Annotated in this window: 50 protein-coding genes and 3 tRNA genes (2 of these 53 cut by a window edge); 16 read left to right on the forward strand and 37 right to left on the reverse strand. The window is 63.9% G+C overall.

Annotated features, from left to right (window positions below; translation table 11 throughout):
- The 5 genes from CH289_RS10155 to CH289_RS10175 form a co-directional block, all read right to left on the reverse strand.
- A protein-coding gene (locus CH289_RS10155; RefSeq protein ID WP_179276788.1) for an arabinosyltransferase domain-containing protein crosses the window boundary here: on the reverse strand, positions 1–1,017 show its 5' portion. Its footprint begins 2,184 nt before the window's first position; the window shows 1,017 of its 3,201 coding nt (coding positions 1–1,017); its start codon is at positions 1,015–1,017; the stop codon falls past the left edge of the window.
- A 105-nt stretch (positions 1,018–1,122) separates the two neighbouring features.
- Positions 1,123–2,913 carry a hypothetical protein gene (locus tag CH289_RS10160; protein WP_020111810.1) on the reverse strand — a complete coding sequence of 597 codons (1,791 nt, stop codon included), beginning with the start codon at positions 2,911–2,913 and terminating at the stop codon, positions 1,123–1,125.
- A gap of 34 nt (positions 2,914–2,947) precedes the next feature.
- Entirely contained in the window at positions 2,948–4,840 is a 1,893-nt protein-coding gene (locus CH289_RS10165) for a galactan 5-O-arabinofuranosyltransferase (RefSeq protein ID WP_020111811.1), read from the reverse strand.
- Complete coding sequence (locus tag CH289_RS10170) at positions 4,841–5,605, reverse strand: decaprenylphospho-beta-D-erythro-pentofuranosid-2-ulose 2-reductase (protein ID WP_019667144.1); 765 nt, start codon at positions 5,603–5,605, stop codon at positions 4,841–4,843.
- Positions 5,602–7,053 (reverse strand): FAD-binding oxidoreductase, encoded by a 1,452-nt coding sequence (locus tag CH289_RS10175; protein WP_019667145.1) that lies wholly within the window; start codon positions 7,051–7,053, stop codon positions 5,602–5,604. Before CH289_RS10175 ends, CH289_RS10170 begins: the two co-directional genes overlap by 4 nt.
- A 74-nt stretch (positions 7,054–7,127) precedes the next feature.
- On the opposite strand from CH289_RS10175, the gene CH289_RS10180 reads away from it, so the two are divergent.
- Complete coding sequence (locus CH289_RS10180; RefSeq protein WP_020111813.1) at positions 7,128–7,628, forward strand: GtrA family protein; 501 nt, start codon at positions 7,128–7,130, stop codon at positions 7,626–7,628.
- 114 nt (positions 7,629–7,742) lie between these two features.
- On the opposite strand, the gene CH289_RS10185 is transcribed toward CH289_RS10180, so the two are convergent.
- The 5 genes from CH289_RS10185 to CH289_RS10205 all read right to left on the reverse strand — a co-directional run bounded on the left by CH289_RS10185 (position 7,743) and on the right by CH289_RS10205 (position 11,261).
- The gene (locus CH289_RS10185) at positions 7,743–8,330 is read right to left on the reverse strand and encodes a dTDP-4-dehydrorhamnose 3,5-epimerase family protein (protein ID WP_020111814.1); all 588 of its coding nucleotides are present in this window, start codon (positions 8,328–8,330) and stop codon (positions 7,743–7,745) included.
- Positions 8,330–9,199, reverse strand: a complete 870-nt coding sequence (rfbA, locus tag CH289_RS10190) for a glucose-1-phosphate thymidylyltransferase RfbA (RefSeq protein ID WP_033189329.1) — start codon at positions 9,197–9,199, stop codon at positions 8,330–8,332. The genes CH289_RS10185 and rfbA overlap by 1 nt, the downstream gene beginning before the upstream one ends.
- Positions 9,200–9,237: 38 nt before the next feature.
- Entirely contained in the window at positions 9,238–9,588 is a 351-nt protein-coding gene (locus tag CH289_RS10195) for a hypothetical protein (RefSeq protein WP_256977104.1), read from the reverse strand.
- Positions 9,585–10,439, reverse strand: coding sequence for a lysophospholipid acyltransferase family protein (locus tag CH289_RS10200; RefSeq protein ID WP_256977105.1), 855 nt, complete (start codon positions 10,437–10,439; stop codon positions 9,585–9,587). The genes CH289_RS10195 and CH289_RS10200 overlap by 4 nt, the downstream gene beginning before the upstream one ends.
- Positions 10,440–10,667: 228 nt before the next feature.
- Positions 10,668–11,261: a hypothetical protein gene (locus tag CH289_RS10205; RefSeq protein ID WP_094727854.1), complete on the reverse strand. Its 594-nt coding sequence runs from the start codon at positions 11,259–11,261 to the stop codon at positions 10,668–10,670.
- A gap of 279 nt (positions 11,262–11,540) precedes the next feature.
- Between CH289_RS10205 and rfbB the strand changes: the two genes are divergently transcribed.
- Both rfbB and CH289_RS10215 read left to right on the forward strand, forming a co-directional pair.
- Positions 11,541–12,545, forward strand: coding sequence for a dTDP-glucose 4,6-dehydratase (gene rfbB / locus CH289_RS10210; RefSeq protein ID WP_094727855.1), 1,005 nt, complete (start codon positions 11,541–11,543; stop codon positions 12,543–12,545).
- Positions 12,529–14,004, forward strand: coding sequence for a hypothetical protein (locus CH289_RS10215; RefSeq protein ID WP_094727856.1), 1,476 nt, complete (start codon positions 12,529–12,531; stop codon positions 14,002–14,004). Before rfbB ends, CH289_RS10215 begins: the two co-directional genes overlap by 17 nt.
- Here the strand turns inward: CH289_RS10215 and CH289_RS10220 are convergent.
- Positions 13,990–15,510, reverse strand: coding sequence for a hypothetical protein (locus CH289_RS10220; RefSeq protein ID WP_094727857.1), 1,521 nt, complete (start codon positions 15,508–15,510; stop codon positions 13,990–13,992). The two genes, CH289_RS10215 and CH289_RS10220, sit on opposite strands and share 15 nt — an antisense overlap.
- A 113-nt stretch (positions 15,511–15,623) precedes the next feature.
- On the opposite strand from CH289_RS10220, the gene CH289_RS10225 reads away from it, so the two are divergent.
- On the forward strand, positions 15,624–17,495 hold the full coding sequence (locus CH289_RS10225) for a glycosyltransferase (protein ID WP_033189326.1): 1,872 nt from the start codon (positions 15,624–15,626) through the stop codon (positions 17,493–17,495).
- 43 nt (positions 17,496–17,538) lie between these two features.
- On the opposite strand, the gene CH289_RS10230 is transcribed toward CH289_RS10225, so the two are convergent.
- The 5 genes from CH289_RS10230 to CH289_RS10250 all read right to left on the reverse strand — a co-directional run bounded on the left by CH289_RS10230 (position 17,539) and on the right by CH289_RS10250 (position 21,876).
- Entirely contained in the window at positions 17,539–18,393 is an 855-nt protein-coding gene (locus CH289_RS10230; RefSeq protein ID WP_020111820.1) for a TylF/MycF/NovP-related O-methyltransferase, read from the reverse strand.
- Positions 18,394–18,509: 116 nt separating this feature from the next.
- Positions 18,510–19,418 carry a galactofuranosyltransferase GlfT1 gene (gene glfT1, locus CH289_RS10235; protein WP_026348205.1) on the reverse strand — a complete coding sequence of 303 codons (909 nt, stop codon included), beginning with the start codon at positions 19,416–19,418 and terminating at the stop codon, positions 18,510–18,512.
- The gene (gene wzt / locus CH289_RS10240) at positions 19,402–20,277 is read right to left on the reverse strand and encodes a galactan export ABC transporter ATP-binding subunit Wzt/RfbE (RefSeq protein ID WP_094727858.1); all 876 of its coding nucleotides are present in this window, start codon (positions 20,275–20,277) and stop codon (positions 19,402–19,404) included. Before wzt ends, glfT1 begins: the two co-directional genes overlap by 17 nt.
- A 9-nt stretch (positions 20,278–20,286) precedes the next feature.
- Positions 20,287–21,162, reverse strand: a complete 876-nt coding sequence (gene wzm, locus CH289_RS10245; protein WP_020111822.1) for a galactan export ABC transporter permease subunit Wzm/RfbD — start codon at positions 21,160–21,162, stop codon at positions 20,287–20,289.
- Positions 21,163–21,291: 129 nt separating this feature from the next.
- Positions 21,292–21,876, reverse strand: a complete 585-nt coding sequence (locus CH289_RS10250) for a bacterial proteasome activator family protein (protein ID WP_026348206.1) — start codon at positions 21,874–21,876, stop codon at positions 21,292–21,294.
- A gap of 166 nt (positions 21,877–22,042) precedes the next feature.
- Between CH289_RS10250 and CH289_RS10255 the strand changes: the two genes are divergently transcribed.
- On the forward strand, positions 22,043–23,248 hold the full coding sequence (locus CH289_RS10255; RefSeq protein WP_019667521.1) for a cysteine desulfurase-like protein: 1,206 nt from the start codon (positions 22,043–22,045) through the stop codon (positions 23,246–23,248).
- Positions 23,249–23,313: 65 nt separating this feature from the next.
- Here CH289_RS10255 and CH289_RS10260 read toward each other — a convergent pair whose 3' ends face one another.
- A complete protein-coding gene (locus CH289_RS10260) occupies positions 23,314–24,285 on the reverse strand; it encodes an NAD(P)H-quinone oxidoreductase (protein WP_037160446.1) in 972 nt (323 codons plus the stop codon).
- Between the two features lie 10 nt (positions 24,286–24,295).
- Positions 24,296–25,333 (reverse strand): L-glyceraldehyde 3-phosphate reductase, encoded by a 1,038-nt coding sequence (gene mgrA / locus CH289_RS10265; RefSeq protein WP_094727859.1) that lies wholly within the window; start codon positions 25,331–25,333, stop codon positions 24,296–24,298.
- A gap of 116 nt (positions 25,334–25,449) precedes the next feature.
- Between mgrA and CH289_RS10270 the strand changes: the two genes are divergently transcribed.
- Positions 25,450–25,947: a MarR family winged helix-turn-helix transcriptional regulator gene (locus tag CH289_RS10270; protein WP_026348207.1), complete on the forward strand. Its 498-nt coding sequence runs from the start codon at positions 25,450–25,452 to the stop codon at positions 25,945–25,947.
- A gap of 52 nt (positions 25,948–25,999) precedes the next feature.
- Positions 26,000–26,086: transfer RNA gene (locus CH289_RS10275), tRNA-Ser, on the forward strand.
- A gap of 269 nt (positions 26,087–26,355) precedes the next feature.
- On the opposite strand, the gene CH289_RS10280 is transcribed toward CH289_RS10275, so the two are convergent.
- From CH289_RS10280 to CH289_RS10305, 6 genes are all read right to left on the reverse strand, one after another.
- Positions 26,356–26,730: a hypothetical protein gene (locus CH289_RS10280; protein ID WP_094727860.1), complete on the reverse strand. Its 375-nt coding sequence runs from the start codon at positions 26,728–26,730 to the stop codon at positions 26,356–26,358.
- Between the two features lie 25 nt (positions 26,731–26,755).
- Positions 26,756–27,259: an LppA family lipoprotein gene (locus CH289_RS10285; RefSeq protein ID WP_256977112.1), complete on the reverse strand. Its 504-nt coding sequence runs from the start codon at positions 27,257–27,259 to the stop codon at positions 26,756–26,758.
- Between the two features lie 95 nt (positions 27,260–27,354).
- Complete coding sequence (locus CH289_RS10290) at positions 27,355–29,073, reverse strand: alpha/beta hydrolase (protein WP_020111826.1); 1,719 nt, start codon at positions 29,071–29,073, stop codon at positions 27,355–27,357.
- On the reverse strand, positions 29,070–29,366 hold the full coding sequence (locus CH289_RS10295; protein ID WP_019667528.1) for a hypothetical protein: 297 nt from the start codon (positions 29,364–29,366) through the stop codon (positions 29,070–29,072). The genes CH289_RS10290 and CH289_RS10295 overlap by 4 nt, the downstream gene beginning before the upstream one ends.
- 274 nt (positions 29,367–29,640) lie before the next feature.
- The gene (locus CH289_RS10300) at positions 29,641–30,552 is read right to left on the reverse strand and encodes a pseudouridine synthase (protein ID WP_256977114.1); all 912 of its coding nucleotides are present in this window, start codon (positions 30,550–30,552) and stop codon (positions 29,641–29,643) included.
- 75 nt (positions 30,553–30,627) lie between these two features.
- Positions 30,628–30,978 carry an excalibur calcium-binding domain-containing protein gene (locus CH289_RS10305; RefSeq protein WP_019667531.1) on the reverse strand — a complete coding sequence of 117 codons (351 nt, stop codon included), beginning with the start codon at positions 30,976–30,978 and terminating at the stop codon, positions 30,628–30,630.
- A gap of 111 nt (positions 30,979–31,089) precedes the next feature.
- Here CH289_RS10305 and CH289_RS10310 point away from each other — a divergent pair, with 111 nt between their 5' ends.
- The 3 genes from CH289_RS10310 to CH289_RS10320 all read left to right on the forward strand — a co-directional run bounded on the left by CH289_RS10310 (position 31,090) and on the right by CH289_RS10320 (position 33,153).
- Positions 31,090–31,293, forward strand: a complete 204-nt coding sequence (locus CH289_RS10310; protein ID WP_033189325.1) for a DUF3072 domain-containing protein — start codon at positions 31,090–31,092, stop codon at positions 31,291–31,293.
- A gap of 51 nt (positions 31,294–31,344) precedes the next feature.
- Entirely contained in the window at positions 31,345–31,974 is a 630-nt protein-coding gene (locus tag CH289_RS10315) for a YrhK family protein (RefSeq protein WP_019667533.1), read from the forward strand.
- Between the two features lie 141 nt (positions 31,975–32,115).
- Positions 32,116–33,153 (forward strand): alpha/beta hydrolase, encoded by a 1,038-nt coding sequence (locus tag CH289_RS10320; protein ID WP_019667534.1) that lies wholly within the window; start codon positions 32,116–32,118, stop codon positions 33,151–33,153.
- On the opposite strand, the gene hisC is transcribed toward CH289_RS10320, so the two are convergent.
- Positions 33,150–34,211, reverse strand: a complete 1,062-nt coding sequence (gene hisC, locus CH289_RS10325; RefSeq protein WP_020111829.1) for a histidinol-phosphate transaminase — start codon at positions 34,209–34,211, stop codon at positions 33,150–33,152. The genes CH289_RS10320 and hisC overlap by 4 nt on opposite strands.
- 91 nt (positions 34,212–34,302) lie before the next feature.
- Between hisC and CH289_RS10330 the strand changes: the two genes are divergently transcribed.
- The 3 genes from CH289_RS10330 (at position 34,303) to CH289_RS10340 (ending at position 35,336) form a co-directional block, all read left to right on the forward strand.
- On the forward strand, positions 34,303–35,055 hold the full coding sequence (locus CH289_RS10330; protein ID WP_019667536.1) for a dienelactone hydrolase family protein: 753 nt from the start codon (positions 34,303–34,305) through the stop codon (positions 35,053–35,055).
- Positions 35,056–35,128: 73 nt separating this feature from the next.
- A tRNA-Ser gene (locus tag CH289_RS10335) sits at positions 35,129–35,218 on the forward strand.
- Between the two features lie 45 nt (positions 35,219–35,263).
- A tRNA-Arg gene (locus tag CH289_RS10340) sits at positions 35,264–35,336 on the forward strand.
- Between the two features lie 127 nt (positions 35,337–35,463).
- Here the strand turns inward: CH289_RS10340 and car are convergent.
- Positions 35,464–39,003 (reverse strand): carboxylic acid reductase, encoded by a 3,540-nt coding sequence (gene car / locus CH289_RS10345; protein WP_094727863.1) that lies wholly within the window; start codon positions 39,001–39,003, stop codon positions 35,464–35,466.
- Positions 39,004–39,200: 197 nt separating this feature from the next.
- Between car and CH289_RS10350 the strand changes: the two genes are divergently transcribed.
- The gene (locus CH289_RS10350; RefSeq protein WP_094727864.1) at positions 39,201–43,697 is read left to right on the forward strand and encodes a chemotaxis protein CheB; all 4,497 of its coding nucleotides are present in this window, start codon (positions 39,201–39,203) and stop codon (positions 43,695–43,697) included.
- A 10-nt stretch (positions 43,698–43,707) separates the two neighbouring features.
- On the opposite strand, the gene CH289_RS10355 is transcribed toward CH289_RS10350, so the two are convergent.
- Genes CH289_RS10355 through CH289_RS10375 form a run of 5 tightly spaced genes read right to left on the reverse strand, consistent with a single transcriptional unit; the run spans position 43,708 to position 49,970 of the window.
- Entirely contained in the window at positions 43,708–44,778 is a 1,071-nt protein-coding gene (locus CH289_RS10355) for a lipocalin-like domain-containing protein (RefSeq protein WP_256977117.1), read from the reverse strand.
- Between the two features lie 35 nt (positions 44,779–44,813).
- Positions 44,814–46,301, reverse strand: coding sequence for an aldehyde dehydrogenase family protein (locus CH289_RS10360; protein WP_020111833.1), 1,488 nt, complete (start codon positions 46,299–46,301; stop codon positions 44,814–44,816).
- The gene (hmgA, locus tag CH289_RS10365) at positions 46,298–47,620 is read right to left on the reverse strand and encodes a homogentisate 1,2-dioxygenase (protein ID WP_020111834.1); all 1,323 of its coding nucleotides are present in this window, start codon (positions 47,618–47,620) and stop codon (positions 46,298–46,300) included. Before hmgA ends, CH289_RS10360 begins: the two co-directional genes overlap by 4 nt.
- On the reverse strand, positions 47,617–48,870 hold the full coding sequence (locus CH289_RS10370; RefSeq protein WP_094727866.1) for an oxygenase MpaB family protein: 1,254 nt from the start codon (positions 48,868–48,870) through the stop codon (positions 47,617–47,619). Before CH289_RS10370 ends, hmgA begins: the two co-directional genes overlap by 4 nt.
- Positions 48,867–49,970, reverse strand: a complete 1,104-nt coding sequence (locus CH289_RS10375; protein ID WP_020111836.1) for an alpha/beta hydrolase — start codon at positions 49,968–49,970, stop codon at positions 48,867–48,869. The genes CH289_RS10370 and CH289_RS10375 overlap by 4 nt, the downstream gene beginning before the upstream one ends.
- A gap of 155 nt (positions 49,971–50,125) precedes the next feature.
- On the opposite strand from CH289_RS10375, the gene CH289_RS10380 reads away from it, so the two are divergent.
- Positions 50,126–50,710 (forward strand): hypothetical protein, encoded by a 585-nt coding sequence (locus CH289_RS10380; protein WP_256977118.1) that lies wholly within the window; start codon positions 50,126–50,128, stop codon positions 50,708–50,710.
- A complete protein-coding gene (locus tag CH289_RS10385) occupies positions 50,707–51,189 on the forward strand; it encodes a hypothetical protein (protein ID WP_019667546.1) in 483 nt (160 codons plus the stop codon). The genes CH289_RS10380 and CH289_RS10385 overlap by 4 nt, the downstream gene beginning before the upstream one ends.
- Positions 51,190–51,196: 7 nt before the next feature.
- Here the strand turns inward: CH289_RS10385 and CH289_RS10390 are convergent, their stop codons facing one another.
- The 6 genes in view from CH289_RS10390 to CH289_RS10415 are tightly spaced (each overlapping or abutting the next) and all read right to left on the reverse strand, a layout consistent with a single transcriptional unit that may run on beyond the window.
- Positions 51,197–52,498: an MCE family protein gene (locus CH289_RS10390; RefSeq protein WP_020111838.1), complete on the reverse strand. Its 1,302-nt coding sequence runs from the start codon at positions 52,496–52,498 to the stop codon at positions 51,197–51,199.
- Positions 52,495–53,601 (reverse strand): MCE family protein, encoded by a 1,107-nt coding sequence (locus CH289_RS10395; protein ID WP_037188478.1) that lies wholly within the window; start codon positions 53,599–53,601, stop codon positions 52,495–52,497. The genes CH289_RS10390 and CH289_RS10395 overlap by 4 nt, the downstream gene beginning before the upstream one ends.
- Positions 53,598–54,824 carry an MCE family protein gene (locus CH289_RS10400; RefSeq protein WP_020111840.1) on the reverse strand — a complete coding sequence of 409 codons (1,227 nt, stop codon included), beginning with the start codon at positions 54,822–54,824 and terminating at the stop codon, positions 53,598–53,600. The genes CH289_RS10395 and CH289_RS10400 overlap by 4 nt, the downstream gene beginning before the upstream one ends.
- Positions 54,821–55,876 (reverse strand): MCE family protein, encoded by a 1,056-nt coding sequence (locus tag CH289_RS10405; protein WP_231383845.1) that lies wholly within the window; start codon positions 55,874–55,876, stop codon positions 54,821–54,823. The genes CH289_RS10400 and CH289_RS10405 overlap by 4 nt, the downstream gene beginning before the upstream one ends.
- A complete protein-coding gene (locus CH289_RS10410; RefSeq protein ID WP_094727868.1) occupies positions 55,873–56,895 on the reverse strand; it encodes an MCE family protein in 1,023 nt (340 codons plus the stop codon). The genes CH289_RS10405 and CH289_RS10410 overlap by 4 nt, the downstream gene beginning before the upstream one ends.
- On the reverse strand, positions 56,892–57,671 hold the 3' portion of the coding sequence (locus CH289_RS10415) for an MCE family protein (protein ID WP_020111843.1). 426 nt of this gene lie beyond the right edge of the window; the window shows 780 of its 1,206 coding nt (coding positions 427–1,206); its start codon lies off the right edge, out of view; the stop codon is at positions 56,892–56,894. The genes CH289_RS10410 and CH289_RS10415 overlap by 4 nt, the downstream gene beginning before the upstream one ends.

Here is a 57,671-nt window from a genome sequence, read left to right on the forward strand (position 1 = left end):
CAGGCCTGCGGTCCAGATTGCGACTTTGTTGGAGCGGACGGCGCGACCGAGACGCGGGATGACCTCGCGGCTGATCACGGCCCAGCACAGAAGCGCGGCGATCAGCGCCGGCAACCGCATCCACGGGCTGGCTGTGGAGATCTTCGCGAACGCGGCGAGCATGTCGTAGTACGGCATCCCGAACGGTGCTTCGGGGACGCCGAACCAGCGGTAGTAGTTGGCCATGTACCCGGCGTGCTCGGATACGCGTGCCATGGTCAGCAGGTAGCCGTCGTCGGAGGTGTTGGCGCCGATGAAGTGCCACACGGCGAGTACTGCGATGACGACCCCGTCGACGACGGTGATGCGGAGCCACCGTGCCGGGAAGAACCGGCGGCTGCTGCGGCCGTCGAGCAGATCGAGTCGGTGCAACGCGACGAGCGAGATGATCGTGAAGATCACCGCGGCGGCCATGGCGAGTTTCTTCAGAACGGTGGGGGTCGAGGAGAAGCGGGAGTCGATCTGGACGTCGACGTTCAGGTCCGCCGGTGCGGCACCCTGCAGTTCGGTGAAGATTCCCACGGTCTGGGGACGTGCGTCGCCGTCGATCGTTCCGGCGACGTCGGTGCCCGTCGCCGACGCGGTCGTCGACGTATCGGTCGAACTGATGGTCACCGACGAGCACGACGCGAGTTCGGCGTCGGTCAGCGACAGCAGAACCTTCTCGCGCAGGACGGCCTGCAGGCCGGAATCGGTGCGGGAGACGACGAGGCCGACGCCTTGGGCGTCCGGTGCGCCGGGAGCGGTGGTCGAGAGTACGAGCGTGCCGGGCGCTGCCGAAGCGATGGTGTTGCACGGAATCGTGGCATCGAGCGACAACGGCGAGTACGAGACGAGCGGAGCCTCGACCGAGTTCAGCGTTCCGTTCTGCGGCCAGCTGATCGACGCCGAGTCCTGGGTCACCGGCAGCAGCGGCGTCAGAATCGCGGCGAGGACTGCGATGACACCGGAGACGACGGCAACGACTCCCGCCGACATACGCGTCGACGACGATGATTCAGGGGGCTTCGGTGCGGTGGCTGCAGCGGTGGACACGATTGTCGATGCTAGGGCACAGCCCCGACCGACCCCTTTTCCTGCAGGTCAGCGGGCGAAGTCCCGCACGTCCCAGATCCACACACCGTCGTGGTACTCGGCATCGAAGCCGAGGAGTTCGTCGACGGTGTCGCGTAGCTGGGTGCTGTTGCGGCCGGGTTGGAGGACGACGACGTCGGCGCCCCAGAATCGAAGATCGGCTCGAGCGTCGGCCTGCTGCTGTGCTGTGACGTCCGGGACGGTGCCGGAGTTCCGCACGGACCCGAGCAGCAGGGCCGTCGGCCGATCCACGGCGCCGTACTTGGCTTTGCGTTCGACGTTGTCGCCCGGCCCGACGAAGTATCCACCCGCGAGCGGGAAGCCCATGTCGGCTTCGATCTGCCAGTGCAGGGGACGAGCGTCCTCGGGACGGGGGAGGGGCACGGTGACGACGGATCCGTCGTCGACGTAGTTCTTCCATTCACCGCTGGCGAAGAAGGACGGCGTCGACGCGCGTTCGACGGTGTCGAGTGGCGTCGGAAGCAGTGGCACCAGCGCGAGTGCGAGAGCGATCGACCACAGTGCCGGTATCGGCCGCAGTCCGGCCTTGAAGGCCTTGTCGGTGGCCAGTACCAGCAGAAGCGCCAGTGCCGGAACGGCGGCGAGCGCGAAGCGCGTTTCCAGGATCGACTCGACCAGTGGGGTGTCGGCGAGCCATTCCCACGGCAGTGCGATCTCGGTGTTGTTCTTGCCGATGATCAGCTCGGACCCGAGGGACAGCACGGCGACAGCGACGGCGGTGGCCGCGGCCGCTCGGGCGCAGGCGACCCGCCACAGCCAGACCGCGGCGACCCCCGCGAGCACCAGGAGGGGCCACCCGAAGTAGGCGTTCTCTTCCGTCGCGTTGATCCGGACGTTCTGACCGGGGGTCGCGACGCCGCCGATGGATTGCGTCGGGAACTGGGTGAGGGCTTTGGCGTCATTGCCCATCGCGCCGTGTTCGAGGAACGAGTAGCTCTGCGGGCCGAAGAACTGCCAGTACAGAGGGAACGCGACGAGGGCGATCGCGAGCGCAGCCGCCAACGGCAGGCTTGTCGCCGAGTTCTTCACGGCCGGCCACAGGCTGCGCGGCTTACCGACGTAGTAGACGACGGCGAACAGTCCGAACGCGATCGCGAAGATCAGCAGGGGTTCTTCGCCGAGCATGATCTGCAGCGCGACGACGAGTCCGAGCGCGATGGTTCGTTTCGCCGTCGGGCCGTCCTGGGCGGTGCGGACGACGAGAGCCGCGATGACCGGCAGCAGGAAGAGTACGACGAAGTTGGGGTGGCCGTTGGCGTGGGAGATCATGCCAGGCGCGAAGCCGCACAGTGCTCCACCGAGCGCCGACGACGGTCGCGACGCCCCGAGCGTGCGTGAGAACAGCCAGTACCAGGCGTATGCAGTGCCTGCGAGACCGATGGTCAACGCGATGGCCCAGGTGACAGTCGGGCCGAACAGCAACGTCACGGGTGCGAGCGGGATCGACAACCCGAACATGGCCGTGTTGGCCATCAGGTTCACCCCGAGCGGGAAGTTCTGCAGATCGCTCGACATCGGGTTCTCGAGGTGCGCGACGGAATGCGCAGCTACCGCGAAGAACCATTCCCACATGGCCTGGTCCTGGCCACTGTTGTAGAGATAGCCACTACCGAGGTTCCGCCACTGTCCCTGCAGCACGAAGAGAGCGACGACGGTGAAGGCCGACGCAGCCGCGACATCGGCTCGATCGGCACGCCGAAGACGGGTGGAGAGCGCCCCGATTCGCCGTGCCGGGGCGGTCCGCGGCTGCTCGAGAACAGTCTGGTCCGAGGTAGGCATCGGTTGAACGTTACGTGAACGTTATGTCATTTGCCTATGTAGCGCGGGTGACCAGCGCGAACGGCCCGATATCGGTGACCTGGAACCGCGGATCCTCGAACAACGACTCGTCGAACGTGACCGTGTAGCGACGAACGTTCGGATCGTTCGGATAGACGTCCTCCGCCAACCGCAAGGTGTAACCGTCGGCGCCGCGGCGGAACAGGAAGGCGTCGGGCGCCTGCCACCGGCTCTCGTCGAGCTTGGTGACCAACTCGTCCGGGTTCTCGGCCGTCGTCCAGTCCTCGATGGCCGCGGCGCGCTGGTCGAACTGAGCGAGCGGGTTGGCGTAGTGCGACGTCAGCCCCTGGAAGCCGAAGTACGGGTAGTAGCTGAGGAACGAGGTGTCGGCCGTCAGGACGATCGTCTCGTCTCGGGGCCTGCCGACCTGCTCGGTGATTGCTCGGTCGACCTCGGAGTAGTAGGACACCGCACTCGGTGGGCGCTTGTCGGCGCGGTTGCCGTCGCCGTCGGTGTCCGAATACGCGACGGTGATCTCCGACTGCAGAACCTGAGGGATGTTCTGTGCGAACGCAAGTGCACCGATCGTCGCCACCGTCACCGCGGCGACCTTGAACCGCGACGGTTCACCGACTGCCTGGTAGATGGCCTTCGCGCCTTCGACGAAGCCGAAAACGCCTGCCGCTCCCAGCAATACGATCAGTACGGCTTCCAGGCGGAAGCTGAGCAGTGTGGTGCCGGCAACGGTCGCCGCCATGGACAGCAGCGTCCACAGATACACGGAGACGACGCCGATGCTCAACGCCTGTGCTCGACGCGACGTCGCTGTCCTGACGGCGAGCCACAGGGTCCCGGCCATGGTCAGCGCACCGAGCAGGGAGAACTCGAACATCGGGAACGGCAGCTCGGCACCGGCCTCCGGAAGGTAGTGCAGCGCAGTACCCGACGTCGCAGGTGCTCCGGTCAGTGCATCGACAAGATAGGGAGCCCAGACCGTCAGTGCGACAAGTCCTGAGATCGCGGCGATCACAACGAGGCGAACAGCAACCGGAATTGCTGCACGCCAAGTTTTGTGAGCGCGAACATTCAGAAACGCCGACACAACGGCCATGAGCGTCACCGCAAACGCCGCCACACCCAGATACAAGGTGTAGAACGTTGCCGCGAGGCCGAGAAACAGACCCGTCCCGACGACAGCTCCCCAGCCCCAGTTACTCGATCGCTCGGGCTCGTCGGGAACCGGCCGATTCAGCGCGCCCCACGCGAGTAGGAGTGCAGGCGCGACAAGCAGCGCGATGACGGCACTGTAGGCCTCCGGGGAGGCGTAGGCGACGACGAGTGCGGTGGTGACGGCCGAGACGGCTACCGCGAGGTCGGCGCGGACCAGTTGGCGCCAGAGCGTGTAGGCGACGACGGCTGTGACGGCGAGAAATCCGATTGCGAACGGCTTGAACACTTCCCAGCCGTCCATGCCGAGCAGGTTCCCGACGCGTCCGCCGATCCAGAACCATCCGGCCGGGTAGAACGGTGGGATGTCCGGGTACGTCATGTCGCGCAGCGCAGGCGAATCGGTGAGGCGCGTCAGGTACTCGGTTCGAAACTCCTGGTCGACGGATATGCCGAACAGATAGAGCTTGGTCGCCGCCAGAGGCATGCCGAGCGTGACCGTCACGAACCCCGAAAGCCCGCCCCACGTCAACACTTTCGCGAGCCACGCAAGGGTGCCGCGTCGGTACAGCACGATCGCCGTGGCCAACAGGGCGACGCAGAGCACCTGCCCGAGCGTCGTCAGCGCACGGGTGACGTTGGACGAGTTGAACGCAGGCCACTCGACGAGTGAGAACGCGAACAACCCGACCGCCGCCACCACAGCTGCGACTAGAGCGGCCAGTACACCGTCGACGGCTGTGCCGAGCGCTCGTTTCATCTAGATGGGGAGTTTGCGGAAGATCGGACGCGGCACGTGCCGCAGAGCGATCATGACGAAGCGGAAGGGGCCCGGTGCCCAGACCAGATCCTTGCCCTTCTGCGACGCTGCGACGGCGAGCTTCGCGATGTCTTCCTTGTCCACCGTCAGAGGTGCTTCCTTGACGTGGGCGCTGAACTTGGTGCGCACCATGCCCGGGCGGATGACGGTGACGCGAGGGCCGAACTCGCGCAACGCTTCTCCGAGCCCGAGGTAGAATCCGTCGAGACCCGCCTTGGTGGAACCGTAGACGAAGTTGGATCGGCGCACGCGCTCGCCCGCCACCGAGGACATGACGATGATGCGTCCGTATGCCTGGGCCTTGAACTTCTCGGCCAGCAGAACACCGACCGACACCGACGCGGTGTAGTTGATGTTCGCCGTCAGGACGGCCTTGCGCTGGTTCTGCCACAGCTCTTCGGCGTCGAAGTCCACCGCGAACGCGACGATCGCCACGTCGACGTCACCTTTGGACCACGCCTCCTCGATGACCTTGGGGTGCGACTCGGTGTCGAGTGCGTCGAAATCGATGACGTCGACATCCTTGGCGCCCTTGGCTTTCAACTGAGCAACCGACGCATCCCGGAGCGGGTCGTTCGGCAAGGCCGCGAGGATCACGCGCGCCGGCGACTTGGACAGGTACTCCTCGGTGATGGCGAGACCGATCTCGCTCGTTCCACCGAGTACGAGAATGGTCTGCGGATTGCCCACAGCGTCGATCGTCACAGCAGTTCCAACCTTCTGGCCATATCGGAGGCGAAAACGCCCGTGGGGTCAACGGATCGGCGGACCTTGATCCACTCGTCGATCCGCGGGTACATCGAATGGAACGTCTCCGCATCGGTGCGCGAGTCCTTGGCGGTGTACAGCCGGCCGCCGAACTCGAGCACGCGCTTGTCGAGTTCGCGCACGAACTCGTTCAGGCCCGGCTTGATGGGGAAGTCGACGCAGATGTTCCAGCCGGGAATCGGGAAGCTCAGTGGCGCTTTGTTTCCGGGGCCGAACAGCTTGAAGACATTGAGGAAGGAGTAGTGCCCCGACTTCTGGATGTCGACGATGATCTTCTTGAACTCACCGACGGCCTCGGGCGGCACCACGAACTGGTACTGCAGGAAGCCGTTCGAGCCGTAGGCACGGTTCCACTCACCGAACATGTCGAGCGGATGGTAGAACGCGGTGAGGTTCTGCACCTTGTTCCGGTAGTTGCCTGCCTTGAGGTACCAGGCCTGACCCACTGCACTCAGCGTGAACTTGTTGGCGAGTCCGTTCGGGAACACGTCCGGGAACGTGACGAGTGGCTTTGCGTTGAACCGCAGCGGATCCTTCTGCAGCTTCGTCGGCAGCTGATCGAGCTTTGCCAACGATCCACGTGAAACAGCGGCGCGACCGAGCTTGGGCGGCGCGGCGATGGCGTCGAACCAGGCGCTCGAGTAGTCGTAGTTGTTCTCGCTGCCGTCGCTGTGCAGGGCGATGGTCTCGTCGAGCGTCTGCGTGACGTCACCGTCGGCGATGAAGTAGGCCGTCTCGGTCGGCGTCATCTCGATGGTTGCCCGCAGGATGATGCCGGTCAGACCGTTGCCGCCGACCGTCGCCCAGAAGAGCTTCGAGTTCTTTCCCGACGGCGTGAGGTGACGAATCTGGCCGTCCGCGGTCAGCAGCTCCATCGAACGCACGTGGTTGCCGAAGCTACCGGCACTGTGATGGTTCTTACCGTGGATGTCCGTGCCGATTGCGCCGCCGATGGTGACCTGACGCGTGCCCGGCAGCACCGGAACCCACAGCCCGAACGGCAGAGCGGCGCGCATCAACTGATCGAGGTTGACGCCGCCGTCGACGTCGACGATCCTTGTCGTCGCATCGATGCTGTGAATACCGTTCAGCGCATTCATGTCGACGACGAGGCCGCCGGAGTTCTGCGCGTTGTCGCCGTACGACCGACCGAGGCCGCGAGCGATGACGCCGCGACGCAGGTGGGCGGGCTTGCTGTCGTTCTGCTCCGCGACCTGCTTCACAGCGCTCGCGATGAGCTCTGGATCGGAGGTCGAGAGCACCTCACTCGTCGAGGGCGCGGTGCGTCCCCAACCTGTGAGTGTGCGGGTCTGCGTGGGTAGCGGCGCAGTGTTCCCGGCCTGTGGTTCCAGGGGGAAGAGTGCGTCGTCGGCTGTCGTGGACATCGTCGTTGAGGGTACCTGTTCGATCGGGTCGCTCCGCAGGCTGCGCTCCCTGCTCGTCATGACAGCTAGTCTCAGTGATCGTGTCCACCCCGCAGAACGACGACTGGCCCGCCGAAGCGTCGGAGCCGCAGCATCACGTGCCGCTGCCCGTCGAACTCCCACTGACGGAGAACATCGCCGACGAGGCCCTCGACCTCAAGACCCAGATCGTCCGGTTCCTGGCAACGGGTGTGCTCTCTGCCGTCGTCGACCAGGGCGTCAACCTGCTGCTTCACTTCGTGTTCGGTGTCGGTGTGACGCTGGCGAAGGCAATCGGCTTCGTCCTGGGCACCACGACGGCCTACCTCATCAACCGGCGCTGGACATTCAACGCAGCACCGTCGCGCGCCCGCTTCTTCGCGGTCGTGGTGCTGTACGCCGTCACCTTCGCCGTCCAGGTCGGTATCTACACCTGGCTTTACCAGGCATTTCCCGACGGTTTCTGGTTCGCGAACCTCGCCTTCGTCGTCGCCCAGGGCACCGCAACGGTCATCAACTTCATCGTCCAGCGGGCCGTGATCTTCAAAATCCGCTGACGCTCCCGGTGACCGAACGGCACATTCGCTCCGCGGGGGGATGAAAGGCGCGCGTGCGGCACCTCCCGGTGACCGAATGAGCCGTTCGGTCCCGACGCCCCTGGATCGAGGAGGTCAGCCTTGGTAGTTGGGGAGGTAGCCGTCGGCGATGGCGTGGGCGAGGGAGGGTGCGGCGCGGTCTTTGTCGGAGAGTTGGTACTCGAGTGTCGATCCGTCGCGGGCGTGGGTGGGCCAGTCGATACCCAGGTCCGGATCGAGTGGGTTCAGATCGCGGTCCAGCGACGGGGTGTACTCGATCGAGCACAGGTACATCACGGTCGAGCCGTCTTCGAGGGACAGGATGGCGTGCCCGAGACCTGCCGGCAGGAACACTGCGCGGCGGTCGACGTCGTCGATGAGCACGCTGTCCCACTGCCCGAAGGTCGGCGAACCCACCCGCAGGTCGACGATCACATCCAAGAATGCGCCTGTGACGCAGGTGACGTACTTCGCCTGCCCGGGCGGGGTGTCGGTGAAGTGGATACCGCGCAGCACCCCGGCCGCGGAGACCGAGCAGTTCGCCTGCTGCAGTTCCAACGGCCCGCCCACTGCGTTCTCGAAGGCGGAGGATTTGAACCATTCGAAGAACACGCCGCGATCGTCGCCGAACTGTCGTGGGGTGAATTCGTAGGCGCCGGGGATGGTCAGTTCACGAAAGCTCATCACTTGCCTCGCGCCAGTAGATCGAGCAGGTACTGCCCGTATCCGGATTTGACGAGTTTCTCGGCTCGTACTCGTAGTTCGTCGTCGGTGATGAAGCCGCGTCGCCAGGACACTTCCTCGGGTGCCCCGATCTTCATGCCCTGACGTTGTTCGATGGTGCGGACGTAGTTGGAGGCATCGAGCAACGAGTCGAAGGTGCCGGTGTCGAGCCAGGCGGTACCACGCGGAAGCACTTCGACAGCCAACTTGCCTGCCTCGAGGTAGTGGCGGTTGACGTCGGTGATCTCGTATTCCCCGCGTGCCGACGGCGCGAGATCGCGGGCGATCGCCAGGACGTCGTTGTCGTAGAAGTACAGGCCGGGGACGGAGAAGTTCGATTTCGGTGCGGTGGGTTTTTCCTCGAGGGAGATGGCCTTGCCGTCGGCGTCGAATTCGATGACGCCGTAGGCGCTGGGGTCCTTGACTTCGTAGGCGAAGACAGCGCCGCCGTCGATGCCTTCGAATCGCGAGAGCTGGGAGCCCAGTCCGGTGCCGTAGAAGATGTTGTCGCCCAATACGAGTGCGGCGCTGTCGGTGCCGATGTGGTCGGCGCCGAGGACGAAGGCCTGGGCGAGGCCGTTGGGCTCGTGCTGGACCTGGTAGGTGAGGTTGATTCCGAATTGTGAGCCGTCGCCGAGGAGCCGTTGGAACTGATCGGCGTCCTGTGGGGTGGTGATGACGAGGATGTCGCGGATGTTGGCGAGCATCAGGGTCGAGAGGGGGTAGTAGATCATCGGTTTGTCGTAGACAGGGACAAGCTGCTTGCTGATGCCGACCGTGATCGGATGAAGACGCGAGCCCGTGCCGCCCGCCAGAATGATTCCCCGCATACCGGGAAGTCTCCCAGATGGCACCTGGTCGTGCGCGCTCACTGCCAGGGGATGCTGTACGGCTGGTCCTCCTGTGGCAACGGCCAGTGGCGGGGCCAAACAATTCTGGGGTCGGCCTTCATCTGTTCGACTTCCGGTGGGATCGGTACGGCATCGAACTCGATCCGGTCCCATGTGGAGCTGCCCGACGCCACCCTCACGCCGTACGTCCGGAGTTCCGGGCTCGCTGTTCTTGCCTGTGAAATGCGTTCGAGCAATGCCTCATCGACGACGACAGGGCCCTGGTCCACATGGATCGGTGTGGCATCGGCGCGGAGTCGAGCTGCGCGCAGGCGGTCGACGGCGTCGAGCACTCTCCTGTACTCGGGAGTGTTCCTGGGATCGGTCATACCGCGTCCTGCCACGGTTGGTCGCCTTCGCCGACGGAGAATTGTTGGTCAGGCGCGTCGAGGACTGGGGTTATGTCGGCGGTTTTGCCTGCGTCGACGGCAGTGTTGCCCTCGTCCAGAGCGTCGTTGAACGGCAGGAGGTACTTGTCGATCGTGCGGCTGACCTGACCTTCCGGGTCGATGATCGCGTCGAGGAACAGTCCGAACTGGTCGACAAGTTCCTCGATCCTGCGCACGAGATCCATCGTCAGGTCCAGCGTCTTTCTCAGGATGTCGACGATCGCTCCCAGCTGCCAGGCTGTCCCGAGGACGGGAACTTTCTCGAGCGCCACTTTCATTGCTGCGGAGCCGGACCCGAGATCTACCTCGGCCTCCAACATCTCGGCGAACTTCCTCACGACGGTCTGGACGCCCTCGCGAATTTCCTCGGCGATGGCTTCGGAGATGGCGTGGATCGTGCGACCGCACGAACCTTCCCAGTACATGGCTGCAATCTGTCGACCGGAATACTCGGTGAATCCTTGGGCGGCCTGGCCATCCCAGTAGTCGTCGACGCGCCGGACGCCACGCTCGAGTGATGCGGCGGCAGCTTCCATTGCGCTGCCCGCGATGTCGAATGCTTCTCCAGCTCGTCTGATCTCGTTCCAGTTCCCGCTCAGCGGTGTGGTGACTTCAGTCAAGGGGCTCCAAGTGGTGAGTTCGAAGATCGTCTCGTCCACGTCGCCCAGCCAGCCTGCAGCCGCTTGAATGACCTCACGGGTGTCGTCCACGGCGGGATTTGCTGGCGGATAGTCGATTCCGTCGGGGTGGCCGTAGTCGGCGGCATTGACGTAATCGTCGACATTTCCCACCGCGGCGGTCTTCGAATTACCTGAGGTGGACGTGCCTGCTGCGCGTATTCTCTTGGTAAAGAGCAATGAACGGTGCAAGCCGCAGCAGAATCTGACCGGGGATTGTATCGCTCGAGCCCGCGTGATCTCCGATATAGCGATGGCATGCCATCGTTTGTAGACCTATCTCGGACGCCATTTTCCCCATCCCAGCTATTTCACTTGCCTCTGCACGGAATAGTTCATCGGTCATCTCCAGCCCCCTGAATTGAAGTCGCTGCGCCTTATGGTCGATATCATGGCGTCGGCGATGGAATGGTTAAGCGCGTCAGGTAGGCCTTGATGGAGCTCGATCATGAAAACCGCGATGGGGGCCGTTGCAAACCCCGTGGTTGCGACGACGTCGAAGGTCGCCTGGTGCGGATCGCAGTTCTCTTGCCGATGGATATTCTCCGCGCGAACGGTGTACCGGACTGCGGGCTCACCTTGGATCTTGAAGTAATACGGTTGCGAATACTGCAGCCTGGGTGGGGCAGCGTCGGAGTTACCGAACACAACTTCGGCGTCGCGAGCGGCGGACAGTGCCGCATCGTCGATCGTCGTTCCGGTCCGTCCGGTCATGCCCGACAGAGCAAGGGCCGATCCGTCCGACTCCGGACAGTACTTGTAGCCGTAGTCGCCGATTGCGCCGTAGACGACCGACTCGCCACCTGTGGTCCAACCGGCGACGCCCCCGGAGACGTTTCTCCAGTCCGCTGGAATGTCGTAGGTCAAACCGAATTTCGTTGCGATGGGCTGGGGCTCCCCGTCAGGAACGATGATTTTGGGAGGCGGATACTCCATTGTCGGAAACCCCGACGGCAGAGGGGCTGGTGTTGTTGTCGGATCTTGTGGGCTCGTCTTGGACGGTTCGACGACAGAGACCCCCTCGTATCGGCCGGGCGCTTCAGGTGCCAGTTTGGGTATTCCCCACAGCACTAGGTTGAAGACAACCAAGCTCCCTGCCAGCAGCAGTAGCCGTTTACGTAATCCCACGAACGCTCCCCCCGAAGTCTGCGAAAAGGTAACACGGGGGTCGGACAAGTTCGGCCCGAAACCGGGCACACCGGTATGGTCACGGTTATGAAACTGCTCGTGACCGGGGGTGCCGGGTTCATCGGCGCGAACTTCGTCCATCTGACCGTCTCTCAACGGCCCGATGTGGAGATCACTGTCCTGGACAAGCTGACCTACGCCGGCAACCGAGCATCGCTCGACCCGGTTGCGGACCGGATCGAGTTCGTCGAAGGCGACGTCGCAGACTCGAACCTGGTGTCGAGCCTGATCAAGGACACCGATCTGGTGGTCCATTTCGCCGCGGAATCCCACAACGACAATTCCCTCGCGAACCCCTGGCCGTTCGTACACACCAATGTCATCGGCACCACCACCCTGCTGCAGGCAGTCCGCGAACACGACGTGCGCTATCACCACATCTCCACCGACGAGGTCTACGGCGACCTCGAACTCGACGACCCCGCACGGTTCACCGAGAACACCCCGTACAACCCGTCGAGCCCGTACTCGTCGACGAAGGCCTCCAGCGACCTGCTGGTCCGAGCGTGGGCGCGGAGCTTCGGGGTCCGAGCCACGATTTCCAACTGCTCCAACAACTACGGCCCTTACCAGCACGTGGAGAAGTTCATTCCGCGTCAGATCACCAACATCCTGTCCGGTCTGCGCCCCAAGCTGTACGGCGAAGGCAGGAACGTCCGCGACTGGATCCATGTCGACGACCACAACAGCGCTGTCTGGACGATCATCGACGCCGGTGTGCTCGGCGAGACCTATCTCATCGGCGCCGACGGGGAGAAGAACAACCGCGACGTGCTCGAGACGATTCTCGAGGAAACAGGACAAGCCGCCGACGCCTTCGATTTCGTCACCGACCGTCCCGGCCATGATCTGCGCTACGCAATCGACTCGACCAAACTGCGCACCGAACTGGGTTGGACCCCGCAGTACGTCGACTTCCGCAGTGGTTTGAAAGCAACCGTCGACTGGTACCGAGACAACGAGAACTGGTGGCGTCCACAGAAGGACACCACCGAAGCCGCCTACGCAACCGCGGGTGAACGCACTGTCTGAACGCGTCCGGACCTATCTTCTTCCTGCGGCGACGGCAATTGTCGCCGCCGCGGTATTCGCGTTGGCGTCGCGGTTCCTGATCGACGACACCTTCATCACCCTGTCGTACGCGAGGAATCTTGCATTCCATGGTGAATGGGCTCTGGTCAGTGGTCACCCGTCGAACACGGCAACGTCGCCGCTGAACGTTCTGGCGCTCGCTGCCGGAACAATCGTGGTGCGCGACGCCGTACTTGCCTGTGGGATCGTGTTCGTCTTGTCCTGCGTGGCGACGGTGGTGGCATTTCGAAGAATTGCTCTTCACCAAGGTTTCTCGACGGCCTTCGCTCCGGTGACGCTTGCATTGATCGTCGTGAACCCGGTGGTCTCGTCGTCTCTGGGATTGGAAGTGATTCTGGGAACGGCGATTTTGGCGTGGGTGGCGGTGTTCGCCATGGAGCACTCACCGATTGCTCTCGGTGTGGCGTCGGGCCTCGCCGTGGTCGCTCGTGTGGATTTGGTCGTTGTTGCGGCCGCGTTGGTGCTGATCAGGAGCGCGCCGCTGCGTCGACTATGGCTGTCTGCGCTCGCCGCTGCAGCCACAGCGTTGCCGTGGTTCTTCGTCAGTTGGGTGTTCCTCGGCTCGGTGGTCCCGGATACCGTCGTCATCAAGACCGGCCAAGGGGCCTGGGGGGAATGGGGTTTCGGCAACGGTTTGCTGATGTACCTCGACATCTATCCCGCCGCGGCTGTCCTGACAGCTGTCGTGCCGATTCTCGGAGCGCTGTGCTTGCTTGCAGTGCCGGCGGTGCGGCGATGGCGTCGAGCAACGGTGTTGTGGGCCTGGGCGCTCGGCGGCGTCGTCTACTACGCCGCGTACACCTTGCTCGAGGTTCCTCCGTACCACTGGTATTACGGGGTTCCGGCAGTGGCGGGGACGGTGATGTTCGTCGGCGCGATGTTCGAGGCTCCTTCTGTCGTGAAGTCTGTCGGCCTTGCGGCGGCGGGAGCCGCAGGGCTGGCGGGCGCGGCCCTGTGGAGTTGGACGACGGCCACCGATCGCGTCGTTCCCATCACGACCAACCATGCGACGGCGAATCAGTACGAGGACATCGGCGCCCAGCTGCCTGCCTACGCGGGCGACAAGGCTGTCCGTTCGGGCGGTGAAATCGGCGCGCTGTCGTACTACTGCGAGTGCCTCGTCGTCGACAAGTTCTCCGATCGGGGTGCACTCGAAGCGGATCTCCGGAAAAAGACGGCCGAGCCAGGAGTCGCCGGCTGGTTGTGGCGCAAGAACTTCCACTTTCTGGATTTCGACGCTCTCGAACAGGTAGGTCCGATCCCGCTGGACTACCGGCTCCTGCGGGTGAACTTGGTGCAGGAGAGCCCGCCGTCGTTCGTGGACTGGCCGATCACCTCCCCGTGGACCGGAGCGGGCGAGCTACATTTGACGAATCCGGATGTGTCAGTTCCGAACTAGCGCGAAGTGTGCGACGCCCCGCGCTGCGGAATCCACTGTCCATGTCCAGGGTGAGCCGTCGCTCGGGCCTGGACGGTATTCGATGCGGTAGACCGGTACGACCGGCTTACGGGAGTAGTCGAGGTTGGCGTAATTTGCGCGAAGTAACAGGTCGCCGACAGGCCCGGATTCCTCCAAGCGCGGGATGATCCGCTCGTTGATGATGACGCCTCGGTCGGAGAACTCGTCGACGATTCTGCACTCGCATGCGTAGGCCAGCGTTCCGATCTCGCCGGGCGACTTGACGGCGTCGTCGCCGACGATCTTTCCGATCTCCTCGCCGACGCGCTGGTAGTCCGCGGCCGAAGCGAAGTTGCCGAAGATGGGCGGTGACGCCCACGGCATGGGCCTGGCTGTGTCGAACGCGATGGAGCCCGCGATTCCGATGACGACAAACAGAAGTGAGACGGCGGTCACCGGGCGCGGTGATATGCCGGCAAGGAATATTGCTGCCGATCCACCCGCGATCATCGGGGTGACGTAGTACCAGTGGTAGGGGACGGTGTCGAGAGCTGTGTACGCGAGGTAGTAGGCACCTCCGCCGAGTCCGAGACCGATCGCAGGCCATGACGCCCGGTCGCGCGCGCGTCTGGATACGCATGCGGCGAGCCAGCCGACGGTGACGACGAGGCCGACGACGGCAGGGCCGAAACTCGCGAGCGTGCCCCACCAGTCGCCGTCGTAGTAGAGGGACGGCCCGTCGAAGTAGTTGAAACCCTCGATTGCCTGGCCTTCTTTGAGGACGAGCGTGTCCGGCACCAGTGATCCGAGCACGATCCAGCTGAAGACGTACCAGGGCAGGGACACCGCAGCCGCGGCTAGAAGAGCCCGGGGCCAGCGGCGGTACAGCGTCGGCGCGAAAGCAGCGAGAAGTAGTACGAAGAGGACAAGGTCCAGTCGTACCAGGACGGCCAGTCCGCTCGCGACGCCGAACAGTACGGGGCTGCCGCGCAGAGCCGCAGCGGTCAGCGTGAGCACCGCTGCGGGAATGAGGAGAACTTCGAGTCCGATGGACGACAGCAGGAACGGGTTGCTCATCACCAGAACGACCGCGATCCCACCGAGCCACAGGCCTCTACCGACCGACCGTGAGATCGACGCGCATGCTGCACCGACGATTCCCCCGGCCAGAACGTTGGCGACGAACAGAGCGAACAACGGCGCCGGCGCGCCGAAGAACGACGTGATCCACACGATGAAGCCGAGGAGCAGAACGTTGAGGGGCGAGGTCGACGTATTCGCGGTCAGGTCGGTGACGATCGCCCACTGACCGTGTTCGGCGAGATTTCGGGCCGCGGAGAGGCTGATGTACGCGTCGTCGGTGAGGCTGGGTGCAGCAACCCAGTACCCGACGGCGCCCAGGGCCGCGCCGAGCGCGATGAGTATCCATGACGAGTGTCCTGCGCGCGACAACCGGGTTCCAGGCGAGTACGCCTCCGCGTCGGCGGCAGCGGACTGTGCAACCATGGTCACCAGAATGGCAGACAACAGGGCTCGTACGCTGCACCGCGAGCCCTCGCCCGGCGTTGTGTCTCGCAATACGGGCAGCACAAGAGCCAAGGAGAAAAGGGACCGTTGCTGTGAGTCACGCTGATTCCACCACCACGACCGAGGCAGACACCGTCGACCTGCCGTCGTCGACGGAGTTGCGCGCACAGCGTCTCCTCTTCGACGGGCCGTCGCCGCTGGTGAGTGCGGATATGTACACGAATGTGGCCAAGGGCAATGTCGAGCGTTCGAGGTATGCGGCGAAGCTGGCCAAGCGCACGGTTCTCGAGACGAACAGTTACTTCGGGCGGTTCCCGGCGAGTTACTGGCAGCGCTGGACCGATGTGACCGAGGTGCGTTTCTCGGCTTCCGTTGCCGGTTCGGGGCGCGTCGATATCGTCGCTACCGACTACAAGGGTCGTAAGCGAACGATGGCCAGCGAGACTGTGACCACCGACGGGCGGGCCAGGCGGCTGGACTTCGCTGTTCCCGTCAAGCAGTTCCTCGACGGTGGAGCCTTGTTCGCCCGATTCACCACCACGTCCGGTGAGCTGACGGTCGAGGACGCCGAGTGGACCGTCGACGCGCCGGAGAAGCTGCGTCCGACGTCCGTGGTCATCTGCACGTTCAACCGGGCCGACGACTGCGCCAACACCGTGGCAGCCATGGCCGACGATCCGATTGCACTGCTCGGCGTCGACAACGTGTACGTCGTGGACCAGGGCAGCGACCAAGTCCAGACGCGGCCCTTGTTCCAGCGTGTCGCGGCCGAACTCGGCGACAAGCTGGTCTACATCACTCAGCCCAACCTCGGTGGTGCGGGTGGTTTCACCCGCGGGCTCTACGAGGTGCAGGGCAAGGGCGGCGACCCGGCCAACGTCGTGTTCATGGACGACGACGTGCTGTGCGAGCCCGAGGCGATCGTGCGTATGAACGCGTTCGCGAACAAGACCATCGAGCCCGCGATCATCGGTGCGCAGATGCTCTACCTTCTGCATCCCGATCGGGTGCATGTCGGTGCCGAGGTCGCGAACCTCCAGAAGCTCGAAGCCGGGTTGCACGTGAAGAACGCGATCTCGGACAAGAGCGCGTTGAAGAAGAAGCAGGAGATCCGCGTCGACGCCGGCTACAACGGCTGGTGGTCGTGCCTGATCCCGTCGGAGATCGTCTCGCAGATCGGTTACCCACTTCCGCTGTTCTTCCAGTGGGACGACATCGAGTACGGCTACCGGGCCCGTGCCAATGGATTCGCGACGGTCACGCTTCCAGGCGCGGCGGTGTGGCACGCCGATTTCGCGTGGAAGGACTGGGACGAGTGGCACCGCTACTTCAACCTGCGCAACGGCATGATCACGGCGTCGCTGCACGCGGGGCTTGACGGTAAGAAGCTCGCGCGTCAGCTGACGACCGATCTGTTCCGCTATCTCGTCTCCATGCAGTACGGCATGGCGTTCACGTTGATCAAGGCCATCGAGGACTTCCTCGTCGGGCCGAGCAAGCTCACCGACGGCGGCATGGACGCTGCGGCGGCGATCCGTCGTGACCGAGCCGCGTACAACGAGACCAAGCGCTACAACGCGAACGCGGTTCCTGACGTCCGCCCTGCGGACATGTTCATCACCCCGGCAGGGCCTCACCCCAAGAAGAGCCTGGAGTGGGCCGTTCTGGCCAAGCGTGTGCTCAACCAGTCGCGTGGCCGCGTTCACCCCGGCCCGGTCGCGATCTCGGCCGATGACGCGCATTGGTGGCACGTCTCGCTGTTCGCGCATGCCGTCGTCACCGATCGTTCGCAGGAGGGTGTGCGAGTACGTAAGCGCGACAAGGCAGCCGCCACGGAGCTACTGAAGCGAGGGCTGAGGGCGCTGCGTCGTCTGCGTGTCGAGACCGACAGCGTGGCCGAGTCCTACCGGCAGGCTGTTCCTGAGCTCACCAGCCGAGAGAACTGGACGCGGCTCTACTCCTAGGTGAGTGGAAATGTAGGCCGACCAGAACACACCGCATTGTCGCTCACAACGACGGAGCGGTGCGGATTCGTACGACGACCTGTTCGTTGTCCGCGGTGTAGCCGAGGTAGTCGAATTCCGTGCCGGTGCGGCCGACGAACTCTGTCCACGCGCGGTACTCGTGATTGCGCCAGCCGGGGAAGTTGAAGTACTCGTCGAAGACGATGACGGTTCCCACGGCCAAGCGGTCGGCGACGAGGTCGAGGACGGTCACGGTCGACGAGTACAGGTCCGCGTCGAGGTGAAGGAACGCGAGCTTGTCCTTGTGGCTCTTCAGGAACTCGGGTAGCGATTCCTCGAACATGCCGGGAACGATCTCCGCGCCGGGCACCGTCGGCTCGGTTTCCTGCTCGAACAGTCCCTTCGGGAAGCCCGTTCGCCACGTCTCGGGGAGACCGGAGAAGACGTCGAATCCGGCGACGATGGAAATGTCGTGTCGCTTCGCCATCTCCTCGGCGATGATCTCCAGCGTCGTACCGCTGGCGACACCGAACTCGAGCGCCATCCCCGGTACCGATACCTCGCCGAGCGCGAACCTCAGCGTCGCGTGGGGGCGCAGGAACGTGGGTGCCTTCGGCATGACCTCTTCGGCGAACTCGGCGCTCTGAGCGGCGGCCTCGACGTCGGACGCATACGGGATATCGCGTCGCATGCGCATTTCGAGTCCACGGATGAAGGCGTGCAGGTCGTCGATCTCGCGGCGCTGACGTTCGAGGATGTCCAGCAGCTTGGTCTGCTGATCGCTCGTCTGCTCGGCCAGCTGGGCTGTCTGCTTGTCCAGAACCTCGCCGATCGCACGCTGCAACTTCTCCCGCGCCGAATGCCGAATCCGATCCGTCAGCTTCCGAGATTCCGTCATGCGCACACGGTAGCGGACGCAGACGCCCACGGCCGTTGTCAGTGGAAATGGAGGCCCTGGGGTAGGAGCGGAGCCTGCGGAGCGACCAGATGACACCGCATTTCCACTCACCTGGGTCACCTCCGGAAATGCTCCCGACGCCCGAGTCGACGGAGACGAAGCCATTCCAGCAGGCCCTTGGGATTGTGAGTGGTCACAAGGAAGAACCAACCGAAACGAATCCACTCCTGCGGCAGCAGTTTCCGCATACCGGGCTGTGACATGAGGTACCCGCGGTTGCGATAGGTGAAGTAGCGCTTGGTGGCGTCGTCCGGGTACTGCGTGTGCATCCGCCCGCCGAGGATCGGTTTGAACTCCTCGGCGCCGTTGGGGTGGACGTAGGCGGTCGTCAGACAGGTACCGAACTTCAGGCCCGATCGCTGCAGTCTGCGATGAACTTCCACCTCGTCACCGCGGACGAAGAGTCGCAGATCGGGCACCCCGACTGCGTCGATCGTCGAGGCTTTGAACAGTGCACCGTTGAACAGTGACGCGATTCCCTCGAGCAGATCGTCGTCGGGGTTACGAGGGTCGATCAGTTCGGACCTCAGTCGCCGCCATTCCACTCCGCGCCGCAGCGGGAACGCGAGACGATCGGGGTCGTCGATGTCGCAGACGACGGGGGAGACCTCGTCGAGGCCGTGCTTCAGTGCGCACTCGTGCAGCGTTTTCAGTACGTCCGGACCCTCGGGCCGCCCGTCGTCGTCGGCAAGGAACACCCAATCCGCGCCGAGCGACAGGGCGTAGAGAATGCCGAGCGCGAATCCGCCCGCACCGCCCAGATTGTGATGCGACCCAAGATAAGTAGTCGGAATCGACGCAGACTCGACGAGCTCGCGGACCTCGTTCTCGTGCGCGTTGTCGACGACGACGAGATGGTCCAGCGGGCGGGTCTGGCGCGTGATGACATCGAGTGACTTCGCGAGGAGCTCGCGACGCTTGTGCGTCACGATGACTCCGATGATCGTCTCAGCCACTGGTTTCATCTCTAGGTCGTTCCGCAGGCTCCACTCCCGATCCGTCTCGAGGTCGTTCCGCAGGCTCCACTCCCGCTTCGTCTCGAGCGAGCTCTTTCAAGATCGTCGCCACGTGGTCGCCCGCGTCGTTGCCTTCGTACGCACGCACGACGTCTTCGATGCCACCGTCCTGACGGATCTGGCCGTGGTCGATCCACATCGCGCGGTCGCAGAGCTGGGCGAGGAACTCGTTGGAGTGGCTTGCGAAGACGAGGATGCCGGAGCGTTGCACCAGTTCCTGGAGCCGGATGCGTGCTTTCTTCATGAATTCTGCGTCGACGGCGCCGATGCCCTCGTCGAGCAGCAGGATTTCAGGATCGATGCTGGTGACGACGCCCATCGCTACGCGGACGCGCATGCCGGTCGAGTAGGTCCGCAGCGGCATGTCGAGGTAGTCGCCGAGTTCGGTGAAGTCGGCGATCTCGTCCATCTTCGCGAGCATCTGCTTACGCGTCTGGCCGAGGAACAGGCCTCGGATGATGATGTTCTCGTAGCCGGAGATCTCCGGGTCCATACCGACACCCAGGTCGAAGACGGGGGCGACGCGGCCGCGCACCGAGGCGGTGCCGCGGGTGGGCTCGTAGATGCCGGAGAGCAGGCGCAGGAGCGTCGACTTGCCTGCTCCGTTGTGTCCGACGAGGCCGACGCGGTCGCCTTCCTTCAGATTCATCGTGATGTTCTTGAGGGCTTCGACGACGACGACGTCGGAGCTGTTCCGGTCGATGGCACCGCCGGCTTTGCCGAGGAACTCCTTCTTCAGGGAGCGAGTTTTGGCGTCGAAGATGGGGAAGTCGACGCAGGCGTCGTGCGTGTTGATGCTGACTGACATGGCAGACCCCTAAACCCAGTAGGGCACTCGGGCCCGGAATTTCTTGAGAGCGAAAATGGTCAGGAGCCAGCCGACGATGGTGCAGGCGATCACGATGTACCAGTGGTAGGCCTCCTGGGGCTCACCGATCATCGGGGCTCGGAGGATGTCCAGGTAGTGAAAGAGCGGGTTGATCTCGACGAGGCGGGCGCGCTCGGCGGCCTGTCCGCCCTGGTTGAGTAGCCCCTGCGTCGTCCACACGATCGGTGTCATGAAGAACAGCAGCGTGACCATGGACCCGAGAATCGGCGCAATGTCGCGGTAGCGCGTTGCGACGATGCCGAACAGCATCGCCACCCAGACGGCATTGATGGCGATGAGCGCGAAGGCCGGGATCGCCGCGAGGTCGGTCCAGTGGAACGTCGGTCGGAAGATCGCGATGATGATCACATAGACGATCAGGTTGTGCGCGAACAGCAGAATCTGACGCCACACCAGCCGATACACGTGCACCGACAGCGCCGACGGCAACTGCTTGATCAGGCCTTCGTTGGCGACGAAGACATCGCCGCCCTCGAGGATCGCCGCACTGATGAAGTTCCAGATGATCAAACCGACGGCCACGTGCGGCAGGAACGTCTTCAGATCCATGTCGAGCAGCACCGAGTACAGCAGGCCCATGGCGGTGGCCTGGACTGCAGTGGCGATGGTGATCCAGAACGGGCCGATGACCGAGCGTCGGTATCGCTGCTTGATGTCCTGCCAGCCGAGGTGGAGCCACAGCTCACGCTGATTGAACCCGGTCTTCAGATCGCGGAATGCGCGCTTGTACGTCTGCGAATCCGAAACAGGGAGGCTCACACGCTCTCCTGTCTCGTTCTCGGGTTCCTTCGCTGGAGCTGACACGACGGTCGACCTTACCCGCTCCCGACGGTCGTTCCGCAGGCTCCACTCCTGCCCAGCCCCGGGTCATTCCGCAGGCTCCACTCCCGCCGCCTCCCTGGGTCATTCCCCAGGCTCCACTCCTGCCCAGCGCTACAGGTACTGGCCCGTTCCGCCGCCGGTGTGGCCTGGGCCACTGGGGTTGATGGCGACGCCGGGAGGCAGGGCGCCTTGGCGCATTTGTTCGAGTTGGGCGCGTGCTGCCATTTGCTGGGCGAACAGGGCGGTTTGAATTCCGTGGAACACCCCTTCCAGCCAGCCGACCAGCTGGGCCTGCGCGATGCGCAGTTCGGCGTCCGACGGGATGGCGTCCTCGCCGAAGGGAAGGGCCAGGCGTTCCAGTTCCTCGCGGAGTTCGGGGGCCAGGCCCTGTTCGAGTTCGCGGATCGAGGACTGGTGGATGCCTTTGAGTCGTGCGCGGCTGGCGTCGTCGAGAGGAGCTGCCCGCACCTCTTCGAGGAGCTGTTTGATCATCGTGCCGATGCGCATGACCTTCGCCGGTTGCTCGACCATGTCCGACAAGGGCGTTTCGCCGTTCTCCACGTTGTCGGTGCCTGCGGCGCGGGCCGCGGCGGCGGTTGCCTCTTCCCGGCTGAGTGCGAGAGGCTGTCCGTCTGGACCGATCACGACGACGTGGTCGCCGGCTTCTGGATTCGAGTGCGAGTCCGAGTGCGTCATGTTCGCCATCCTTCCGGTTTCGGTGGGATTGCGCGATGAGCGGGGCCGATTATTGTTGTTTCGGGTCGTTGAGGAGGGAAGACAAGCGTGCAAGACAGCCAGGCGGTCGATCCGAAAAAGGGATGTGGAACACACGCTCACGAAATCGGCGCTTAGAGTGTCCGGCATGGGGTACGACGTCGCACGAGTCAGGGGATCCATTCCCTCGTTGGGCGACGGCTGGATCCACCTCGATCCGCAGAACGGCATGCAGATCCCCGACCGTGTGTCGACCGCCGTGTCCACAGCGTTTCGCGGAAGTGCGCCAACTCACACTTCGGGTCACCTGTCGTCTCGTCGCAGCGCTGGTTTGCTCGACGCCGCGCGGCAGGCGATAGCGGATCTGGTCGGCGGCGATCCCGCAGGTGTCGTTCTCGGCCCTGATCGCGCGACGATGCTCGCGTGGCTCGCCGAGTCCATGTCGTCGCGTCTCGGGCTGGGAACGGGTCTTGTGCTGTCGCGCCTCGACGAGGAAGCGAACGTCGCGCCCTGGCTGCGCATCGCCAACCGCTACGGTGCTCAGGTCCGGTGGGCCGAGGTCGAGATCGACACGTGCGAACTCCCCAGCTGGCAATTCGAAGAACTCATCACCACGACCACTCGCCTGGTGGCAATGACCGCGGCCTCGCCCATCGTCGGGTCGGCCCCGAACGTGCGTGTCGCGGCCGATCGTGTTCATGCCGTCGGCGGCCTGATCGTCGTGGACGCCGCGGGCGCGGCCCCGTACGCGCACGTCGATATCGAGGAGCTGGGTGCCGACGTCGTCGCCGTCCAGGCGTCGGCGTGGGGTGGTCCGCAGGTGGGCGCGCTCGTCTTCCGTGATCCGGGTCTGCTGGATCGAATTCCGTCGATGTCGCTCAATCCGTTCGCGAAGGGCGTCGAGCGGCTCGAGGTGTCGGGCCATCAGTACGCGTTGCTCGCCGGTGTCGTCTCGTCGGTGGACTATCTGGCCAATCTCGACGACTCCGCGACGGGTACCCGTCGCGAGCGTTTGCAGCTGTCCATCGGGTCGTTGCAGGACTACCACGACCGGCTGTTCGATTATCTGTTGCGATCGTTGGAGAAGCTGGACCACGTCATGGTGCTCGGCGACGCTCCCAGCCGTATCCCGACGTTGAGTTTCACCGTCGCGGACACGTCCGCCGAGAAGGTCGCCGAGCACCTCGCGCAGAACCGCATCGGCACCGTCAGTGGAATCCATAGCGGCAGTAGGCTTCTGGATGCCCTGGGGGTCAACGACGAGGGTGGTGCGGTGACGATCGGGCTCGCACCGTACACGACGCGGTACGAGATCGATCAGCTTTCCAAAGCGTTGTCCAAGCTCCGTATGTGAGCGGAAATGTGTCCTCGGGTCGCTCCGCTGGCTCCGCTCCAGTGGCCCACGGCCGACATTTCCACTCACGAGACGCGGAGGACGACCTTTCCGATCGCGTCGGCGTCGAGCAGTCGATGGCCTTCTGCCGCATCGGTTATCGGTAGTTCGGCGTGAATGATCGGGGCGACGGCGCCTTCCTCGATCAGCGGCCACAACCGTGCAGTCATGTCAGCGACGATGTCCGCCTTGCTCGACGCTCCGGTTTCCGGTCGACCACGCAGACCTGCGGCGTGAACGGTGCCGCGCTTGGCCAGAAGTGCACCGAAGTCGAGCTCACCCTTCAGGCCGCCCTGCATCCCGATGGTGATGAGCTTCCCGTCCTTGGCAAGAGCATTTACATTGCGCCCCAGGTACTTCGCGCCCATGTTGTCGAGAATCAGGTCGGCTCCGTCGGGTAGTTTCTCGACGAAGTCCTCGTTCTTGTAGTCGATGAGGATGTCCGCGCCTAGGGATGCGCAGAAGTCGAGCTTCTCGCGCGATCCGGCCGTCACGGCGACGGTGGCGCCGAATGCTTTGGCGACCTGGATAGCGTGCGTTCCGATGCCGCTTCCGCCGCCGTGGAGGAGAACCACATGACCGGAGCGGAGGCCGCCGAACATCACCAGATTGGACCAGACCGTCGACGCCACTTCCGGAAGTGCCGCTGCCGCATGGAGATCGAGCTTTCCTGGGATGGGAAACAGCTGAGTCGACGGGACGGCGACCTGCTCGGCGTACCCGCCGCCGGCGAGGAGGGCGCAGACTTTGTCTCCGACCTTCCAGTCGTGCACTCCTTCACCGAGTTCGGAGATGATCCCCGAGCATTCGAGTCCCAACGTTTCGCTCGCCCCGGGCGGTGGCGGGTAGAAGCCCTGGCGCTGCATCAGGTCGGCGCGGTTGACCGCGGTGGCTGCGACGTCGACGATGACCTGCCCGCGCTCGGGCCGTGGGTCCGCCACTTCGGTCCACTGCATCACGTCGGGGGCCCCGAACTCTTTCAGCGTTATCGCATGCATGCCTGCCTCCTTACCCGATATCCCAGAGATTGATGCCGAAGTCCCGAGCGTGCTCGTCGATCCGGCTCAGTTCGTCCGCCGAGAAGTCGAGGTTCTCCAGTGCACCCACGTTGTTCTCGAGCTGCTCGACGCCCGATGCTCCGATGAGTACCGACGTCACGCGAGGGTCTCGCAGCGCCCAGCTCAGCGCGAGCTGCGCGAGTGTCTGGCCACGTGAGGACGCGATGTCGTTCAGGCCGCGCAGGTGGGCGAGGTGGTCGTCGGTGAACCAGTCGGGGTTCAGCGACTTGCCCTGCGTTGCGCGTGAGCCATCGGGGATTCCGTCGAGATACTTGTCGGTCAGCATGCCCTGCGCGAGGGGCGAGAACGCGATGGTGCCTGCGCCGATCGACGCGAGGGCGTCGAGCAGCCCGTCCTCGATCCACCTGTTGACCATGGAGTACGACGGCTGGTGGATCAGTAGGGGCACCCCGGCGGCGGACAGGAGTTCGGCCATCTTCGTCGTGTTCTCGGGTGTGTAGGAGCTGATCCCGACGTACAGCGCTTTGCCCTGATGCACTGCGCTGATCAACGCCCCTGCCGTCTCTTCGAGGGGTGTCTCGTGGTCGGGGCGGTGGCTGTAGAAGATGTCGACGTAGTCCAGGCCCATTCGGTGCAGCGATTGGTCCAGCGACGACAGGAGGTACTTCCGCGATCCGCCGAAGCCGTACGGCCCCGGCCACATGTCCCACCCGGCCTTGCTGGAGATGACCAGTTCGTCGCGGTAGCCGGCGAAGTCCTCGCGCAGAATGCGTCCGAAGTTCTTCTCGGCGCTGCCGTACGGAGGTCCGTAGTTGTTGGCGAGGTCGAAGTGGGTGATCCCCAGGTCGAATGCTCTACGGAGAACCGCGCGCTGGGTCTGCAGCGGCGCGTCGTCGCCGAAGTTGTGCCACAGGCCCAGCGAGATCGCCGGGAGTTTCAGGCCGCTGGTGCCGGTTCGCCGATACTGCATCGAGTCGTAGCGATCTGCAGCCGCGACGTACGGGGGATCGATATGAGGTTCGGACATGCACCGAGCCTATTCCGACCGCCCGAAACGGACATCGAGCGGGAGCGTGGCCCACGGAATGACCTGAAGGGACAGCTGATCTACTCATCGGTAGCTCTGATGCCTAATATGGTCGGGTGACGGCCGAACGATCCTTTGGTCCAGGGGGGGACCCGCAGTGGTTAGATGCTGCGGAAATGAGAGCGTGGCGCGCCTATATCGACGGCGGCCAACGATTGCAGGGGGTACTCAACAAGGATTTGCAGGACGCGCACAACCTGACGATGGCGGAATATCGCATCCTCGTCATGCTGTCGGAATCATCCGATGGGTCGCTACGAATGAGCGACCTCGCCGACGGTGTCCTGTCGTCGAGGTCTCGCCTGACGCATCAGATCAGGCGCATGGAGTCAGACGGCATGGTCGAACGCAGCACGTGCGTCGACGACGGGCGGGGTGTCCTTGCCGTCATCACCGCCATGGGTCGCCGCCGGTTGGAGGAAGCTGCACCGACTCATGTCACCAGCGTCAGGAAGCATCTCGTCGATCTGTTGACCGCCCGTGAACTCGCGGTTCTCGGCGACATCTTCGAAAAGGTCGACGCAGCGATGGGCAGTCCGACGAGCCGGGGGTGATTGGCCCCGGGCCGGCAGAACCGTTTAGGATCGTCTTTCGTCAGTAGACGATGGAAGCGTGGCAGAGCGGCCCAATGCACTCGCCTTGAAAGCGAGAGACGTCCAAAAGCGTCCGGGGGTTCAAATCCCTCCGCTTCCGCAGCATGTCAGGGGCGGTTTCGACAAACCGCCCCCGGCATCGACTCATTTAGCCGTACGCCGGTACGACACATATGTGACACGTCCTCAGTCGGTTCGTGCCATAGCGTTGCGACAAGGCGTGGATGTAGTCGCGTTTGGGGACATCCGATACGAGGTGAGGGTAGGTAGCCTGGACCTTGCTTCGTACCTACGTTGGTACGACGGTCCTTGTGATCGGACGGCGTGTGTCACGAGTTCCAATGCTGAGTGCTTGCAGTAAGTCGCCGTTCACCGATCCCGTCCGAGCGGGTCCTGTCGGATGCTCTGGAAGTACATGTCGTCGACCTCGAGAGTTTGCGCCGGTTCAGCCCGTGTGCGGGCGGCGTAGCTATCGACGAACGAGGCTATTGCCTCGGTATCGGGGTCGCTGAGAACATCCCGCATCGCCTTGTGCAACTGTGGCTGCTTGTCGAGTAGCGCGGCTCGGTACGCAGCCAGGATTAGGTCGGAATCCGGATGATGCAGTGCGACGAGTCGGTTCTCGGCGTCGACCTCGACGGCGATATCACCGACCCTGCCGACACCACGAATCTCGCGCACAACCGATTGTGCGCGTTGCACTTTCGCGCCCAACTCGTCGAATTCACGGCTCGACATCGTCATCTGGACTCCCTCGATGAGCAGACGATCACGGGGTCGGCGTGACCGGAGCCTGCGCCCCTGACATCTTCGCCTGTGGCAGGCGACATCCCGTGCTCGCCGAAATTACGGCACCTCGGCTGCCGATGAAGATGGCCGTTCGTTCCGGGCTGTAGAAGCGGACCTCGTGGTTGTCCGGATCGTCGTGGAATGTCTGAACCTTGGTCGCGCCCGCAGCCGTGGCGACACGTGTGGCGAACTCGAACACCTGCGGCCATACCGCATCCGGGATCGGCCCCTCCGACACATAATTCTTCAGTTGGACATCGTCACCGTCGGTCCCATCGAACGGCCGGCCGCAGCCGCCGACACTTCGCTCGCGTATCCAGGTCCACCTCATGCCGGGCACCAGGGTGTCCACGAATGCTCCGATCTGCACGACGGCACTCTCGAGCTGCGCTTCGGTGTCCTCGAGCGACGGCAACGTCTCCAGGATTGCGGCTGAGTCCGTCGTCACGGCCGGGTCGGATTTTTCGTACGGGTTGTCGAGCACGTCTGATCCACATCCTGCCAACGTAAGGACTGAGGCGACGGTCAATGCCGTCATCCACCGTCGTGATCGGGTACCGGTCGTTCGTCTCTTGCGCATCATCGGGTCAGGCCGACCAGGCCGTCGAGAATGTCGATACCTCCGGTTTTCATTGCCGAGTCACCGGTCACGAGCTGGCCCGGCACATCGGCCAGACCGGCGATGACAACGGCGGTGTTGTAACCGGAGGTACGCAATTCGCCGTTGTCGCCCGACCTCGGGTACTCGCTGTGCCCTGTCGCTCCTTGGCGCGCCACTCCGTCGGCGGTGGTCGTCGCATCGGTGTCGAGGTGGGTGAATTCGGACATGTAACCAGGACTCCATCCGAAGCGGTTCATGTGCGCGACGGGATCGTCGTGCGCGGTCATCTCGTACGCGTGCCCGGGTGCGATGTTGAGCTTGTCGAGGCTGCTGTCGACGAAGTCATGGCCGGTACCAAGGCCGGGGGACCCGTAGACCATCACATCGTCGACGATTCCCTCGGGAGTCTCTTGGAGCGCGAGCCCGGTGGTGAACGACCCGTACGAATGCCCGACAGCCGTCAGATGTGGGTCGCCGTCGTGGTTCGACGCGTCGATGCCCTCGTAGAACTGCGACAGGTCGGGCGCGGCTGCCTGCGCGTTCCATGGTTGCGCCACCTGGATTGCCCCCGCAATGCTCTCCTCGGAGAAGTAGTTGTCTTTGTCGAGTTGTGGTGCGTCGTACCCGATCCAGGCGATGGTCGACACCGTTTCGCCCGCATGGCCCGGTATGTTGTCGAGTTGCTTCTCCGCGTTCGTCTTCATCTGTTGGCCTTCGTCGGTCATGGCACCGATGGCACCGCCGACGGTGGTATTCAAACCCGGCGTGGTGACGGACACGTGCTCTGCGGTGTCCGGGTTTCCGACCGCCACCGCCGCGTGGGTCTGCGCACCCGACCGAGTATCGAGGAGCATCAGCATCCGGTTGGGGTCTTTCTCGACGGTGTCCCGGACGGCCTGTAGGTCCTCGAGCCGATTCGACACGGTCGGATCGCAGGCCTCGGCGCGGGTCAACTCGTCGTCGAGTTCGATTCGGTTGTAGTGATCACGATCGACGACGGGGAGGCCGTCGCGGTTGCCGATGTAGTTGTCGTGAGCGAACAGCGCATCCTTGTCGGCCGGGGACAACGTGGACCACAACTCGTGCAACTGCGCCGGGTCCGACGGCAGCGAGGTCTTGCCGCTGACGATGTCCGATACGACCGGGCTGATGGCTGCAGCCCCGGGCGATCCGGTCGCGTCGAGACGCTCTTGCGCTACTCGAATTGCTTGCGCCGCTTGCATTTCGGCTTCTCGGAACTGAACGAGAAGTGCCTTGATGCGTACCTCGACGGCGTCGGCCTGCGCGTCCAGTGTGCTCTGCAGGAGCATCGAGACAACTACAGCGCTACCGAGTGGAACAGTCGGGGCCGTCACGGTGCCGTCGTCGAACACCGTCATACCGGCACCGGGTGCCTCGAGGTCCACGATGGCCAACAGGGACATGCGGATGCCGTCGAGTATTCCTCCGTGGGAGGCGTGCGCTTCGGCGATGGCGATGACGGCCGTGTCGATGTGCGAGGCGGCGAGGCTCTCCGACAGACTGTGCGCCGACGCGGCTGCTGCCGCCTCCCCCTGCCATGTGTTCATCGCTGCGTCGACCGCACGATCCATCCGGAGGATCTGATCGGTGAACGTACTGTTCGACGCCAGTAGGGACGTGGCGTAGTCGAGCATCGAGCTCGGTTGGCAACCCCGCACGTGCGCGATGGTGGTCACCGCGCGGACCCGGCGTCGTAGCGCGTCAGCTGAGAACTGAACGCCTCGTCGACGCCCTCGTAGGTCGTGGCGTTGTACTGGCACGTTGCCGACATCTCGGCGACGTTGCCGGCGATGCGGGTGTACGCGTCGGCCGTGGTCTTGGTGCTCTGCTCCGAGGCCGGGGCGATCGGCGAACCCGGCATCGTGACCGTCGCCGTGACGCTGATTGCGTTCATCGCACTCGCCGTAGCGGCGAGTGTTCTACCGAGCGCTCGAAGCCCTTCGAGATCGACTGCCAGCAGTTCGCCCACTTCTCGCCCCCCAGCGAATCCATCGGCGCGATCGAACCAGCGCCATATCGCCAGCAGGCTAACACGCCGACGCCAGCTAGAACTCACAGCGATTCAGCCGATGGGTTGTCGGTCTTGAAGATTTCCGATCTTTATATGGTTCGGGAATTCGGGTGAAGCGGGTGCGCGACGAGTTGCAACGCGGCGATCGAGACGCGGACCGACATCCCGCATCTGTTGTGGTCGATCCACACTGAGCTGTACCGCCACCCCTTCAGCGAGAATTTGTCGGTCGTCACGTCAGCGCGTGGTCCAGGCGTCGAGCTGAGTGAAATTGCCTGCGTTCTCCGGTCAGCGGGTCGGTGAACTCCATCTCCGAGGCCAGGAGTTGCAATGGCTCGGTGAAGTCGTCGACGGCTCGGTCGGTGGGACGCGGATAAAGATCGTCGCCGACGATGGGGATCCCCATCGAGTTCATGTGCAGCCGTAGCTGATGGGTACGTCCTGTCGTCGGGTGAAGACGGTAGTGTCCCAGTTCATCACGGTGGGCGACGAGTTCGATGGTGGTGTGCGCGTTGGGCTCGCCGGAGACCTCTCGGGCGGCGAAGTCGTACTTCTCCTTGACGATGCGGCTCGATACTTCACGCGGAAAGTGCAGTGCCGGAAGGTAACCGGCCACCGCCTCGTAGACCTTGCGGACTTTTCGGTCCTGGAACAGAGTCTGGTAAGGGCCGCGTGCGCTCGGATCGATCACGAACAGCACGAGACCTGCAGTGACGCGATCCAATCGGTGCGCCGGAATCAGTTGCGGCAGAGCCAATTCCTGGCGCAACCGCACCAATGCTGTCTGCAGAATGTGGCCGCCGCGCGGGATGGTCGGCAGGAAGTGGGGTTTGTCGATCACCAGGATCGTGTCGTCGCGATGGACGATGGGGATGTCGAACGGGACAACGGATTCGACCGGAAGATCGCGGTGGAACCAGACGGCCTCGCCCGGGGCGTACGAGGCGTCGCGGCTTACAGGACCCTGCATGTCGACGACGGCATCGGCGACGAGCATCTCGTCGATGCGGTCCGGTGACATCCGCGCTTCGGTTGCGACGAGAAATTCACGCACGGTCACCCAGCGGCCGTCTTCCGGCATCCGCACCCGGGCTGGATCCAGGCCGTGCCTTTTCGGCAACGGGGGTTGCTGCCGTCGTCTCACCGACCGACGGTACCCAGTTCGCACTTGTGCAGGCAAAACGCAGCCTAAAAGCTGCACAAGTGCGAACTCGTGGGGTTATTCGCAGCCGATGCCGTCGTTGTCGCGGTCGAGGTGCGGGCCGTAACCGTATTCGTCGCGGTAGACGGGGGCGGCGCCTGCGTCGCGTGCCTCGGTGCAGTTCTTGTACTGGAACGCGGACTGTGGCCGGGGTGCGGCCTGGGGGGCGGGGGCAGGCGGAGGTGCGGGAGCGACACGCGGCGCGGGAGCCGGCTGTACGAACACGGGGCAGAACTGCGACGAACCGGAGTTGCAGAGGAAGTCTGCGACGGGATCGGCGGATGCGACGGCTGGGCTGACGGCCATCGTGGCAGCGAGGGCGATACCGCCCAGTCCGAGGCGGGCGAGCATGGAGGTCTTGCCGGTCATAGGTGTGGCTCCTGAGCTGAGGGGGGTTTCAATCGTCGGACAGGGGTGATCAAACGGTCAATCATCTGCGCGAATGAGTTTGGGATCCGACGATCGTGCGTATACGAACGTATGAGCGAAAACGAGCAGGTCAACCAGAACCCCGAGAAGGACCCCGACCAGTGGGTGACCGGTGACGAGCCGATCACCGGGCCGCAGGAAAGCTACTTGAACACGCTGGCGCAGGAAGCGGGCGAGGAAGTGCCGGCTGATCTGACCAAGGCGCAGGCGTCGGAGATGATCGACAAACTGCAGGGCGAGACGGGTCGCGGATAACCATCCCCGACGGGTGAGGACGGCGCGGGCGGAGACCGCGACAATCGGCCGGTGAACGTGCAGGGGCTGCGGCGAGAGTCATGGGGATTCGTCGTCGGCTCGCTGCTGTTCGGGTTGGCCGCGGTGCCTGCGTATGGGCACTGGGTAGGAATCGACGTCGACAACGTCACCTACTTCGTGGGTTCGTTGTTCTTCACCGCGTCGGGTTTCATCGCACTGAGGCTCAGTGGGCGCCCGGTACCCGGTTCGGAGTCGGAGAAGGTGGAGCACTTCGACTGGTGGGCGGCTGCGGTGCAGTTCGTGGGTACCGTTCTGTTCAACGTGAGCACTGGTGTCGCACTGGTTGCCGGGTTGACGGCGGCTCAGGCCGACAAGTGGGTGTGGCGTCCCGACGTGTTCGGCTCGGCGGCATTTCTCGTCGCGAGCGCGCTCGCGGTCGTGGCGACCACCGAAACGGACAAATTGTGGGATCCGCATGCGCGCAACTGGCGGAGCACGTGGTTGAACATGGTCGGGTCTATCGCGTTCGGAATTTCGGCGGTGGGGGCGTTCGTCAGACCTGCGACCGGGGATCCGGAGAACGCGTCGATGGCAAATCTTGGAACACTCGCAGGCGCCGTGTGTTTCCTCGCTGCGGCCCTGCTCATGCGGCCTTTGGGACGAGTCCCAAACAACTCGTAGAACTTTTGTACGACCCTCCTTACGACTATTGTGAGCGGAACCACAGCTCGCGGCACGGCTGCCTACCGGTGAGTTACCTTGTGGAACAGATGTTGTTCGTGTTGCGCCGGAGACGGGGCAACGGGGGAGGATGGATCAGTAATGCACCGTCGTGTTCTGGCAGCGCTCGGAACCGGTATCGCCTTGTCGATACTCGGGTCCGGTGTGGTGTCTGCCCAGCCGCTCCCCGGGACCGGTAGCTCCGAGGGGGCCCCGGCACCGTTCTCGCAGACTTCCCCCGCCAAGTCAGCTCGCATCGACAAGGTCGAGATGTTGACCGATCGTCGTGCCGCGGTCTTCGTGGATTCGCCCTCGATGGGCAAGATCGTTCAAGTTCAGGTTCTGCTTCCTGCCGCCCAAGCCGTCTCGCGTCCCACGCTGTACGTGCTCGACGGCGTCAGCGCAGGCAAGGAATCCAACTACGCGGAGAGCACGTGGACGCAGAAGACCGACATCGTCGACTTCTTCGCCAACAAGAACGCCAATGTGGTTCTCCCGGTTGGTGGTTCGAGCAGCTACTACACCGACTGGAACGTTCCGGACCCCATCCTCGGCGTGAACATGTGGGAGACGTTCCTGACGCAGGAGCTCCCGCCGCTGATCGACGCGCGTTTTTCCGGTAACGGCACCAACGCCATCGCCGGTGTCTCGATGGGCGCGCAGGCCGCGATGGACCTCATCACCCGTCATCCGGATCTCTACACCGGCGTCGCAGGGCTCAGCGGGTGCTACGACAACTCGCAGAACAACCTGAAGGACGCCGTTCGTGCGACCGTCGCGATGAACGGCGGCAACGCAACCAACATGTGGGGCGAAAACGCCGACCTCCGCTGGGTCGAGCACGATCCGTCACGTAACGCAGAAGCATTGCGCGGCAAGGACGTCTACATCTCCGTCGGCACCGGGCTGCCCGGTCCCTACGAGCTCGGCCCCGGTGGAAGCGGATTGGAGGTGGCAGCACAGGGCGGTCCGCTCGAAGCTGCCGCGCTGTACTGCACCACTCTGTTCGATACCCGGCTGCGCTCGCTCGACATCGACGCGACCGTCGTATACCGCCCCTACGGCATCCACCAGTGGGTCTACTGGCAGGACGACCTACGTGAGTCCTGGCCGACGCTCGAGCGGGCCCTGGGACTCTAGAAAGCCGCGGTCGCCGCGTATTTCAGGAAAGCGTCGTTCTCGTGCGGATCACCGATGGTGATCCGCACGCCGTCGTTTCCGTAGGCACGCAACAGGACTCCGGCCTCGGCCGACCCTTGCGCGAAGGTGCCGGATCGGTCACCCAGCGGCAGGAACACGAAGTTCGCGTCGGAACGAGCGACGTCGTAACCCAATTCGATCAGAGCGTTTCGCACCCGCTCGCGTTCGGCGACCAGAGTGTCGGTGCGCGCCAGAAGCTCGTCCTTGGCCGCCAGTGATGCCAGTGCCGCCTGCTGTGCAACGGAATTGACGGCGAACGCGATGCGCACCTTGCCGAGGGCGGTGATGATCGAGGGATCGCCGACGGCATAGCCCACGCGGAGCCCGGCGAGCCCGTAGGCCTTGGAGAACGTGCGCAGAACCAGCACGTTGCGACGGCCGCGCGCCAATTCGACTCCATCGGTGTATTCGCCTTCGGGGTTCTCGCGGGCGTACTCGAAATACGCCTCGTCGAGCACGACCAGGACGTGCGCGGGCACGGCGTCGAGGAAGTGCTCCAGTTTCGAACGACGGACCACCGTGCCGCTCGGGTTGTTGGGGTTGCAGACGAACATCACGCGGGTGCGGTCGGTGATCGCCGCGAGCATCGCGTCCAGGTCGTGGACATGGTTCTCGTCGAGCGGTACCTGCACGGGTGTCGCTCCAGCGACGCGGGTGATGATCGGGTACGCCTCGAACGAACGCCACGCGAACACCACTTCGTCGCCCGGTTCGCAGGTGATCTGGACGACCTCCTGGCACAGTGCGACGGAGCCGTTGCCTGCCGCGACGTTCTCCGGTGCGACCTTCAACTGCGAGGCGAGGGCTGCGACAAGTTCGGTGGCCAGGATGTCCGGGTAGCGGTTGACACCCGCTGCGGCTTCGAGGATCTTCGCCTGAACGCTCGGCAGCGGCCCCTGAGTGGTCTCGTTGCTGGCCAGCTTGATCGCCCCGGGGAAGTTGCGGCCGGGTACGTAGGCGGGGATGGCGTCGAGGTCGGTGCGTATGCGAGCAGTCACGGCTCACATTATGCGCTCGGCGTTCATGTGCATTTTCTGCGTGTCCGCCGGTATTGATGCGAGCGCCGCACGAGCGCACTAGTTTGGGTTCATGTCGGGAATCTTCACGGATGTGGCAGTGCTCCGAATCGATGTCGACCCCGGTGTGGTGGAAGCCGACACCGAGCAACCACCTGCGGTGCAGCAGAAAGTCCCCCTCACCGCCATCGAGCCCGAAGGCAGTGTGCGCGGCGGCATCGTCGTCCTGCACGAATCCCGCGAGATCCCGGCGTCGCTGCTGGACCTGTTGCGTGCCCTCGCGCTGGAGGGCTGGTTGGCCGTAGCGCCGGACCTCTTCCACCGCGACGCCGACACCGACGGCGACGAAGTATTCGGTGAGAACCTCTTCGCCGACTTCGACGCCACCTTCGACTGGCTCACCACCAGAGGCGTCTATCCGGACTGCGTCGGCGTCATCGGGTTCGACGACGCCGGGACCGCCGCCCTGATCGTCGCGACCAACCGTCCCATCGGGGCAGCCGTCAGCGTGGCCGCAGCCGGCATTCTCGAGCCGCTGAACGACGACGCCGTCGCGCTCGTCGAAGCCGCCCCGTCGCTTCAGGCGCCGTGGCTCGGCCTGTACGGCGAGAACGACCCCAAGACCCCACCCGAGCACATCGAGAGCCTCCGGGAGGCGGCGACGAAGGCATCCGTGGCAACCAACGTCGTCAGCTACGGCGGCCTCGGTCACCGCGCCGACGCGCCGCCGTCACCCGGCAGCGCCGAGGACGGGGATCCGACGGCGGCTGCCCTCGTCGAAGCGCAGACCCGAATCTTCGACTGGTTCGACTCATTCCTTCGCTGACCAGCCGTTTTGCGTTAACCGCGTAGGCATGTGTAATCTTCTTCCTCGGCGGTCCGAGAGGGCCGGCAGCCTAGGAGGCGTGCCAGAGCGGCCGAATGGGAGTCACTGCTAATGACTTGACCCTTCACCGGGTCCGGAGGTTCAAATCCTCTCGCCTCCGCCACGGTTGGTAGAGTTCTACCGGCCAGCAAGACCAACTGAATAACATGCGCCCGTAGCTCAACGGATAGAGCACTTGACTACGGATCAAGAGGTTAGGGGTTCGAATCCCTTCGGGCGCACAGAAGAGAGCCCCTGATCTGCGAGTTATCGCGGATCAGGGGCTCTCTCTTTGCGCCGGATCTATCCCGAGAGCAGTCCGACCGGCAGTGAAGTGCCGAACGGGTGCAAAGCCTGTTTACCGACAGCTCACACGGGGGCGAGAAGGCCCAACTGTTCGAGATCGCTGAGGTACTTCTCGATCAACGCCCGATCCAGGTGCGGGATGTCGTCGGACTCTTCTCGGACCGCGGCGCGGAAGACGTCGGCGGGAAGATGAGACCCCGCGGCGGGGACGTCCGGGTGTTCGTATGCATGTAGGAGGGGGAGCAGCGATCGCGACCTCTGCGGTTCGGGCAACTCGTCGATGGCAGCGGAGAACTTCGCAAACCACTCGTCGTAATCCTCGATACGCTGGATACTCCTGCCGGACTCGATCATCCAGTCGACGAACGTGTCGAGCGAGATGCCGTCGTCGTGCGGATTGAGTACGTCGTAGGTGGTGTATCCGTCGACGGTGTCACCTCCCAGTGCGGTGATCGCGGCGGCACTGAAGTCGGCGGGAAGGCCGTCGTAGTGCGCGCGGGGGCGGCCTGCGTCGTCGAGCGGCGCTCCGGTGTCGCTGCGGTAGAAGCTGTTCGGTGCGATGCCCGTCGCTGCGATCGACAGCACCAGTCGGGTGAACACGTCGGGGACGTTCAACTGTCCGGACCACGTACTGTGCGCGAGGATCATGTCCGATCGGAACACCGTCACGGGAAGTCCGAGATCGTCGAAAGCATTGCGCAGAAGAACCTCACCTGCCCACTTCGAGGTGCCGTAGCCGTTGGCGTACGACTCGTCGACGCTGCGCGAGCTGCTTTCCACCCGAATGTCGCCGTTCTCGACGAATTCGTCGACGCCCGCCGCAACGGCCACGGTGGAAAGGTACGTGACAGGCTTGAGGTGGTGGTGGGTGGCCAGTCGCACTATCTCGGCCGTACCGACAACGTTCGGGCCGAACATGTGCGGGTAGGGGAGTGCATGGTTGACCAGAGCGGCGGGGTGCACGATGCGATCGACCCGCGTGGCCAACGAGTTCCATGTGTTCTCGTCGAGTCCGAGCCGGCTTTCACCGATGTCGCCTGCGACGACTTCGAGTGCGGCGTAGGCGAGGGCTCGATACCTGGCGGACAGTTCCGCATCTCCCGAGTCGAACGCTGCATCGAGGCGCGCGCGTGCGTCGGCGGCGTCGCGGCCCCGGACGAGGCAGACGACGGTGCCGCCCACATCCGCCATGCGTTCCAACCATTCCAGTGCCAGGAATCTGCCGAGGTAACCGTTGGCCCCGGTCAGTAAGACCGTGCGCGTCGTCGGGCGCGGCCGCTCGGCGTCCTGCGCAGCTTTCAGTGCGTCGGCGGACAGGAACGCATCGAGGGTCAGATCGGATGCCTTCACCACCGTCGCACCGCGTCCGTGCACCGAATCGAACGTCACCGCATCCGTATCGGAGTCCTGGCGTGCGGAGATGTAGTCGGCGATTCCCCTCAGGTCGGTCGAGGGACCGGTGATCACTCCGACGGGGACCTCGATGTCGAAGATGTCCCTCAAAAGGTTCGAGAAGGTCAAGGCGGACAGAGAATCTCCCCCGAGATCGGCGAAGCGCACGTCGGGACTCACGTCGGTGCCCGCGCAGCCGAGCAGTGCCACCGCCGAATCGCCGACGGTCGCCAGTACAGGCGCGTCGGGTCCGCGGCGTCGCAGGTCGCGAAGTCGACCGGACTGCGATTCCTCCAGCTCGGTGTAGCGCGCTTCCAATGTCGCGCCGTATCGGTCGACGAGCTTGGGACGCAACTGTTTTCCCGCACCGGACAACAGTCCGTTGTCCTGCGTGAACGACTCGGTCTCCACGATCACCTCGCGCGGTACCTCGTAGGAGTTCAACCCTGCGTCCCGCGCGATCGTCTGAAGCGACGCCAGGATGGATCCCGGGTCGTCGACGCCGGGCGCGGGTACCACCACGGCGAGCAAGTAGGACCGTTGACTGTTTCCGTAGACGAAGATCTGGTCGACCAGATCGCTGGTACCGAAGACGGACTCGAGCCGTGCAAGTGCGACGAATTCACCCTGGGCGAGCTTGAGGACGTTCTTGCGTCGGTCCACGTAGGCGAGATGATCGGGCGCGAGTTCAGCCACGACATCGCCTGTGCGGTAGTAGCCCTCGGCGTCGAACATCTCGGCCGTGACCTCGGGACGCTTGTAGTAACCGGGCGTGATGGACTCGGTCTTCAGCAGCAGTTCGCCGCGAGGATGCGGTGTGTCGGTGACGAAGTATCCGAGCTCGGGTACGTCGTCGAGCTTGTAGTCGATGACCGGCGGACGACGGACGACGCCGTCGTGCAACACCATTCCCGCTTCGGTGGATCCGTAGTTGTCCTGGACCTGCGCGTCGAGCAGCTCGGCGACGAAGTCCTTCACCTCGGTGGCGATGGGCGCAGTGCCGACGACAGCGGCGAGCACGCGGCCGCCGAAGGTGTCGCGTCGGAATTCGCCCAGAACGACGTCGCGGACCGTCGCCGGGTCCGCGCCCGCGTCGACTCGGCGATCGATCTCCGCAAGCGCGGTGTGGCGAATCATCTCGCATACCCGGGGGACCAGAAGCGCCAGGGTGGGCCGTGTCAGGGAGAAGTCGTCGAACAGCGTCGACAGGTCGCTCGAGCCCGCGAAGGTGACGGTTCCACCTGCAGCAAGGGTGGAGAACACCAGACCGCGTCCGGCGAGGTGGCTCATCGGCAGGTAGTCCAGGGTGATCACGGGAAACCCTGGACCGGCATCGGAGTCCGATTCCGAGCCCGTGCTGTGCCAGGCGCCCGTCCACGTGCCGGTCACGATGGCCTCGGTGTGGATCGCACCCTTGGGCGTTCCGGTGCTGCCCGAGGTGTAGATCAGAGTGGCGAGGCGCTCGGGATCGTCGGATTCGACGAGTGGGTAAGGCCCTTGTGCTCGGCCTCGCTCGATCACGTCGGCGAGGGTCGAGAGTGAGACGGCGTCGAGCACGCGTGCGGCGGTGAGTCGCTCGCGGTCGGCGTCGACACGGTCGTCGTGGTCCAGAACGATCACGGTGTGTACCGAGGGGCTTTGCTGGGCGATCTCGATTGCCACCGCGAGGTTTTCGCTGTCCGCTGCGATGACGGCAGGCTCCACCTCGGCGACGATGTCGATCAGTTGCGTGGCGCTCGCACCGGCCTGCAGTGGCACCGCGACGGCGCCGAGCCGCACGGTGGCAAGCTCGACGACCGCGTAGTCCACACTGGCGAAACCGAGAGTCGCGACGAAATCACCTGGCTGAACCGGGTTCTCGCCATGCACGAGGGCGGCAGCCGTTGCGCCTGCACGGTCCCATGTCTCTGCGTAGGTGATCGTGTCGATGGAGGGGAGCAGGGACGCCGCGCCGTCGACGATGGTTCTGGCGCGCCGACCGAGCGCTGGTCGATCGCCGTATCCGATCATGACTTGTTGGACCACTGCGGCCAGATTCGGCTTCAGCGCGAGGGCTGCCGCGGCGACGCCGTGATCGGGTTCGGCCGAGCGGAACTGCTCGTCGGTGCGATGGAGTTCGGCGAAGCGGCGTCGTAATGCGTGGTCGGTGGCGGTTGTGGCAGTACTGGAAGTCATGCGCGAGTTCCCCTCCGTGATCGGCATCGATTTCATTACCTAAGGTAAGGATATGCCCGGAGGGGAATCCGGTAATCGTGATGCTGGTCATAGAGTGGGTGGTCCGCTGGTGGGCGAAGGAAAAACATGCTCAGGTAATTGTGCGCGCGCCACACCAGCAGTGTCTCCGTGTGGCAGAGTGACATACTCTAGGCCCTGCAAGGCCGTCGGGTGGTCGTTCGAAGGGGAGCCTTGTGCGCGAGGATTCGAATGAAGCGGTGCCGGCGCTGCGGGTGATCGTTGTCGGTAGTTCGGCTGGTGGCCTCGAAGCGCTTACCTCGATGCTCGGAGCAGTCGAGGTAGGCCTGGGCTGGTGCGTCGTGGTAGCTCAGCACATGGCACCGACAGAATCCAGCGGGCTAGCTCACCTCCTCGATCGTACGACGGACATGCAGGTCGTCGAAGCTGCGGACGGAGATCGACTCCGCGCGGACACAGTGTTCGTCGCGCCGCCAGGCCACGACATCTCGGTCGATGCTCACCACCTCGCGATCGAAGTCCCCAGCGCGAACACTCGGCCGTGGCCCAGCATCGATCATCTGTTCATCTCGGCAGCACGGGCGTTCGAGGACAGGTCCGTTGCCGTCGTCCTGTCCGGGACCGGGAGCGACGGAGCATCAGGAGTCGAGGCCATCGAGTCAGCCGGCGGTCTTGTCGCGGTTCAGGAGCTCGCAACCGCAGCTTTCGATCCGATGCCGACGGCCTCGTTTGCAACCGGATCGGTGGATATCGAGGCACCGGCGCATGACATACCTCGGGAACTGAAGCGCTGCCTCGACAGCACCGCGTCGATGCACAACAGTGATTTTCACACCGCCGAGCCGGCCGATGCCGTCGATCTCAGCCCGTCGCATCTCGATGACGTCCTCGAGGCATTGCATGCAGAAACCGGGCTCGACTTCTCGGGATACAAGACCTCCACCCTGGGACGTCAGATAGCCCGTCGACAACGCCTTCTGGACATTGGAAGCGCGACTGCGTATGCCGGTTTTCTACGCGCCACTCCCGCCGAGGCGACGTCACTGTCGAGGGCGCTTCTCGTGACAGTGACGGCGTTCTTCCGTGACCCGGACATCTGGGACGGTATCCGTGAGCATCTGCACACAGTCGTCGACGCATCAGCCGATCGAATCCGGATCTGGGTGCCCGGCTGTGCAAGTGGGCAAGAGGCCTACACAGTCGCAATGCTTACTGCCGACGTTCTCGGTATCGGGCCAGACGAACTGTCGGGCCGTGTGAAGATCTTCGCCACGGACCTCGACGAGCAAGCACTGACTGTCGCACGAGCGGGGAGATACCCATCGATCGAGGCCGATGAAATTCCTGACCGCTATCGTCGTCAGTGGACGCGCACCGTAGACGGCATGGTGGAAATTGTTCCCGCGCTGCGCGAGTGCATCGTGTTCGCTCGGCACAATGTCGCGTTCGATCCGCCGTTTCCCAATCTCGATCTGATCTCTCTCCGCAACACGCTGATCTACTTTCAGCCGCGACTGCAGGAGCAAGTGCTGCACCTGTGCCAGTTCGCCTTGAACCCAAAGGGGTTGCTTCTGCTCGGCCAGAGTGAACGCGTTCCACGTACGGATGAAGCATTCACCGTCGTCGACCCCGATCGCCGGCTCTATCGGAGGCGACAGCATCCTCGTGTATTCGGCCTCCCACTCCGCGGCGTCTTTCCAGCCGCCCGTTCGCCGAAACAAACCGAGCAGGTCGATGTTTCGCCCCACGCCTCCGTCGTCGATCGAGAGTTCTACCGTGACATCGTCAAATCTGTTGTTCCGTCTGCGCTGATCGTCGACGACAGGTCGATCCTCATCGAGGTCGTCGGCGATGTCGCGCAGTGGTGCACGATCAGCGAGGGCGTCCACAGTGGCAGCGTCGTAGACCTTCTGAAAGAGCAATACCGCCCGACGGTTCGTGCAATGCTCAGTCAAGTCCAGCACAGTGCACCGAAAACAACGACCCGAACGATACGATCCAACGAAACAACTACTCGGATATCGGTCACCCGGATCGGCTCCTCCCTCACCGATAGCAGTGGCGACGGTGCCATTGTCGCTTTCGAATCCGAACCAGTCCTTCACGGCGAACTTGCTCCGGAAACAGTGGGAGCGGCAGTTCAATTCAGCGACGAACTCGAAACCGTGTACGACGCACTTCAGGCGACAGTCGAGGACCTCAGCACGGCCAACGAAGAGCTGCAAGCCCTCAACGAGGAACTGCAGGCATCGTCGGAGGAACTGCAGGCGTCGTCCGAGGAGGTGCAGGCGTCGAACGAAGAACTCGAAGCGACGAACGAAGAGTTGACGACGCTGAACCAAGAACTCACGACGCGTGGAACCGAATTGACTCGTGCGAACATCGACCTGGAGAATATTCAGAGTTCCCTCACCAATGGCCTGATCCTGCTGGACAGAGACCTCCGCGTCACTCGTTTCACGCCACTGGCGGTTCGCCTCTTCTCCCTCATCCCGTCTGACATCGGACGGACTCTCGGTGCGGTCCCGACCGCCATTGCCATTCCCGGACTGGACGAAGCGTTACAGAGAACGTTGGGCGGGGATTCGATCATCATCGAGCTCGAAAGCGACCAGCGTGACTTGCTGATGCAGACGCAGCCCTACCGCGGAGACAACAGCGAGATCCTCGGCGTGATCGTGGTGGTGATCGACGTCAGTGACATCACAGCCGAGCGGCGGGCACGCGAACGGGCATTGACCAACCTCGAAATAGTCACCGAGTCCATTCGAGAACTTGTCTGGCAACGCGATACGTCCGGAGTGTTGACCCTCCTGACCCGCCGGGTCGAGGAGTTGTACGGTCTGGACCGGTCTCGTGTACTCGCCGACCCTTCGCTTCTCCTGGCCGCAGTGCACCCCGACGACCGCGAACGTGTAGCCGCTGTCTCCGCGTCGACGGACCCGAGCTGGCAGATCCAGTACCGAATCATCCGACCGGACGGCACGATCCGATGGATCGACGAGTCGGCCACCTTCATGCAACCACCCGACGGGTCGCCACCGGTGCGCGTGGGCAGCGCGTTCGACATTTCCGAGCAGCAGAAGCTCGCGGTGCATGTCGACGGCCAAGCCAAGCTCATCGAGTCCCTGTTTCTCAACTCGTCCCTGGGTTTGCTTCTCGTCGACGGTCGGGGGCGGATCGAGCGGGTGAGCCCCGTGATCGAAGCTATGACCGGATACACCGCCGACGCGCTCGCAGGGCGCACCCTGTCCAGTCTCGTTCCGTCGATCCAGTACGAGAACGAGAACCGGGTACCTACGAATCGTGCCCTGGTTCGCGCGGACGGACACACCATTCCGGCGTCGGTCGAGTTCGTCGACGGCGCCGGGACGGGCCGATCCGTTGTCGTCGTCCAGGACAGTTCCCGATTGCGTCGTCTGAGTGCAGAACTGGCCGCGCATGAACAGTTCGATCAGCAGACCGGCCTTCTCACGCGCACGTTCTTCCGTTCCCGTGCCACGGATGTGGTCGCTGCGAGCAACGAACCATCGGCGGTGCTGTGGATCGACCTCGACGGATTCAAGGAAGTCAACGACAGGTTGGGTCACCGGAACGGTGATCTGGTTCTCGGCGTCGTCGCACACCGTTTGAAAGGTGCAGTTCGCAAGGACAACCTGATCGGCAGGTTCGGGGGTGACGAGTTCGCAATACTCGTCAGTCGCGCAGACGATCTCGATGCTCTCGACAGCCTGGTTCACCGAATATTGAACGTCGTACGCGAGCCGATCGTCGTCGACGACTCCCACGCCTTCGTGTCGGCGTCCATCGGAATAGCCGTACAACCGACCGACGGCAACACAGCTGACGAGTTGCTCCACAACGCAGACGTCGCGATGTATTCCGCGAAGCAGAACGGCCGCGACCAACACATCTACTTCACTACTGAGATGGACCGCGATGCCGACGCGCGTGCAACTGTGCGCCACCAGCTCTCAGCGGCAGTGAGATCCCGCGACTTCGAGCTGTATTACCAACCGATTCGTTCGATCGCCACGGGCGATACAGCGATGATCGAAGCTCTTGTTCGGTGGAGACGAGACGGCGAGCTGATCAGTGCCAGCGAATTCATCGACATCGCCGCCGACACCGGCCAACTCCGCGCCCTCGGCCATCTCGTACTGGACTGCCTCATCGAGGACGTCGACACACTGCACACACGGTTCGGTGCGGACCATCCACGCGTAGCGGTGAACATGTCAGCCACCGAACTGCGTGAACGCGACCTGATGGACAGACTTCTGGCGTGGCGTCCGGCCGGTGGTTTCGACAAAATCGTCGTCGAAGTCACGGAACAGATCACACTCACGCCCGGTGACCGCGCGTTCGGTGTTCTCACTCTTCTGCAGAGACTGGGCGCAACGATCAGTATCGACGACTTCGGTACCGGTTACTCCAATTTGGAGCTGCTCGGCCAACTGAAACCGGGAATCATCAAAATCGACCGTTCGCTGACCGAACGCGCTGCCGAAGACGCACGTGGAGAACGCATACTCGAAGCGGCGGTGGGGCTCGCACACGCTCTGGAGACCACGGCGGTCATCGAGGGGGTGGGGGACACGAGGTTGTCGGCTGTCGCAGCGGCGTCCGGAGCCGAGCTGGCCCAGGGCTACCACCTCGGACGGCCGATGTCCCTGCCGGACATCATCGATTCGATCTCCGGCCACATGTGACGCGAGGCGATCAGTTCAGCGCAACGAGCTCGTGCAATGTCCTCCCCGTCCGGACTTCGGTTGTACCGTTCCGGGTGACGGTGAGCTCGAAGGTCGAATCGAACCGGAAGTATCCCGGGTGTCCGACGAGTCGGTACAGCAGCGGCCGGACGGCTTTGTGGCCGGCCACGGGTACGTCGCTCAGCAGATCGTGTGCATGAACTACCGTGTCGACGGTCAGTATCAGCTTCACCACGCCGGGGATCTCGATCCGAAGCCACTCCGGATAGGCGCGGTTCGCGACGGCGTTGTACTTGATCGGCCCTTCCGAGACCTCTGCTTCACCGGAGCTGAGAATCACCTCGCCCTTGTACGCCAGCATCAGCGGTCGGCTCTCGTGCGCTCCGAGTCGCTCCTTCGTTTTGACCAGTGCGTAGAGCAAGGAGTAGTCGTCGTCGTACAGGCGCCCCCAGTGCCACCGATCGATGACGCTCTTCATGTCGCCTGCGCCCCAATTGTGGTCGGCGTACCCCCGTCCGGTGACGGTCTTCGTCTCTGCTCCGATCGTGATCGACCCCTCGACACGTGCACGGGGAGCAGCGACAACCCAACCGAACACATCGGTTCCACCGAAGAGGGTCTCGCCTTCGCCCGGCATCCAGCTGGGCAGCTCGTTGTGGAACCGCAGATCGAACGTCACGTCCTCTTCGGACAGCGACAGATGATGTATCGGTAGACCGTCCGGTGGGAATTCGGCCCAGGCGTGATTGGGTCCCACTCTCACGTCGCATCGAGCAATGGATGCCGAGGCCTGCTTCTTGGAGTATCGCGTGAAGATCTGACGGCGGGTACCGTCGGGCGCGTAGATCAAGATCTCGACGCTGGGTTTGGCGACCAATGCCGGCTCCTCGGGTCGCCGGAGGTTCAGGAAGCCGATGATGGTGTGTCCGTCGTCGAGGTGCGCGTCGAAGTACCAGTGCTCGAAACCCGTTCGGCTCCCGGGCACCGGATGCGCGCCGTTGTGTCTCGGTTGAACCGTGGTGAGGGCGGCGTCGGCTCTGCCGGGCCCGTTCCAGGTTTCGACGATCTCGGGAGCTGTCATCTGTTCATCTCCGTTTCGTGCGGTGAAGTTCGGCATCAGATGCCGTCGAAGCCGATGTGGACGGTCTTTTCCTCGGTGTCCCCGTCGAGTCCGGATCGGCCCAGTTCGCGTCCGATACCGCTTCCTGCCCGGCCACCCCAGGGCAACGCTGGGTCCGGAACACCCCATCCGTTGACCCACACCGTGCCCACACGAAGCTTCTCGACTACGGAGTGGACGCGAGAGATGTTCTGCGAGTAAACCATCGCGTTGAGGCCGTAACGCGTGTCGTTGGCTATTCGGACGGCTTCCTCGGTGGTGCGGAATCCGATCACCGTGGCGACGGGCCCGAAGATCTCGTCGCGGGCGATGGTGAGTTCGTTGGTACCGCGGAACACGGTGGGTTGTGCGTAGAAACCGACACCACGCTCACGTTTGCCGCCGCAGATCAACTGTGCGCCCTCGGATATGCCGGAATCGATGTACCCGTTTATGCGGTCGAGTTGCTTCGCGTTGACGATGGTCCCCATCGTGGACCGGTCGTCGAAAGGATCTCCGACCACAGCGCTCTCGGCTGCGGCGACGAGTCCGTCGACGACCTGGTCGATGACCGACTCGTGCGCCAGGACTCGCGTCCCAGCGGCACACACCTGTCCCTGGTGGTAGAAGTTCCCCATCGAGATCCAGGGCATCGCAGCCTCCAGATCCGCGTCCTCGAAGATCAGCTGTGGTGCTTTTCCGCCGAGCTCGAGAACGAGTTTTCGGAAGCTCTCGCCCGCAAAGCTCCGAATCGACTGGCCGACAGCGGGACTTCCGGTGAAGGAGACCTTGTCGACGCCGCCATGACCTGCCAGGGCAGCCCCCGCAACCGGACCGAGGCCGGTGACCACGTTGAGCACTCCGTCGGGAATACCGGCTTCGGTGGCGAGCTCGGCCAATCGCAGCGTCGACAGCGACGCGTCCTCGGCGGGCTTGACCACGACGGTGTTTCCCGCGGCGAGGGCGGGGGCGAGCTTCCAGGCTGCGATCAGGGCCGGGTTGTTCCACGGGGTGATCGCCGCGACGACACCGAGAGGTTGACGCACCGTGTAGCCGAATCGTTGCTGCGGGCCGAAGTTCGGCAAGGACATCGCCGAACCGGAGATCTTGTCGGCCCACCCCGCGAAGTGCCGGAACGCCTCGGCCGCACAGGGAATGTCGCCGCCGACGGAGTCGCGGTACAGCTTGCCCATCTCGACAGCTTCGAGAGCCGCGAGAGTCTCGGCGTCGGCTTCGATCAGTGCTGCCAACCGGGTGAGGGCTTTTCCTCGTTCAGGGCCGCTGGTTCGGGACCACTCGCCGTGCTCGAACTGCTCACGTGCCGAGCGGACGGCCGCATCGACGTCGTCCTGGCCGGCCGCGGCGATCTCTGCGACCACCTCACCGGTAGCAGGATCGGTCGAGGTGTACGTCGCACCGTCGGCGGCCCCGACACGGGCTCCACCGATGCGGAGCAGCGGCTCCGGTAGATCGAATTCGGGTCGTGTGATGTCGGCCGTGGTCATCGTGACTCTCCTGTGGCTGCGGAATCCTGCGAATCGAAATGTCGTTGCAAGCCGCTCCACGAGGAGTCGTAGTCCGGCTGACGGTGTTTCGCGTTGTAGGCGAAGTCCGTCGTGATCAACGGGAGTCGTGTCTCGAACATGAACGCCAACGAGTTCTCCAACTTCTGTGGTAGCAGATCCGCACTCGACGCGGTGTCGAAGGTCTCGAGATCGGGACCGTGGGCGCCCCACATGTTGTGCAGACTCGCCCCGCCGGGGACGAACCCCTCCGCCTTGGAATCATGTTGTCCACGAACAAGGCCCATGAACTCGGTCATGATGTTGCGGTGGAAGTGGGGTGGTCGGAACGAATGCTCGGCAACGTTCCACCGTGGCGGGAAGATGGCGAAGTCGACATTGGCTTGGCCGGGTCGCTCCGATGGAGAGGTGAGTACGGTGAAGATGGACGGGTCGGGATGGTCCCACCCGACGGTGCCCATCGTGTTGAAACGGTTCGTGTCGTACTTGTACGCGCTGTGTGTACCGTGCCACGCCACCACATCCAAGGGCGAGTGATCGTATTCTGCTGCCCAGAGCTGCCCACCGAACTTCTGGATCACCTGCACCTCGTCAGTGCGATCTTCGTAGGCAGCAATGGGATACGAGAAGTCCCGTGCGTGGGCGAGTCCGTTCGACCCGATCGGGCCGAGTTCGGGCAACGCGAAATAGGCGCCGTAGTTCTCGCAGATGTATCCGGCGGCGGAATCATCGTGTAACGACACCCGAAACTTCACCGCACGGGCGATCACGGCGATCTCGCCGGGTACGACGTCCAGGAGTCCGAGTTCGGTGTGCAGCCGGAGGCCACCCGACTGCGGAACCACCAGTAGCTCACCGTCGAGGTCGGCGAAGTACCTGTCGGTCATCGACCTCGTCGCGTGATACATGTGTACCGCGATACCGTTGCGCTCCAGTACATTGCCGTTCGCAGCGATGGTGTGGACACCGTCGAGGAAATCAGCATCGGGCCACGGAGCGTCGAACGGATTCCACCGCAATCGATTGACATCGAGTACCCCGTCGGTGAGCGGAGCCGAACGGAAGAGGCCGTTGTCGATGCGCTCGAATCTCGGATGACGCGCGGACGGGTGGATTCGGTACACCCACGTGCGTCTGTTGATCTCCCGCGGTTCGGTGAACGCCGTACCGGAGAGTTGCTCGGCGTAGAGGCCGTAGGGTGCTCGCTGCGGAGAATTCTGCCCCCAGGGCAAGGCGCCGGGGATCGCCTCGGACTGATGTTCGTTCCCGAATCCCGTGCTGTATTTCAGGGTCTCGGTCATCGTCGCAACGCTCCCTGTGCGTCGAACTCGGCTTCTCGCCCGTCCATCTGGGCGCGGAGCCAACTGCGCCGATGTCGATCGGCGATGTGTTCCATCCGGCGTCCCGCTCTCGGAACAGCCCGCCGGACGAGCTCGAGGACTGTGATGAGGGGGAACCGGGCGATCACGATCAGAATCCACGGAAACGCAGAGGGCATGTCGTACTTCGCACGTGTCGCCGGGCCCATGAACAGCGTGGTGTACGCGCCATAGATTCCGTAGTTGTATCGAGCGCGCATTCGCGCGAGTCCTTTCTGGTGCGGTCTGGGCGCGAAGCTGGCGGGAAAGGACTCGATGAGTTCCTTGCCGTGCACCCCCGCGTCGTAGCTCCGTGCTGCCGAGACCATGGCCGTCATCCGGAGGGAGTCCGCAATGGTCGTCGGGAAGTTGCGCACATCGACACCGAGGAGATGGCCCATGAACTTCTGGAAGTGCAGCAGCGCGCGAATCTCGGTCGGTGTGGTCTGCAGTCCAACCAGTCGGAGCGCCAACGCAGGCACGGTGCTGCCACCCAGCAACGTCAACATCTGATAACCCTGGCTGATCGGGTATCCCCACTTCTCGGTGTCCCATTCCGGGTGGCCGTCGATGCGGCGTCGGACAGCAACGTGCATCACTCGTACCTTCATCGCGGTGGCGCGGCCGGCCGAGCCGATGCGCAGCAACGCTCCCGGCTCCGAGGTATCGACCCAGAATTGGCACGTTTCCAGAAAGCGCCGCAGGGCGTTGTCGCCCGCGTACCCGCCGGCGAGAGACAGCGGGGTCGCGACGGCGGCCTCGGTGTACATCTCCAGAGTGATTCCGCCTGCGACGGCGAACAACATCGTTCCCCAGCGGCGCCAGATGGCGGCGCCCTGTTCGACGAGCTCGGGCCGCACCCAGTCCGGCAGCGTCTCGAACTCGTCGAAGAGCACCCGCATGCTGGCCGGCACGTCGTCGAGCGCGTCGATACCTTCCGTCAGGGCGCGTTCGAGTAGTGCTCGGCCACCCTTCGGATCGGCTGCGAACACGTCGTCGACGAAGTTCTCGGCGACCGTGTCTCCGCGAAACAGGCTGTCGCAGAACTCGGCGGCAACATCGTCACTCGGAAAGATCGACGTGCCGAACACGTGCCTCGCGGCCGACTCGAGTCGAGCGATTCGAGGGTTGCGGCGGTGTTCCCAGTACGTGAAGGCGGTCGGGACTCGCATCGAGTTCTGGGTGAGCGTCATACGTTCTTCTCCATCCAGGCGCCGCACTCGCCGGTGACGGTGCCGATTCCGTGCGGCTGATCGACGAGATAGTGGTTGAGTTCGGGCAGTTCGACCAAGGTGGAATCAGGACTGGCATCGTGCATCGCTCGGGCGTCGTCGGCGAAGGCAGCTTGGTCGCCGAGCAGCGAGACGATGAGGGTCGGTGCGTGGATCCTCGGTAGATTCTTCAGCGCGTCCGCCCCGGTGTGATCCGAACTCCATGTGCTGAGCCAACTCCGCACCGACACGAATCGAGCGAGCCCGCCTGCGGCGGTGTTGGCACGTTGCGGATCTCCGTACATGCTTCCCAGCTCTCTGTCGCTGGGATCGAGCGTGAGGTCGACGAACCGAGGATCGGCGACGGTGCGGTGCACCACGAACGCGTGATCCGAAGCGCCTCGTGCGGACAGTGTGTCGAGCTCACGAATCGCCCAGTCGTCGATCCTTCTGATGCGGTCGAGCTGAGCCGCGCGATACTGCTCGACCCAGTCCCGATCCAGGGGGACGGTGCGAGAAGGGTCGTACAGGTCGAGTGCGGGGTCGGTGGAGAACGGATCCGATTCGTCGGTGACCGAGGCGTCGATCCAGTGCCTGAGGACCCTCGCACGTCCGGAATGGGCCCCGACGAGCATCAGGCCATCGGCCGGGACGAGAGGGGGACCGTCGACCTCGACGGTCTGCGTCTCCGCTTGCTCTTGGTAGTAGGTGGACAGCGAACCACCGCCGCTGAAGCCGAGAAGGATCACCTTGTCGAATCCGAGTTCGTCCTTCATCCACCGGACGCCGGATCCGAGGTCGGCGATGGCGCGTTCCATCAGTAGTGCCGGCTCGTTGGAGGTGTATCGCGTGTTGAGTCCCATGATGGGCATGCCGGCCTCGGCGAAGCCACGGAGAAGAAAGTGTGACAGGAAGTCCGAGGTGGGATGTGCGAGCAGGATCCCCACGCTGCGATCGTGGCCCTGCGGCGCAACGAAATTGGCATGCAGGGTGGGGTAATGCCGCGATAGACCCGAGTGCATCTCCACTCGGCCGTCCCGAGCTGGTTCGTACTGAATTCTCTGGAAACTGTCGACGATCACGTCTGGGTCCGCCTCCTTGGACGAATGCGATCCGAGTCACAGAAACGTACCATACTTTGCGGTATGGACAAGGGTGATTTTTCTTGCGCATTCGGCTGCGGAGTCTCCATACTGTGTAGTACGGTCGGATTTCTGCGGACCGGGAAGGTGACGATGTGAGTCAGCGAGAAACAGTGCTGGACAGTGCATCCGAGGAGGATGAGGACACTCCGGAGCGGGAACCGAGCGAGCTCGAATCTGCCTCGTCGAAGCCCGCGAGGCAGGTGCGTCGTGGGGCGGTGGGGGCTGCGGTGCTCGCCGTGGTGGCGCTCGGCGCAACGGCTGGAGTGCTGCTTCACCAGCATCGCGCGTTCGAGTCCGCGCACGACCTCGAGCAGCGCTATCTGCAGGCCGCACGACAGAGTGTGCTCGACTTGACGACCATCTCGGCCGCCACTGTCGACGACGATGTCGCGCGGGTGCTCGACCGGTCGACAGGAACGTTTCGTGACCAGTTCGCCGAACGCTCGGACGATTTCGTCTCGGTGGTGGAGCAGGCCGATGTCCGGGCGACGGGATCGATCACCGAAGCGGGTATCGAGAACTCCGACGACAGTGCCGCGAGTGTCCTCGTGGCGGCGATCTCCAGCGTCACCAATTCTTCCGGGGCGCAGGAGGAACCGCGAGTATGGCGCCTTCGAATCACGCTCGACAACGAGGACGGGACGATTCTGGTCTCCGATGTGGAGTTCGTGCCATGATCGGTCGTCGAGCATTCGCAGTGGGCCTGTCGCTGGTACTCGTCGGTGCGGGGGCGTCGACCGCCTCCCTGTACGCGCAGACCCGTACGGACGAGCAACTGTCCCAGTCACGCTCAGCGATCGGTGACGCGGCCGACGACGGTGCCGTCGCCGTGCTGTCCTACAGGGCGGATTCGGTGGACGCCGATATCGAGCATGCAGCGTCGTTCCTCACCGGAGATTTCCTGAGCTATTACAGTGCGTTCGGTGCAGAATCGATCGCTCCTGCGGCCAAGGAACGCGGAATCATCTCCAGCGCAACGGTCTCGGCGAGCTCGATCGTGTCCTCGTCGGAGGATTCCGCCGTTGCACTGGTCTTCGTGAACCAGAACATCACCTCGACCGACGCTCCCGATCCGAAGGCGGCGTCGAGCAGCCTTCGGATCGAACTCGATCAGGTCGACGGCCGATGGTTGATCTCGAAGCTGGATCCGATCTGACGGGCGGTCATTCTCCGTCCGGGACGAGCAGCCCGTCCAGTGTCTCGGGCAGGGCGTCGAGTCCACCGTCGACATACCGGCGTCCGTCCCCGGCGATGTAGGAACCGTCGGTCGGGTCGTAGTCTCCGGTGGACGCCACCGGGTCTCGACACAGTTCCACCGTGGCTGCGCGTCGTCCCGGGAACTCCATACACGGGAGGTTTCGCGCGCCGCGGACCGCGGTGGGGTCGGCTGGATCGATCTTGCAGTACAGGCCCTTCGGGGTCGGAATCGTATCTACCTCGGTGGGTGATCGGCGTTCGGACGCAGGCAGGAATCCGGTGGTGCACGGAGGCGGGTCGTTCACCTGGGCGGCGAAGAAGGTGTTCTGACCGGGCTCTCCCGACTGGGAATTCAGCATCCCCGTTCCCTGGGTCGCTGCGATGAGCGGCGGGTACAGCACCAGAATCTGCTCGATCGAAGGATTGTACACCGCCGCAACCTGTTCCACGGTGGTCAGGTTCTCCAGCAGAAGTGGAAGGGTCGGCTGCAACTGTTGAAACAGGGCGGTCACCTCCGTTGCCATCGGCGTGCCCTTGTCCACGAGGGCGCGCACCGACCCATCGTGGTCGCGGAGCGTCCCCGTGACTCCGGTGAGCGACGCTGCCCAGGCCTTGATCGACTCACTGCTCGCGGCGGTTGCTGCCAGGACGGGGTCGGCTTCGTCGATGAGCGCGATGATCGACGATGTGTCGGCGTTCGCGTCGGCGGTGAGAGTTCGAAGCGAATCGAGTAGCTGGGATACGTTTGCTCCGTTGTTTCCCAGTGCGGCAGCGCTTTCGTCGAGCACGCTGCGTAGGTTGTCCGAGCCGATGGATGCCAGCGCAGACTGCAGGAGATCGATCGTCGGGCCCACCTGCTCGGGAACGGAGGTTCGGTCCTTCGAGATCACCGCGCCGTCGGACAGGTACGGGCCCTCGTCGGAGCTCGGCACCATGTCGATGTACTGCTCTCCGATTGCGGACATCGAGTGCACCTCGGCCGTCGTGTCTGCGGGAACGTCGACATCGGATTCCAGGGACACCACCGCTCGCGCGCCGGTACCGAGGGTTGTGAGCTCGACGACCCGTCCTATCTCGGAACCGCGATAGGTGACGTTCGCACCGGTGTAGAGGCCGGCGCCGTCGGCGAGCTCGACCGCGACTCGATAGCGGCCGATACCGACCTGCTCCGGCACGCGGGCGAAATAGGTTGCCGTGGTGGCGGTGGAGACGACGCCGACGGCCAGGATGATCCAGAGCTTGCGATGGAGCGTTGTCTTCGACGTCATGGGTTGCCTGCCGGTGGGATGAGGAGGTCGGTGGTCGACGGAATCGTCGGCGACGGAGTGGGTGCGAACGAGCCGAGTGCGCCTTCGAGCGGTGTGCCGAGAAACAGGGCGTTGTCGAGAGTGTCGAGCCGAAGATCGAGAGTCACCTCGCCGTTGGCGTAGTCGCCGCGTACCGCGTTCTGATAAGTGTCGATCGGGAACGGGTAGGTGAGCAGGTAACGGAAGGCGTCCGTCAGGGACGTCCCGGAATCTGCCAGTGAGGCAAGCACAGGACGCAACTCCTGCAGCTCGGCCACCAGATCGCCTCCGGTGTCGTCGACGATCTTCTCGGCCGTGGTACCCAGTCGGCCCAACGAGGTGAGTGCGGCGGTCAAGTCCTGCCGGCTGTTCGACAGTACGGTCAGCGCGGGGCCGAGCGTGGTCACGGCGTCGGCGAGCACCTGGTTCTGATCGGCGACGTCGGCGGCGAATCGATCGAGGTTGTCTATCGTCCGCTCGATGTTCGCCTGCTGTTCGACGAGTCCGCCGAGGAGAGCGTTCAATCGATCGATCACGGACCGCACCGATTCCGGTCGTCCGCCGATCGCGGCATCCAGTTCGTTCACGATGTCGCCGAGTTGGGGGAGTCCACCGCCGTTCAGTACGAGCGACAGCGACGACAGGGTCTGCTCGGTGGTGGGATACGCACCGGCGCGATCCAGTGGGATGACATCGCCGTCGGCGAGCCGGCCGGTCGGTGCTTCGGCAACGGGTGGCGACAGTTCGATGTGCGTCGATCCGAGAAGGCTGGTCTGACCGACCGCTGCGACGGCGTTCGCCGGCAGGTCGACGCTCTGGTCGAGGTGAACGGTGACGACGGCGTGGCCGTCGTCGAGCTCGATGTCCGCGACGCGGCCCACGGTGACGTCGGACGCGAGCACTCGCGAATTGCGATCGATGGTGGACACGTCCGGCATCTCGATGGTCACCGAATACGCTCCTTCCCCTTCTCCTGCGGTGCCGGGGAGCGGAAGTGAATTGAGGCCCTGCCAGCCGCAGCCGGACGTCAGCAGCGCGAGTGCGAGCACCACTGCCTGCCGAGGCCCGATTCGTCGTGTCGTCATCGATCACCTCCGGGAAGTAACAGATCCGTCAGCGACGACGGCGACGGTGCCGACGTCGGCGCGGGGGTGGCCGGTTCCAGGTCGGGTTCGCTGTAGACCAGCTGATCCGGCAGTGCGCCGACACCGTGAATCGGGTTGGTGGACAGAGGAAGGTAGTCGAACGCCAGCGTCTTCAGCAGGGGACCGAGGTACTGCACGCACAGGTTCGCTCCTTCCTGAGCACCGACATCCTCGGCTGCGGCGATGGCCGAGCAGATGAAGTCCATCGGATTCGCGAAGTTGTTGGGCGCGAGCGCGGAAACTATCGCGTTGTGTGCGGGCTGGTAGATGTTGTTCAGATTCGACAACGCGGTTGGCGCCACATGGAGGATCTGGGCGATTCCGTCACGCTGCGAGGCGAGTTCGCCCACGACGGTCTGCAGGCTGCGGAGTGTGTCGTCCAGACCGTCGCGATTGTCGGCGACGAACCTCTGCACATCGCCGACGGCGAGGTCCAGAGACGTCAACGCGGTGCCGATCTCCTCGGAGTTGTCGTCCAGGACAGCGGTGATCGATGCCATCGAATCGTTGAAGTTCACGATCTGTTGCCCACTTGCGGACAGTGCGGACACGAACACCTGCAGGTTGCGCACGACGGCGAACAAGTCGGTTCGACCGTCGGACAACGTCTTCAACGCGTCCGAGAGTTGAGCGACGGTCGCTCCGAGGTTCTGCCCCTGCCCCCTGAGGTTGGCATCGGCGGCGTCGACGAGGGCTCCGAGAGGTGCTCGGCCGTCGGGCGCAGCGGTTCCCACCGCGTCCGCCAATCGAGACAGTTGAGCTTTGATCTGGTCCCACTCGACCGGTACCGCGGTGCGCGACATCGGGATGTGCTGCCCGTCGACCATCGTCGAGCCCCCGGTGTAGGGCGGAGTGAGCTGTACGAAGCGACTGGCGACAAGACTGTGCGAGACGATGACCGCCAGGGCGTCGGCCGGCACCGAGTAGGACGAGTCGATCTGTAGCTCGACGTCGGAGTGGTCACCTCGTGGTTCGATCGAGCCGACGCTTCCGACGTCGACACCCATGACTTTCACGTCGTCGCCGACGTACAGTCCTGTGGTACTGGGGAACTGGGCGATGATGGTCGTGGTGTTCAGTGCAGGGACGACGGTGTAGGACACCGCGGCCAGAATCGCCAGACCGATCCCGATGGCCGCGAGTTGCCATCGCCTGGCCGTCATCGGGGTGCTCCGTCGATGGCGGACAGTGGGTTGACACCGGCGGATTCACCGGGGGCGGGGCCGAGTCCGAGGGCGGCACGGATGAACGGTGAAATGATCTGGCCAGGGATCAGGTTCTGAATGTACGAGTTGAAGAACGGTCCGCTCGACACCGCCTCGCCGAGTTGAGTGATGTACGGGCCCAGATTCTCGATGGCCGTGCCGATATCGGCTCTGTTCTGCTCCAACACCTCGAGTACCGAATCCAGCGATGCCAGCGTCGATCCCAGTTGCGCCTCGTTGTCCGCGACCAGCCCACTCAAGTGCCGGGCGAGCTCGGTGACGCTGTCGAACAATCGATCCACGACGGCTCGTCGACGGTCGAGTTCGCTCAGGATGGTGTTCGCGTCGGTGACGAGGATGCCGATCTGTTCACTCCGGGTGGCGAGTACTCCGGTGACCTGTTCCGCCGCTGACAGCAAGGACCGCAGAGAGTCGTCGCGCGAGGCGATGCTCTGGGAGAGTCGGCCCACTCCGTCCACTGCCGCAGCGAGATCCGCGGGGGTCTGCTCGAGCACCTCGGTGCTCACGCGCATGGCGTCGGTCAGTCCGTCGGTGTCGAGTTCGGTGACGTCGTCGGTAAGGTCACCCAGCGCATCGGTCAACTGGTAAGGACTCGATGTGTGATCCAGTCCGATCCGAGAGCCTGGGCTCAGCCGTCCACCGGCACCGGGATCGACACTCAGATTCTTCGTGCCCAGCACAGTCTGTGTCGGTATGGCCAGGCGTGCATCGTCGTGGAGTTCGACCCCGCCGCCTACGGTGAATGCGATGACCACTGTGTCCGCATCGATCTCGATATCGGTGACCTCGCCGACGACGATTCCTGCCACTTCGACATCGGCTCCGGTCACGAGTCCGCCGGTGTCTCGGAACACGCCGCTGTAGGCAGCGCTCGCCGACAGAATCGGCAAGGATGACACGTTCGTCGCCACCACTGTCACCAGTACCGCGAGGACGGTGCCGACTATGCCGAGCCGCACGGTGTTGCGCTCGCGTACACGCTGATTCATCGTGGTGCGCACCTTCCCGTCTCCTGTCCGATCAGCGGCGTGGTGAGGCCGCCGCCGTCGGGAGTGTCGATCTTCAGCTTGATGCCGCAGAGGTAGTAGTTGAAGAAGTTGCCATAGGCACCGAGTCGGCTGAGCGCGGCGTAGGTGTCGGGGAGGCGCGAGACGATGCTCCCGATGCTGTCCTTCTGCGAATCCAGTTGCACAGCAGTTCGATCGAGTTCGTCGAGTGTCGACTGCAAGGGCGGTCTGGCCACGGTCAGCAAGTCGGCCACGGTTGTCGCAGACGAATCGATCTCCGTCAGGGCGGTACCCCATGCCGCGCTGTCGGCAGCGAGGCCGGTTGCCAAGTTCTGTGCCCGATCGAGTGCGGTCGACACGACATCCTTCTGGTCGGTCAACGTTGTCAGCGTGGTGTCCAGGTTGGTGATCACCCGTCCGATCACCTCGTCTCGATCGGCGAGTGTGGTGGTCAACGTGGCGGTGTGGGCGAGCAGGGATGCGATCGAACCGCCCTGTCCCTGGAGAGCAGCGACGAGTTCGGCGGTCAGACCGTTGACCTTGGACGGATCGACGGACTCGAACAGGGGCTCGAAGCTTCCGATGAGTTGGTCCAGATCCAGAGCGGGTGAGGTTCTTTCGAGGGGGATCGTCGAGTTGTCGCCCAGAGGTTCGGCCTCACCGGCGCCGTCGGCCAGTTCGAGATAGCGGTCGCCGACGAGATTCTGGTACCGGACGGTGGCAGTGGTCGACGAGGTGACCACGTAACCGGGCCCCACGTCGATGCCGACCTCCGCCTGGTGGTTGTCCACGATGGCTACTTCCGAGACCTTTCCGACTTCCACCCCTGCCACCCGTACGAAGTCACCGCTGCGCAGACCCGACGCGCTGGTGAAGACGGCGCGGAAGGATGTGGTCGACTCGAACCGGACCTGTCCGAACACCACGACCAGGCACGCGAGGACCGCGGTCATCACGACCACGAAAACGACCAGCTTGATCGTGCTCGATGTGCGGTTCATCGGGTGCCACCCGGTGCAGCGAGCCCGCCGGGCAAAAAATCCAGTATCGAACCCGGCGAGACAACCGGGCCGGTGTTGCCCGCACGGAACGGGTTCGATCCGGTGTCGGCAACCACGTACGGGGTCGGCACGGCGTCGTCGGGCACGATGGGCAGTGCGCCGCATCGCGGGCCACCCGACGCGGCAACGCGCGGGAGGTCCGACTCGGGCCTGTAGGGCGGGATTCCGAACAATACGGTGCTGTTGAGCAGCATGGTGCGTCCGTTTCCGCCGGACACCTCCTCTGCCCCCACCCGGGCTCGGTCCGCGCCCTGCAGAAAGCAGGTGAACTGGGGTGAGTATTCCTCCAGCAGTTCGGTTGTCGGCTTCAGTTCGAGCACGGAGCTCGAGATTCCTCCGGCATTGTCCGTCAGGACTCGGTTGCCTACATCGGCCATCCCGATGACCCCGAGCAGAACGGCGTCGAGAGCGTCGGCCTCGTCGACGAGAGTGCGCCCGGTGGTCGTCAGGTTGCGCAGATCGGTCAGTACATCCGGTGCCGCACCTGCGGCGGTGTCGCTCACGGTCGATCCGGAGTCGATATCGCGTTGCAGGGTCGGAATCCGAGGTTCGACGGCGGCGAGGAGTGCGTTCGTGTCGTCCAGGCTCCGTCCCAGGTCGCTACCGCGCCCACCGAGTGCCGTGGCCAACGTCGTGAGGGTGGCGTTGAGCTTGTCCGGTTCCACTGCCGACAGAACCTGGGTGAGCGATTCGAAAACGGTGTTGACCTCCACGGT

Origin of the sequence: Rhodococcus sp. RS1C4 (assembly GCF_002258225.1) — a bacterium.
GTDB lineage: Bacteria > Actinomycetota > Actinomycetes > Mycobacteriales > Mycobacteriaceae > Rhodococcoides > Rhodococcoides fascians_E.

What these genes read in the sequence shown, in the direction of transcription:
- CH289_RS10330 (WP_019667536.1), top strand. Translation starts at nt 34,303, where the DNA reads ATGTCGGGAATCTTCACGGATGTGGCAGTGCTCCGAATCGATGTCGAC.
- CH289_RS10405 (WP_231383845.1), bottom strand. Translation starts at nt 55,876, where the DNA reads ATGAATCAGCGTGTACGCGAGCGCAACACCGTGCGGCTCGGCATAGTC.
- CH289_RS10310 (WP_033189325.1), top strand. Translation starts at nt 31,090, where the DNA reads ATGAGCGAAAACGAGCAGGTCAACCAGAACCCCGAGAAGGACCCCGAC.
- CH289_RS10360 (WP_020111833.1), bottom strand. Translation starts at nt 46,301, where the DNA reads ATGACCACGGCCGACATCACACGACCCGAATTCGATCTACCGGAGCCG.
- wzt (WP_094727858.1), bottom strand. Translation starts at nt 20,277, where the DNA reads ATGTCAGTCAGCATCAACACGCACGACGCCTGCGTCGACTTCCCCATC.
- CH289_RS10410 (WP_094727868.1), bottom strand. Translation starts at nt 56,895, where the DNA reads ATGAACCGCACATCGAGCACGATCAAGCTGGTCGTTTTCGTGGTCGTG.
- CH289_RS10320 (WP_019667534.1), top strand. Translation starts at nt 32,116, where the DNA reads ATGCACCGTCGTGTTCTGGCAGCGCTCGGAACCGGTATCGCCTTGTCG.
- CH289_RS10195 (WP_256977104.1), bottom strand. Translation starts at nt 9,588, where the DNA reads ATGACCGATCCCAGGAACACTCCCGAGTACAGGAGAGTGCTCGACGCC.
- CH289_RS10400 (WP_020111840.1), bottom strand. Translation starts at nt 54,824, where the DNA reads ATGACGGCCAGGCGATGGCAACTCGCGGCCATCGGGATCGGTCTGGCG.
- CH289_RS10280 (WP_094727860.1), bottom strand. Translation starts at nt 26,730, where the DNA reads ATGACGATGTCGAGCCGTGAATTCGACGAGTTGGGCGCGAAAGTGCAA.
- CH289_RS10185 (WP_020111814.1), bottom strand. Translation starts at nt 8,330, where the DNA reads ATGAGCTTTCGTGAACTGACCATCCCCGGCGCCTACGAATTCACCCCA.
- CH289_RS10370 (WP_094727866.1), bottom strand. Translation starts at nt 48,870, where the DNA reads ATGACGCTCACCCAGAACTCGATGCGAGTCCCGACCGCCTTCACGTAC.
- CH289_RS10220 (WP_094727857.1), bottom strand. Translation starts at nt 15,510, where the DNA reads ATGGTTGCACAGTCCGCTGCCGCCGACGCGGAGGCGTACTCGCCTGGA.
- glfT1 (WP_026348205.1), bottom strand. Translation starts at nt 19,418, where the DNA reads ATGAAACCAGTGGCTGAGACGATCATCGGAGTCATCGTGACGCACAAG.
- CH289_RS10355 (WP_256977117.1), bottom strand. Translation starts at nt 44,778, where the DNA reads ATGACAGCTCCCGAGATCGTCGAAACCTGGAACGGGCCCGGCAGAGCC.
- rfbA (WP_033189329.1), bottom strand. Translation starts at nt 9,199, where the DNA reads ATGCGGGGAATCATTCTGGCGGGCGGCACGGGCTCGCGTCTTCATCCG.
- CH289_RS10385 (WP_019667546.1), top strand. Translation starts at nt 50,707, where the DNA reads ATGATCGGTCGTCGAGCATTCGCAGTGGGCCTGTCGCTGGTACTCGTC.
- CH289_RS10305 (WP_019667531.1), bottom strand. Translation starts at nt 30,978, where the DNA reads ATGACCGGCAAGACCTCCATGCTCGCCCGCCTCGGACTGGGCGGTATC.
- hmgA (WP_020111834.1), bottom strand. Translation starts at nt 47,620, where the DNA reads ATGACCGAGACCCTGAAATACAGCACGGGATTCGGGAACGAACATCAG.
- mgrA (WP_094727859.1), bottom strand. Translation starts at nt 25,333, where the DNA reads ATGTCCGAACCTCATATCGATCCCCCGTACGTCGCGGCTGCAGATCGC.
- car (WP_094727863.1), bottom strand. Translation starts at nt 39,003, where the DNA reads ATGAAATCGATGCCGATCACGGAGGGGAACTCGCGCATGACTTCCAGT.
- CH289_RS10390 (WP_020111838.1), bottom strand. Translation starts at nt 52,498, where the DNA reads ATGACGTCGAAGACAACGCTCCATCGCAAGCTCTGGATCATCCTGGCC.
- CH289_RS10395 (WP_037188478.1), bottom strand. Translation starts at nt 53,601, where the DNA reads ATGACGACACGACGAATCGGGCCTCGGCAGGCAGTGGTGCTCGCACTC.
- CH289_RS10205 (WP_094727854.1), bottom strand. Translation starts at nt 11,261, where the DNA reads ATGGAGTATCCGCCTCCCAAAATCATCGTTCCTGACGGGGAGCCCCAG.
- CH289_RS10250 (WP_026348206.1), bottom strand. Translation starts at nt 21,876, where the DNA reads ATGACGCACTCGGACTCGCACTCGAATCCAGAAGCCGGCGACCACGTC.
- rfbB (WP_094727855.1), top strand. Translation starts at nt 11,541, where the DNA reads ATGAAACTGCTCGTGACCGGGGGTGCCGGGTTCATCGGCGCGAACTTC.
- CH289_RS10175 (WP_019667145.1), bottom strand. Translation starts at nt 7,053, where the DNA reads ATGTCCACGACAGCCGACGACGCACTCTTCCCCCTGGAACCACAGGCC.
- CH289_RS10260 (WP_037160446.1), bottom strand. Translation starts at nt 24,285, where the DNA reads ATGCATGCGATAACGCTGAAAGAGTTCGGGGCCCCCGACGTGATGCAG.
- CH289_RS10230 (WP_020111820.1), bottom strand. Translation starts at nt 18,393, where the DNA reads ATGACGGAATCTCGGAAGCTGACGGATCGGATTCGGCATTCGGCGCGG.
- CH289_RS10255 (WP_019667521.1), top strand. Translation starts at nt 22,043, where the DNA reads ATGGGGTACGACGTCGCACGAGTCAGGGGATCCATTCCCTCGTTGGGC.
- CH289_RS10160 (WP_020111810.1), bottom strand. Translation starts at nt 2,913, where the DNA reads ATGCCTACCTCGGACCAGACTGTTCTCGAGCAGCCGCGGACCGCCCCG.
- CH289_RS10165 (WP_020111811.1), bottom strand. Translation starts at nt 4,840, where the DNA reads ATGAAACGAGCGCTCGGCACAGCCGTCGACGGTGTACTGGCCGCTCTA.